Origin of the sequence: Ohessyouella blattaphilus, from assembly GCF_024721265.1 — a bacterium.
Lineage (GTDB): Bacteria > Bacillota > Clostridia > Lachnospirales > Lachnospiraceae > Aequitasia > Aequitasia blattaphilus_A.
Map to the genome: position 1 here is coordinate 56675 of NZ_JAMXOC010000005.1, position 57671 is coordinate 114345.

61 protein-coding genes and 1 pseudogene (2 of these 62 running past the window's edge) are annotated in these 57671 nt (G+C 52.4%); 52 read left to right on the top strand and 10 right to left on the bottom strand.

All coding sequences use genetic code 11. The features are described 5' to 3' along the window. Together NHH16_RS05315 and NHH16_RS05320 are read right to left on the bottom strand one after the other, a co-directional pair. Positions 1-803, bottom strand: partial view of an ABC transporter substrate-binding protein gene (locus NHH16_RS05315; protein ID WP_262068550.1) — the 5' portion only. 451 nt of this gene lie to the left of the window's left edge; the window shows 803 of its 1254 coding nt (coding positions 1-803); its start codon is at positions 801-803; its stop codon lies off the left edge, out of view. A gap of 180 nt (positions 804-983) precedes the next feature. Next, positions 984-2003, bottom strand: a complete 1020-nt coding sequence (locus tag NHH16_RS05320; RefSeq protein WP_262068551.1) for a LacI family DNA-binding transcriptional regulator — start codon at positions 2001-2003, stop codon at positions 984-986. A gap of 97 nt (positions 2004-2100) precedes the next feature. Here NHH16_RS05320 and NHH16_RS05325 point away from each other — a divergent pair, with 97 nt between their 5' ends. The 4 genes from NHH16_RS05325 (at position 2101) to NHH16_RS05340 (ending at position 6191) form a co-directional block, all read left to right on the top strand. Beyond that, positions 2101-2964, top strand: a complete 864-nt coding sequence (locus NHH16_RS05325) for an AraC family transcriptional regulator (protein ID WP_262068552.1) — start codon at positions 2101-2103, stop codon at positions 2962-2964. 135 nt (positions 2965-3099) lie between these two features. Then, positions 3100-4182, top strand: coding sequence for a Gfo/Idh/MocA family protein (locus NHH16_RS05330; protein WP_262068553.1), 1083 nt, complete (start codon positions 3100-3102; stop codon positions 4180-4182). A gap of 13 nt (positions 4183-4195) precedes the next feature. Next, entirely contained in the window at positions 4196-5164 is a 969-nt protein-coding gene (locus tag NHH16_RS05335) for a sugar phosphate isomerase/epimerase family protein (RefSeq protein ID WP_262068554.1), read from the top strand. Between the two features lies 1 nt (position 5165). Next, positions 5166-6191 (top strand): Gfo/Idh/MocA family protein, encoded by a 1026-nt coding sequence (locus tag NHH16_RS05340; RefSeq protein ID WP_262068555.1) that lies wholly within the window; start codon positions 5166-5168, stop codon positions 6189-6191. 110 nt (positions 6192-6301) lie between these two features. Here NHH16_RS05340 and NHH16_RS05345 read toward each other — a convergent pair. Both NHH16_RS05345 and NHH16_RS05350 read right to left on the bottom strand, forming a co-directional pair. Further along, positions 6302-6751: pseudogene (locus NHH16_RS05345) on the bottom strand (lysine--tRNA ligase); the annotation flags it as partial. A gap of 177 nt (positions 6752-6928) precedes the next feature. Then, positions 6929-7498, bottom strand: coding sequence for a site-specific integrase (locus tag NHH16_RS05350; protein WP_330643469.1), 570 nt, complete (start codon positions 7496-7498; stop codon positions 6929-6931). A gap of 206 nt (positions 7499-7704) precedes the next feature. On the opposite strand from NHH16_RS05350, the gene NHH16_RS05355 reads away from it, so the two are divergent. Next, positions 7705-8706, top strand: a complete 1002-nt coding sequence (locus NHH16_RS05355) for a replication initiator protein A (protein ID WP_262068557.1) — start codon at positions 7705-7707, stop codon at positions 8704-8706. Here NHH16_RS05355 and NHH16_RS05360 read toward each other — a convergent pair whose 3' ends face one another. After that, complete coding sequence (locus tag NHH16_RS05360; RefSeq protein WP_262068558.1) at positions 8707-9639, bottom strand: helix-turn-helix transcriptional regulator; 933 nt, start codon at positions 9637-9639, stop codon at positions 8707-8709. Positions 9640-9736: 97 nt separating this feature from the next. Between NHH16_RS05360 and NHH16_RS05365 the strand changes: the two genes are divergently transcribed. The 11 genes from NHH16_RS05365 to NHH16_RS05415 all read left to right on the top strand — a co-directional run bounded on the left by NHH16_RS05365 (position 9737) and on the right by NHH16_RS05415 (position 19836). Continuing rightward, positions 9737-10162, top strand: coding sequence for a pyridoxamine 5'-phosphate oxidase family protein (locus NHH16_RS05365; protein WP_262068559.1), 426 nt, complete (start codon positions 9737-9739; stop codon positions 10160-10162). A 139-nt stretch (positions 10163-10301) separates the two neighbouring features. Then, a complete protein-coding gene (locus tag NHH16_RS05370; RefSeq protein WP_262068560.1) occupies positions 10302-10712 on the top strand; it encodes a hypothetical protein in 411 nt (136 codons plus the stop codon). Beyond that, positions 10696-11631, top strand: coding sequence for a DUF3991 and TOPRIM domain-containing protein (locus tag NHH16_RS05375; protein ID WP_262068561.1), 936 nt, complete (start codon positions 10696-10698; stop codon positions 11629-11631). Before NHH16_RS05370 ends, NHH16_RS05375 begins: the two co-directional genes overlap by 17 nt. A 14-nt stretch (positions 11632-11645) precedes the next feature. Beyond that, a complete protein-coding gene (locus tag NHH16_RS05380; RefSeq protein WP_262068562.1) occupies positions 11646-11921 on the top strand; it encodes a helix-turn-helix domain-containing protein in 276 nt (91 codons plus the stop codon). After that, positions 11915-12988: a DNA cytosine methyltransferase gene (locus tag NHH16_RS05385; protein WP_262068563.1), complete on the top strand. Its 1074-nt coding sequence runs from the start codon at positions 11915-11917 to the stop codon at positions 12986-12988. Before NHH16_RS05380 ends, NHH16_RS05385 begins: the two co-directional genes overlap by 7 nt. Further along, positions 12978-13814 (top strand): antirestriction protein ArdA, encoded by an 837-nt coding sequence (locus tag NHH16_RS05390; protein ID WP_262068564.1) that lies wholly within the window; start codon positions 12978-12980, stop codon positions 13812-13814. The genes NHH16_RS05385 and NHH16_RS05390 overlap by 11 nt, the downstream gene beginning before the upstream one ends. 14 nt (positions 13815-13828) lie before the next feature. Further along, positions 13829-15910, top strand: coding sequence for an LPD1 domain-containing protein (locus NHH16_RS05395; protein WP_262068565.1), 2082 nt, complete (start codon positions 13829-13831; stop codon positions 15908-15910). 34 nt (positions 15911-15944) lie between these two features. Further along, on the top strand, positions 15945-17318 hold the full coding sequence (locus NHH16_RS05400; RefSeq protein ID WP_262068566.1) for a DUF3560 domain-containing protein: 1374 nt from the start codon (positions 15945-15947) through the stop codon (positions 17316-17318). A 3-nt stretch (positions 17319-17321) separates the two neighbouring features. Then, complete coding sequence (locus tag NHH16_RS05405; protein ID WP_262068567.1) at positions 17322-17525, top strand: hypothetical protein; 204 nt, start codon at positions 17322-17324, stop codon at positions 17523-17525. A gap of 59 nt (positions 17526-17584) precedes the next feature. Further along, the gene (locus tag NHH16_RS05410) at positions 17585-18049 is read left to right on the top strand and encodes a PcfB family protein (RefSeq protein WP_330643462.1); all 465 of its coding nucleotides are present in this window, start codon (positions 17585-17587) and stop codon (positions 18047-18049) included. Continuing rightward, positions 18046-19836 carry a VirD4-like conjugal transfer protein, CD1115 family gene (locus NHH16_RS05415; protein ID WP_330643463.1) on the top strand — a complete coding sequence of 597 codons (1791 nt, stop codon included), beginning with the start codon at positions 18046-18048 and terminating at the stop codon, positions 19834-19836. Before NHH16_RS05410 ends, NHH16_RS05415 begins: the two co-directional genes overlap by 4 nt. 42 nt (positions 19837-19878) lie before the next feature. Here the strand turns inward: NHH16_RS05415 and NHH16_RS05420 are convergent, their stop codons facing one another. Together NHH16_RS05420 and NHH16_RS05425 are read right to left on the bottom strand one after the other, a co-directional pair. Further along, on the bottom strand, positions 19879-20217 hold the full coding sequence (locus NHH16_RS05420; RefSeq protein ID WP_262068568.1) for a hypothetical protein: 339 nt from the start codon (positions 20215-20217) through the stop codon (positions 19879-19881). Further along, a complete protein-coding gene (locus NHH16_RS05425) occupies positions 20214-20516 on the bottom strand; it encodes a hypothetical protein (protein ID WP_262068569.1) in 303 nt (100 codons plus the stop codon). Before NHH16_RS05425 ends, NHH16_RS05420 begins: the two co-directional genes overlap by 4 nt. A gap of 39 nt (positions 20517-20555) precedes the next feature. Between NHH16_RS05425 and NHH16_RS05430 the strand changes: the two genes are divergently transcribed. From NHH16_RS05430 to NHH16_RS05485, 12 genes are all read left to right on the top strand, one after another. Further along, positions 20556-20771, top strand: coding sequence for a Maff2 family protein (locus NHH16_RS05430; RefSeq protein ID WP_262068570.1), 216 nt, complete (start codon positions 20556-20558; stop codon positions 20769-20771). A 15-nt stretch (positions 20772-20786) separates the two neighbouring features. Then, complete coding sequence (locus tag NHH16_RS05435) at positions 20787-21656, top strand: VirB6/TrbL-like conjugal transfer protein, CD1112 family (RefSeq protein WP_262068571.1); 870 nt, start codon at positions 20787-20789, stop codon at positions 21654-21656. Positions 21657-21677: 21 nt separating this feature from the next. Continuing rightward, on the top strand, positions 21678-22973 hold the full coding sequence (locus NHH16_RS05440; protein ID WP_262068572.1) for a SpoVG family protein: 1296 nt from the start codon (positions 21678-21680) through the stop codon (positions 22971-22973). Continuing rightward, the gene (locus NHH16_RS05445; protein ID WP_330643464.1) at positions 22970-23410 is read left to right on the top strand and encodes an XF1762 family protein; all 441 of its coding nucleotides are present in this window, start codon (positions 22970-22972) and stop codon (positions 23408-23410) included. Before NHH16_RS05440 ends, NHH16_RS05445 begins: the two co-directional genes overlap by 4 nt. A 13-nt stretch (positions 23411-23423) precedes the next feature. After that, positions 23424-23834: a PrgI family protein gene (locus NHH16_RS05450; RefSeq protein ID WP_262068573.1), complete on the top strand. Its 411-nt coding sequence runs from the start codon at positions 23424-23426 to the stop codon at positions 23832-23834. A 58-nt stretch (positions 23835-23892) separates the two neighbouring features. Further along, entirely contained in the window at positions 23893-26256 is a 2364-nt protein-coding gene (locus NHH16_RS05455; RefSeq protein WP_435158180.1) for a VirB4-like conjugal transfer ATPase, CD1110 family, read from the top strand. Positions 26257-26288: 32 nt separating this feature from the next. Further along, positions 26289-29105: a CD1108 family mobile element protein gene (locus tag NHH16_RS05460; protein ID WP_262068574.1), complete on the top strand. Its 2817-nt coding sequence runs from the start codon at positions 26289-26291 to the stop codon at positions 29103-29105. A 14-nt stretch (positions 29106-29119) separates the two neighbouring features. Next, entirely contained in the window at positions 29120-29422 is a 303-nt protein-coding gene (locus NHH16_RS05465) for a DUF4315 family protein (protein ID WP_262068575.1), read from the top strand. Beyond that, positions 29412-30536 carry a DUF4366 domain-containing protein gene (locus tag NHH16_RS05470; RefSeq protein WP_262068576.1) on the top strand — a complete coding sequence of 375 codons (1125 nt, stop codon included), beginning with the start codon at positions 29412-29414 and terminating at the stop codon, positions 30534-30536. Before NHH16_RS05465 ends, NHH16_RS05470 begins: the two co-directional genes overlap by 11 nt. Positions 30537-30539: 3 nt before the next feature. Beyond that, positions 30540-31151: a sortase gene (locus NHH16_RS05475; RefSeq protein WP_262068577.1), complete on the top strand. Its 612-nt coding sequence runs from the start codon at positions 30540-30542 to the stop codon at positions 31149-31151. After that, positions 31148-35470 carry an MSCRAMM family protein gene (locus NHH16_RS05480; RefSeq protein WP_262068578.1) on the top strand — a complete coding sequence of 1441 codons (4323 nt, stop codon included), beginning with the start codon at positions 31148-31150 and terminating at the stop codon, positions 35468-35470. The genes NHH16_RS05475 and NHH16_RS05480 overlap by 4 nt, the downstream gene beginning before the upstream one ends. A 68-nt stretch (positions 35471-35538) precedes the next feature. Further along, positions 35539-36021, top strand: a complete 483-nt coding sequence (locus NHH16_RS05485; protein ID WP_262068579.1) for a hypothetical protein — start codon at positions 35539-35541, stop codon at positions 36019-36021. 43 nt (positions 36022-36064) lie between these two features. Here NHH16_RS05485 and NHH16_RS05490 read toward each other — a convergent pair whose 3' ends face one another. Next, positions 36065-36412 (bottom strand): hypothetical protein, encoded by a 348-nt coding sequence (locus NHH16_RS05490; protein WP_262068580.1) that lies wholly within the window; start codon positions 36410-36412, stop codon positions 36065-36067. An 86-nt stretch (positions 36413-36498) separates the two neighbouring features. Between NHH16_RS05490 and NHH16_RS05495 the strand changes: the two genes are divergently transcribed. Together NHH16_RS05495 and NHH16_RS05500 are read left to right on the top strand one after the other, a co-directional pair. Next, positions 36499-38592, top strand: coding sequence for a DNA topoisomerase 3 (locus tag NHH16_RS05495; protein ID WP_262068581.1), 2094 nt, complete (start codon positions 36499-36501; stop codon positions 38590-38592). 65 nt (positions 38593-38657) lie between these two features. Next, the gene (locus NHH16_RS05500; protein ID WP_416389387.1) at positions 38658-38966 is read left to right on the top strand and encodes a cysteine-rich VLP protein; all 309 of its coding nucleotides are present in this window, start codon (positions 38658-38660) and stop codon (positions 38964-38966) included. A 152-nt stretch (positions 38967-39118) separates the two neighbouring features. Here the strand turns inward: NHH16_RS05500 and NHH16_RS05505 are convergent, their stop codons facing one another. Beyond that, on the bottom strand, positions 39119-39538 hold the full coding sequence (locus tag NHH16_RS05505) for a YjdF family protein (RefSeq protein WP_262068583.1): 420 nt from the start codon (positions 39536-39538) through the stop codon (positions 39119-39121). Between the two features lie 354 nt (positions 39539-39892). Here NHH16_RS05505 and NHH16_RS05510 point away from each other — a divergent pair, with 354 nt between their 5' ends. The 19 genes from NHH16_RS05510 to NHH16_RS05600 all read left to right on the top strand — a co-directional run bounded on the left by NHH16_RS05510 (position 39893) and on the right by NHH16_RS05600 (position 53664). After that, complete coding sequence (locus NHH16_RS05510) at positions 39893-40603, top strand: radical SAM protein (protein WP_262068584.1); 711 nt, start codon at positions 39893-39895, stop codon at positions 40601-40603. Positions 40604-40618: 15 nt separating this feature from the next. Next, positions 40619-42289 (top strand): DUF3849 domain-containing protein, encoded by a 1671-nt coding sequence (locus NHH16_RS05515; protein ID WP_262068585.1) that lies wholly within the window; start codon positions 40619-40621, stop codon positions 42287-42289. Continuing rightward, complete coding sequence (locus tag NHH16_RS05520; RefSeq protein WP_330643466.1) at positions 42286-42639, top strand: plasmid mobilization protein; 354 nt, start codon at positions 42286-42288, stop codon at positions 42637-42639. Before NHH16_RS05515 ends, NHH16_RS05520 begins: the two co-directional genes overlap by 4 nt. Positions 42640-42751: 112 nt before the next feature. Next, entirely contained in the window at positions 42752-42922 is a 171-nt protein-coding gene (locus NHH16_RS05525) for a hypothetical protein (protein WP_262068586.1), read from the top strand. Beyond that, positions 42906-43190, top strand: a complete 285-nt coding sequence (locus NHH16_RS05530) for a CD1845 family protein (protein WP_262068587.1) — start codon at positions 42906-42908, stop codon at positions 43188-43190. The genes NHH16_RS05525 and NHH16_RS05530 overlap by 17 nt, the downstream gene beginning before the upstream one ends. Before the next feature lie 76 nt (positions 43191-43266). After that, positions 43267-44694, top strand: a complete 1428-nt coding sequence (locus NHH16_RS05535) for a relaxase/mobilization nuclease domain-containing protein (RefSeq protein WP_262068588.1) — start codon at positions 43267-43269, stop codon at positions 44692-44694. 362 nt (positions 44695-45056) lie between these two features. Then, on the top strand, positions 45057-45596 hold the full coding sequence (locus NHH16_RS05540) for an RNA polymerase sigma factor (protein WP_262068589.1): 540 nt from the start codon (positions 45057-45059) through the stop codon (positions 45594-45596). A 1-nt stretch (position 45597) separates the two neighbouring features. Next, a complete protein-coding gene (locus NHH16_RS05545; protein ID WP_262068590.1) occupies positions 45598-46356 on the top strand; it encodes a hypothetical protein in 759 nt (252 codons plus the stop codon). Continuing rightward, positions 46332-47204 (top strand): ABC transporter ATP-binding protein, encoded by an 873-nt coding sequence (locus NHH16_RS05550; RefSeq protein ID WP_262068591.1) that lies wholly within the window; start codon positions 46332-46334, stop codon positions 47202-47204. The genes NHH16_RS05545 and NHH16_RS05550 overlap by 25 nt, the downstream gene beginning before the upstream one ends. Further along, entirely contained in the window at positions 47201-47698 is a 498-nt protein-coding gene (locus tag NHH16_RS05555) for a hypothetical protein (RefSeq protein ID WP_262068592.1), read from the top strand. The genes NHH16_RS05550 and NHH16_RS05555 overlap by 4 nt, the downstream gene beginning before the upstream one ends. After that, positions 47608-48366 carry a hypothetical protein gene (locus NHH16_RS05560; RefSeq protein WP_262068593.1) on the top strand — a complete coding sequence of 253 codons (759 nt, stop codon included), beginning with the start codon at positions 47608-47610 and terminating at the stop codon, positions 48364-48366. Before NHH16_RS05555 ends, NHH16_RS05560 begins: the two co-directional genes overlap by 91 nt. A gap of 2 nt (positions 48367-48368) precedes the next feature. Further along, on the top strand, positions 48369-48869 hold the full coding sequence (locus NHH16_RS05565) for a hypothetical protein (protein WP_262068594.1): 501 nt from the start codon (positions 48369-48371) through the stop codon (positions 48867-48869). Positions 48870-49124: 255 nt separating this feature from the next. Further along, positions 49125-49742 carry a TetR/AcrR family transcriptional regulator gene (locus NHH16_RS15505; RefSeq protein WP_275982103.1) on the top strand — a complete coding sequence of 206 codons (618 nt, stop codon included), beginning with the start codon at positions 49125-49127 and terminating at the stop codon, positions 49740-49742. 176 nt (positions 49743-49918) lie between these two features. After that, on the top strand, positions 49919-50551 hold the full coding sequence (locus NHH16_RS05575; protein WP_262068595.1) for a DUF998 domain-containing protein: 633 nt from the start codon (positions 49919-49921) through the stop codon (positions 50549-50551). A gap of 20 nt (positions 50552-50571) precedes the next feature. After that, a complete protein-coding gene (locus tag NHH16_RS05580; RefSeq protein WP_262068596.1) occupies positions 50572-51174 on the top strand; it encodes a hypothetical protein in 603 nt (200 codons plus the stop codon). Positions 51175-51201: 27 nt separating this feature from the next. Beyond that, entirely contained in the window at positions 51202-51615 is a 414-nt protein-coding gene (locus NHH16_RS05585; protein WP_262068597.1) for a DUF3788 domain-containing protein, read from the top strand. Between the two features lie 59 nt (positions 51616-51674). Continuing rightward, entirely contained in the window at positions 51675-52109 is a 435-nt protein-coding gene (locus NHH16_RS05590) for a hypothetical protein (RefSeq protein WP_262068623.1), read from the top strand. 52 nt (positions 52110-52161) lie between these two features. After that, positions 52162-53220: a BtrH N-terminal domain-containing protein gene (locus NHH16_RS05595; RefSeq protein WP_316043927.1), complete on the top strand. Its 1059-nt coding sequence runs from the start codon at positions 52162-52164 to the stop codon at positions 53218-53220. Between the two features lie 249 nt (positions 53221-53469). Beyond that, a complete protein-coding gene (locus tag NHH16_RS05600) occupies positions 53470-53664 on the top strand; it encodes a cysteine-rich KTR domain-containing protein (protein WP_330643471.1) in 195 nt (64 codons plus the stop codon). 32 nt (positions 53665-53696) lie between these two features. Here the strand turns inward: NHH16_RS05600 and NHH16_RS05605 are convergent, their stop codons facing one another. Further along, positions 53697-54038, bottom strand: a complete 342-nt coding sequence (locus NHH16_RS05605; protein ID WP_262068599.1) for a helix-turn-helix transcriptional regulator — start codon at positions 54036-54038, stop codon at positions 53697-53699. 473 nt (positions 54039-54511) lie between these two features. On the opposite strand from NHH16_RS05605, the gene NHH16_RS05610 reads away from it, so the two are divergent. From NHH16_RS05610 to NHH16_RS05620, 3 genes are all read left to right on the top strand, one after another. After that, entirely contained in the window at positions 54512-54979 is a 468-nt protein-coding gene (locus NHH16_RS05610; RefSeq protein ID WP_262068600.1) for a sigma-70 RNA polymerase sigma factor region 4 domain-containing protein, read from the top strand. A gap of 629 nt (positions 54980-55608) precedes the next feature. Continuing rightward, positions 55609-55857, top strand: a complete 249-nt coding sequence (locus NHH16_RS05615; protein WP_262068601.1) for a DUF6870 family protein — start codon at positions 55609-55611, stop codon at positions 55855-55857. Between the two features lie 141 nt (positions 55858-55998). Further along, a protein-coding gene (locus NHH16_RS05620; RefSeq protein WP_262068602.1) for a recombinase family protein crosses the window boundary here: on the top strand, positions 55999-57671 show its 5' portion. The gene runs 31 nt beyond the window's last position; only the first 1673 of its 1704 coding nucleotides appear in the window; it begins with the start codon at positions 55999-56001; the stop codon falls past the right edge of the window.

The following is a 57671-nucleotide window of genomic DNA, read 5'->3' on the forward strand; positions in this document are numbered from 1 at the left end:
GCCCAGTTTCCATTTATCATCATCACCCCTCGTCCATTTGCAAAGGCTTTATTTCCGTCGTCATAGGTCATTCCCATAAAATCATCCTGTGCATAATCTAAAATAGTCAAATACTTTTCTGCAATCTCTTTATGCGTATCTACAAATGTAGTTTTTCCCGCTTTGCGATCGTCTGTAAAACCCTCTGGCTGAAGATCCGGGGCCATACTATTCCAAGACGGAAGTACCGTCCACGTATCCTTATAGGTTAGCAATAACGGCTCTTCTCCTGCGGCCTCTATTGTCTCCATTGTTGTCAAAAACGCCTCCCATGTAGTCGGAATCGTTAATCCTAATTGTTCAAATTTATCCACGTTATAAAGTATTCCCGATGCATTCGTTGCATAAGGTATGCCATACGCCTTTTCCTCTTTCTCTTTATTAATATCATAAACCATCTGTAAATAAGCGTCCTGAATCGTATTCACATACGCCTTGTCCGATAAGTCCTCTAAAAGACCAGCGCTTTGTAATTCCGTGTACATATTATTTCCACCAATTGCCAAAATATCTGGCATATCGTTTTTGGCCATCCGAGTTTTTAGCACCGTTTCCGCATCCGCTGGCGCAACCACCTTAATCTTAACCTCTTCTTGGGTCTCATTGAATTCGTCTACTAAAGACTGCATAATCGCATTATTTTCAGCCTTATTCAAAAATAATTCAAGCTCTTTTCCTTTTGATTCGCCGTTTCCACCACAACCCGTTAGCAGACCTAACACCATCGAACTAACTAGTAATAAACTAACAATCTTCTTTTTCATACTCTTGCACTCCTTTTCTATTCTTACACTTACATCTATGTAGTGTGGCCAACACTCTTCACGCCCTAATCATACTTCCAGAACCCTCTATTTCACAATAGGTTTCATGAGAAACTACTTTTTGTCACAAAAAACTTCTTGTCACTTTGTTGAAATTAAACAAAATAGGAAGAACACCTCTTAAAAAGTGTTCTTCCTATCTTTTACCGACTCTCTTTTTATCAAATTTACTTCATGTCTGATATTCTTTTCAGCAAGCTCTTCTCCCCTAATCAGGCGAACGAGGCATTCAAATGCTGTCCTTGCCTTCTTCGAAACATCCTGATTCACAGTTGTAAGCCTTGGACGCACTAAAGTTGCGCTTATACAATTATCAAAGCCTGCAACTGATATCTGCTCCGGCACTTTAATACCTAAATCATGAAAGAAATTCATTGCTTCAATCGCTGTATAATCTGAAGTAAAAGCAACTGCCTTCGCTTCCAAAAACTGCGGAATCAGCTTCTCATAAAGATAAATCCTTTCCCTTTTATTAGTACTTCCCACAATAAATCTCGCTTTGCTACAATATCCACCTTCTTCTTCCATCGCCTTTTTAAAGCCAAGCCATCGATAATAATCACTTGCTTCATCCGACTCCCCAAACATAACCGCCTTCTTGTAGCCACACTCCCTTAGATACTCGCCAATCTGATACCCGCCTGAATAGTCATCTACTCCGACATTTTGAAATGTATATTCTTTTGAAGCATAAGTATCTACCAATACCATCTTTTTATTCAGTTTTTTCCTTAGAATATCATGCTCTTTCTCGGAATATCCTAGTATAATAAGACCGTCCATATTCCAAGCTGAGGCAACTGATACCACATTATTATAATCTTCTCCACCGATTAGCATAATATAATAGCCCTTTTCCTCAGCCTCTCGGGCAATCGTTCCAATAAATTCCCCTACAAAAGAATCCATTGTGGCATGCATACCATGAATCCATGAGTACGTAACTATGCCTATAATTTTAGAAACATTTCCAGTTAAACTCATCGACGCCATGTTGGGGACATACCCTTGCTCATCAATAATCTTGGTAATTTTATCAATTGTCTTTTGCGACACTCTTTTTGTACGACCTTGAATCACATTCGACACGGTTGTGCGACTAACCCCTGCTATCTCTGCAATATCCTGTAAACGAATCATAGCCTACCTTTCCTCTTTTTCAGACAATTATAGCAGAATTTGCTTTTGCTTGCACCAAATAGTATACTAGTCGCAATAAAACTATGGGAGAACGTATATGAGCAAATATTTAGAAATCCCCGCATTCGATCAAGACATTTCCTTTCGCACCTTTTTACACGATGGTATGGAAATCACCTACCCACATTTTCATAAAGAGATTGAAATAATATACATCCTTAAAGGGCGATTAAATATTGGGGTAAGAGATGAAATCATCGAGCTGCAAAAGGGCGAGGTATACTTTTTTGCCAGTGGTGAACCCCATTTCTTTCTCGCCTCTCCTGGGAGCGAGCGCTACGTATGGCAATTCGACTTAAAAATCTTTAACGAGACACTTCTAGGCAAAGATTTAGAAAGCCTTTTCGAGCTTTTTGAAAAGAGCGAACCCTGCAGTCGTAGCTGGTCCAAAGACTTTACTGAGAAGTTCATACATCTCCTAACGGAGGCCTACAACGCTCTAGAAGAGAAGAAAAAAGGATATAACTACTATATCACTGGACTTCTCAATCAAGTAATCGGCCTAATGTATCAGCAGGTGCCGATAAGAGCTACCACAAAGAAGCAAAAAAAATCATATGAGATGAAATACAAGGAAACCCTAGATCAGCTCAACATTATCTTTGATTTTGTTGAGAAGCACTATGATGAGCCGCTTACCTTAGACGAGGTCTCCGCTAAAATTGGATTTAGCCCTCATTACTTCACACGTTTTTTCAAAAAAAATACCGGCCAAACCTTTATGCAATTCCTCACCGAATATCGAATCATACAATCTAAGTTTCTCTTAGCAAATGATAAACTACCCATGGTTGATGTAGCCGAAAGAGCGGGTTTTTCTAGTGTGAAAACCTTTCACCACGTTTTCAAAAAGCAAGTAGGCCTCTCACCTTTAAAATATAGTAAAAAAATGAAAGAATAAAAGTAGATTCGTAATGAGTCTACTTTTATTGTGTCAATATTCGGGAAGATTTGATGCTAAAACGGGAAGATTTACTTTTATTCACAGGATATAATGTGCTCATAACAAGGAAAATGCTTTTTAGGAGGAAATATAATGACGTTAAAAATTGGGATAATAGGTTGTGGTGGGATTGCCAACGGAAAACATATGCCCGCCTTAAAAGAAGTAGCGGAAGCAAAACTGGTTTCATTTTGTGACACAATCCCTGAAAGGGCTCAAAAGGCAAAAGAAGAATTCGGAACGTCGGCTGCAACCGTATACACAGATTTCCGAGAAATGCTAAAGAAGGAAGATTTGGACTTGGTACATATATGTACCCCCAATGACTCCCATAGCCTAATCTCTGTATCGGCGATGGAAGCTGGCTGCCATGTTATGTGCGAAAAGCCCATGGCCAAAACCTCCATACAGGCTATGGAAATGTTGGAAGCAAGCAAACGCACGGGCATGAAGTTAACCATCGGTTATCAAAATCGTTTTCGCACTGATTCACGTTATCTGCATCAAATATGTGAAGAGGACGCCTTGGGAAACATCTATTTTGCAAAAGCTCATGCCATACGCCGCAGAGCCGTTCCTACATGGGGTGTATTTTTAGATGAAGAGGCGCAGGGCGGTGGTCCCCTTATTGATATTGGTACCCATGCCCTTGATTTAACTCTATGGATGATGAATAATTACAAACCCAAGTATGTCGTTGGCAACACGTACCACGAGCTGTCACAAACTCAAAATGCCGCCAATGCCTGGGGACCTTGGAAACCCGAGAAGTTTACTGTTGAAGACTCTGCTTTTGGCTATATCGTTATGGAAAATGGTGCCAGTATTTTCCTCGAATCTAGCTGGGCACTAAATAGCTTGGATACAAAAGAAGCCAAAACAACTCTTATGGGAACTAAAGGTGGTGCCGATATGAATAGCGGTCTCACTATAAACGGTGAAGATCACAGTCTTTTATATGAAAAGCAAATAGAACTTCAAGCTGGAGGTGTTGATTTCTATGATGAGGCAGGAGAGAAACCCGAGGTATTAGAAGCCCAATCCTTTATCAATGCTATTCTAAATGACAGCGAGCCAATCGTAAAGCCAGAAGAGGCTTACATTGTAACTCGGATTTTAGAAGCTATCTATGAATCAGCAAAAACCGGAAAACCAGTATACATTGAACACGAATAAGGAGGATAGCACAATGAAACTAGGCGTATTTACACCATTATTTAACAACTTATCTTTTGAAGAAATGATAGACGAGGTTGCCAAAAGAGGATTAAACATGGTTGAAATCGGGACTGGTGGCTCTCCAGGGAGTGCCCATCTCGATATCGATAAACTCTTGACCTCTGAAGATGCTAGAAGAGAGTATTTGGCAAAATTGACAGATAAAGGCTTAGAAATTTCTGCCTTAAGCTGCCACCATAATCCGATTTCTCCGAATAAAAATATAGCCGACGAAGCAGACCAACTTCTTCGAAAAACCATCAAACTAGCAAGCCTTATGAATGTACCTGTGGTAAATGGTTTTTCTGGTGTTGCAGGTGGAAACTCTACTGACACACAAGTGAGCTGGCCTATCCTTCCATGGCCAACCGAATATACAGATAGCTACGAATATCAGTGGGAGAAAAAACTGATTCCCTACTGGAAAGACATCCATCAAGAAGCCGAAGCTGCTGGGGTTAATATCGGAATCGAACTACACGGTGGCTTCCTTGCACACACTCCCTATACCATGCTGCGCTTACGAGATGCAACAGGCTCTACGATTGGCTGTAACCTAGACCCAAGTCACTTATGGTGGCAGGGAATCGACCCTGTTGCCGCCATAAAAATCCTAGGTGAAGCAGGGGCCATACACCACTTTCACGCGAAAGACACATACCTAGATCAAGACAATATCAACCTTCATGGTCTAACAGATATGCAACCATACAATAATGTGAAAACACGAGCGTGGACCTTCCGTTCTGTCGGATGCGGTCACGACTTAAAAATATGGTCAGATATTGTCTCTGCTCTTCGTATTTACGGATATGACTATGTACTTAGCATTGAGCACGAAGACCCCATTATGTCCATTGATGAAGGCCTAAATCGAGCGATTACAAATCTTCGTTCTGTTATGATTAACGATTTACCAACGGAAATGTGGTGGGCTTAAAATGACTAAATTAAATCTAGCCGTAATTGGATACGGTGGCATGGGCTCTTACCACGTAAACACAATTTTAGCCAATGAAAACGACTTGTTTGTGGTAGTTGGTATCTACGATATTGATACCAAAAGGCAAGCCCAGGCTGCCCAAGATGGTCTCTTTGTGTACAAAAGTCTAGATAAGATGTTAAAAGATTCCCGTGTAGACGTCATCCTAATCGCCACCCCCAACGACTCCCACAAGGAACTGGCTATTAAAGGGATGGAAGCCGGAAAACATGTTGTTTGTGAAAAACCTGCTGTCATGAACCCTCAGGAGTTTAAAGAGGTTCAAAAAGTAATAGCATCTACCGGCAAAACCTTTATGGTACACCAGAACCGTCGCTGGGATCCCGACTTCCTAATTCTGAGGGAATTATATGAAACTAAAGAACTTGGCGAGATTTTTCAAATCGAGTCTCGGGTTCACGGAGCGAATGGTATCCCTGGGGATTGGCGTCATGAAAAGAAACATGGAGGGGGAATGCTCTTAGACTGGGGCGTCCATCTCTTTGACCAGCTCCTCTGGATGATTGATTCCCCTATCAAAAGCATCGAAACAGACCTTAGTTTTATTCTTGGAAATGAGGTCGACGACGGATTTATATCCTATGTCACTTTTAAAAATAATATAAAGGTTCTTGTGGAAGTCGGTACGACAAACTATTGCAAATTAGACCGCTGGTACATCAAAGGTACCAACGGAACCGCAAAAATCTCAGACTGGGATCTCCATGGCGAAATGGTGATTGCAAGAGAAACTCAAGGTCTTGTTCCCCCTGCACCTATAAAAGCCGGAGTAGGACTTACCAAGACCATGGCTCCTCCCTCCGAAGAAAGCACCATTAAAAAAGAACTTCCCTCCGGAAAAAAGATGAATCAAAGCTTCTATCAGAACTTCTATCATGTGGTGAATAGTAATGCTGAACCTCTTGTCAAAAATGAAGAAGTATTACATGTTCTCACACTCATGGATGATATCTTAAAAAGATAAACAAATTTAAAGCCTTAGGTAACGATGAACTATTATATTCATATCACAACAATAAATAGGGTCCGAATAACTCTCACGAGTTGTTCGGACCCTATTTGTATTATTCTCTTCTAGTATAACTTCGCCCCTGCCGGGATACTATCATCCACCAGCAGTAGGTTCAGCGCTTCTTTTCCATCGTATTCATGTACTGCGGAGATTAGCATGCCGCAAGAATCGATACCCATCATCGGTCTTGGTGGTAGGTTTACGATTGCGATCGCGGTTTTACCAACTAGTTCCTCAGGCTCGTAATATTCACGAATACCGCTTAAGATAGTTCGCTTCCTGTCGCTGCCATCATTTAAAGTGAACTTAAGAAGCTTTTTGCTTTTCGGTACCTCTTCGCAAGCTTCGATTTTTACAACCCGGAAGTCTGACTTAGAGAAGGTCTCAAAATCCACCATTTCTTCAAATAAAGGCTCGATTTTCACCTTCGAGAAATCAATCTTTACGGCAGGCTTATCTTCCTTCTTAGCACTATCGCTACCGCCAAGGCTCTTCATTGTGGGGAATGGAAGTTGACTTATTCCACCAAACACCACGAGAGCCCATATTGCTCTTTTTCTCAGGGATTGCTCCTCAAATGCCAGTCCATATTAGTCCACCAAAATACATGAAATTGATGTCTTTTTGATGTCATTCTCGGATTTTGATATCAGGTATATTACCTGCTCACTACAAACCAGGACCCTTTCCTAGAATATAGCTACCTTTTTTTCAAGTGAATTAATCACTTCCGTCTTCTTATCTTGTGTTACATCTGCATAAATGTCCATTGTTGTTGTAATATCCTTGTGACCCATAATGGCTTGAATAACTTTAACATTAGTTTCATTTTCACAAAACCTAGTGCAAAACGTATGCCGCATGTGATGGCACGAGAAATGAGGAATTATTATGGGCTGGCGCTTCTGTTTTTTCGCTTCAACAATCTCTTCAGCATTATGCGCCTCGTAGATTCTCCGAATCGCCCTATTGATGGTTCCCGGATTGTGGACTCCCCCAAAACGATTGGCAAAAACAAAGCCACTCATTCCATCAATTACTGCCATATTGAATCCTCTCTCTTTTTGAGCCTCGTACTCATCTTGAAAGGCTTGATACACCGCTTCCATCATCGGAATAACTCTTGTTCCTGCTTTTGTTTTTGGCGTTGAAACATGATATTCGGATTTGCCATTTTCCATAAAACGATATACCACGCTATGATTAATGTCTATAAGCCGATTTTCATAATCAATATCATCCCATGATGGCGATATAATAGGACTAAGTTAGAAAACCCGCTCAACACAAGGGTTTCGCTGATTTTGTCCTAAATCAGTAACCGTGCCAAATCGTGTAAAAGACTAAAAATCATGGAAATGGAGGGCAGGTTCGGGTTCAGCAGCATTTCAATATATCGCCAGCGTAAGCGCCTCGTTTTTTAGCGAGGCGCTTTTTCTATTTCCGGGAAAGGAGGGGACACGCCATGCCGGAACATGATTATCATTACGGAAGCGAATCCGAGCAGTACACATTCTATAGATTGCCGAAGGTTCTCTTTACCAACAGCCGCTACAAGATTCTATCCGACAGCGCAAAAATACTTTACGGCTTGATGCTGGACCGCATGGCGCTGTCCATGAAAAACGGATGGGTGGACGAGTCCAACCGCGTGTTCATCTTCTTCACTTTAGAGGATGTGCAGGAGTATATGGGCTGCAAGCATGAAAAAGCCGTCAAGCTGCTTGCCGAGCTGGATTCCGACAAGGGCATCGGCCTCATAGAGCGTGTGAAGCGCGGCCAAGGCAAACCCACCCTCATCTATGTGAAAAAGTTTACCGCCCCTGCCACCGGCACGCCGCCAGATAACCGGAATCCTCTACCTCCGAATCCCGGAAGTCAAGGGTTCCGGGAAACAGAAGTCTTGACTTCCGAAAATCAGAAGTCTGGATTTCCGAAAAACAGAGGTCAAGACTTCCGAAAATCAGAGGGTAATGATACTGAATATAGCAATACTGATTTGAACGAAAACAATATCATCAAGACGGAGTATCCATCCATCTATCCATCAATACCACCCCGTCCTCCGGATGCTCGCTCCCGCGATGCTCCCCGGCCTGATGGGATGGATAGGATGGAAATGTACCGTGAAATGGTTATGGACAACATCGAATACGACATCCTTTCCCAGCGGTACGACAGGGAGCGGCTGGATGAAGCTGTGGAAATCATGCTGGAGGCCATTTGTTCCAAACGTGAATACATTCGTGTAGCCGGGGATGAATTTCCAAGGGAGGTTGTAAAAAGCCGGTTGTTGAAACTATCGAGCCAGCACATCGAGTATGCCTTCGACTGTATCGACAAGAACACCAGCAAGGTCTACAACATAAAATCCTATCTGCTCACCACGCTCTATAATGCCCCGGTCACCATCGACAGCTACTACAGGGCCGAGGTCAGTCACGATTTGTACGGTTCCGGTCTATAATCAGGGATAGGTTTTTCGCATCTGCTCTATACGCCGAATAAGCTCTTCCCGGACGTGAACGGGACGGATTACCTCGCACTCCGCGCCCATACTAAGCAAGACGCCATATCCCATATCACTCTCTATGAATGGAAAGTGAATCGCGATTTTGCCACTGTCTAATTCGGTCATGGTTTCTTCACGGCAATAATCCAGGGCCCGTTCCCGCAGGGCCTCGGTGATCACAATGTCGATGAGGATGCTGCGCTCGCTCTGCCAATCCTTAAAATCAGACATGCCGCTTACAAATTCTCGCGGTTCAAATGATTCCCCCGTGATTTGCAGATTGCGGATACGGCTAAGTTTGAAGGTGCGAAACTCCTGCTTTTCCCGGCACCATGCTTTCAGATACCAATTGTTTTCTTTTAGCACAAGCTGGTGCGGTTCTACTGTCCGGTTCGCGGAAGATTCACGCCTGCCGAGGTAATCAAAACGGATAACATGATTGTCCGCAAGTGATTTCTGCACTACCTTTAGCGTTTCTGTGATGACCGGGTTGCTCAGCCATGGCGAGATGTCAATGTATAGCTGTTTGGATGTAAGCTCAATGGAACGGTGGTATTCTTCGGGAATCAGGCTTTTGATTTTCTCCAGCGTTTGGTTCATCTGGGCTGTAGAGATGGACGATCCAGACACGCTGTACAGGCTGGTAAGCAACGTGGCAATATCCTGATGGGTGAACAGCTTTTTGTCAATCTTGTAGCCCTCCATGATGGAGAAGCCGCCGTTTACACCTGTCTGCGTCACAATGGGAATCCCCGCACTTTCCAGCGCCTCAATATCCCGGTATATTGTCCGCACGCTCACCCCGAATTTATCAGAAAACCAGCTCGCGCTGATGCAATCTTTTTGCAGAAGTGCCGTCAGTATGGCGATAAGCCGTTGTAACTTCATCAAAACAATCCTTTTTGCTTTAATTATAAACCCTGACATACTGATGTCAATGCTATGTGGTATTGTAGTCTTACCAACCGAAGGAGGAAGATAGAACATGGAAATGAAAGATTTATTTGAAAAGGTCATGCAGAAATCCATCAATATGGCGCTCGCCACCAGCGTTGACAACAAACCCAATGTGCGGGTTGTCACGTTTGCCTATGACCCCGCCAGGGCAGGAAAAGTGTTCTTTACCACATTTAATAGAAACCAGAAAGTGAAGGAGTTCGCGGAAAACCCATATGTGGCTTGTATGCCCATTCCCGAAAGCCCGGAAGCGGATGCGCAGGTGCGGATATTCGGAACCGTACAGAAATCAAGTGTCAGCCTTGATGAAATCATTGCCATTATTGCAAAGAAGTATCCGGGCAACGCGGACACAATCAAAGAAGGTGGCTCGATGATGGATATATACGAAATCTGCTTTGATGAGGCATACGTAACAGCAGGCATGAATCCGGCGGAAAAAGTCAATGTATAGCCAATAGTCCGCGAGAAATGCCTGTCTGAAAAGATAGGCGCTGCTATAAAACTGAATACCGCCGTCAGCACCGCCCGAATTGGAGAAATCCTTTTCGGGCTTTTTTTGTGCCAAAAATCAAAATGAAAGAGGTTTTATTATGAGCTTCAAATACAAGTACGAGCACCTTCACTGCGGCTTCTGCGCGGAAATCGAGAACGAGGGCTGCCCCCATCTCCATTGCCCCCATATTCTCGAAAACATGAACGACCTGCTCGAAGACCCGGCCTTCATCGAGGCGGTGCGCGATGCTGACGAGTGCGAAACCTACCACCGTCCGGCGCTGCTCATGGTGCAGGGCATCATGGAGGCGGCGGGCGAGCTGGAGGAATACGAGCCGGAGCCACCGGAAAATCCTTTCGGCGTCTTCGCCACCTTCAAGCCGGAATGTGAGGGCTGCTCATATCCCCGGCATGGCTTCATCTGCTACGACGAGAGAAGCGGGATTTGCCTAAAGGATGCGGTAGACGCCATTTTGCGAAAGGGTGACGGTATTGTCTTCCCTCACTGACGAGCAGATTGCCGCCGCCCGCTCGGTTGACCTGCTCTCGTATCTCGAAGCCCATGAGCCGAGCAGCGTCAGGAAAACCGCCCCCCGCGAATACTGCCTGCGGGAGCACGACAGTTTGAAAATCTCAAACGGAAAGTGGTTTTGGTTCAGCCGTGGTATCGGCAGTAATAACGCACTGGACTTCTTGGTACAGGTTCGCGGGTTGGAGTTCAAAGAGGCCGTGGGTATTCTGGCAGACGGAAGGAGCGCCCCGGTATATCAGCAGGCGGCGCCCCTTCCCGAAAAGCCCAAGCCGCTGCTCTGCTTGCCCATGCCCAACCAGAACAACCACCGCCTGACCGCCTACCTGATGGGGCGCGGTATTAGCAAGGGGGTAATCACCGCCTGCATCAATCAGCGCATCCTGTACGAGAGCCGGAGGCATCACAACTGCGTGTTTGTGGGCCGAAACGCCGAGGGCAAGGTTCGCTTCGCCTGCGAGCGCGGCACATCCGGCGATTGGAAAAAGGATTTGGACGGCAGCGACAAGCGGTTTTCCTTCTCCATCCCGGCGCGGATTGCGGGCAACACCACCCTCAACGTGTACGAGGCCCCGGTGGATTTGCTCTCCGCGGCCGCCCTTCGTCGGTCACTGTGGAGCTTGCAGCATCACCTTTCACTCGGCGGCGTTTCGGCAAGGGCGCTGGACCAGTATTTGAGCGACCATCCCCATATCCGTTGCGTCAACCTCTGCCTCGACAATGACCGGGTAGGGAGGCGCGCCACGGCCCGGCTCACAAAACATCTTCGGGAAAAGGGCTGTATCGTCACCAATACACCACCAGCTTCCGGCAAGGATTACAACGCCCATCTTCAAAATATCCGGCAGGAACAAAAGCAAGCAAGCCGCCCCCACAAGGAGGCGGCCATTTCTATGTAAGGAAGTGATTTCTGATGAAAAACAAAGACGCCCTCACCATGAAAACCATATCCGGCCTTTCCAAAGTACCGGAATACAGCCCGGCCTCCGTGAAAAAACTCATGGCCCGCCACGACCTGAACGAGCGGGCCTTCGCCATGCTGATGAACGTAACGCCGCACACGGTTCGCCTGTGGACCACCGGCGCCGCCAAGCCCTGCGGCCTCTCCCGGAGGCTGATGCAGATTTTCGATACCTGCCCGGAGGTCATCGAGCACATCACGACACGGAAGGAACCCGCTGATTGCTAAAGTTAGGCTCCCTCTTTGACGGCATCGGCGTCTTTCCGCTGGCGGCGGCAAAGCATGGCATCCGGCCGCTGTGGGCCAGCGAGATTGAAAAGGCGCCCATCTCCATCACTAAGCGGCATTTCCCCTACATGGAGCATGTGGGCGACGTCACGCAGCTTCACGGCGGCCGGCTTCCCCCGGTGGACATCCTGACCTTCGGCTCGCCCTGCCAAAACCTTTCGCAAATCGGGAACCGTGATGGGCTTGCCGGGGAGCAATCCGGGCTTTTCTACGAGGCAATCCGAATCATAAACGAAATGAGGTGTGCAACCGATGGACAGTATCCCCAGCTCGCCATTTGGGAAAATGTCGCAGGGGCATTCAGCTCAGCAATGGGAGCGGATTTTAGGACCGTGCTTGAAGCCTTCGCAGACAGCGAAATTCCAATGCCTGATAACGGAAAATGGGCGCCCGCCGGTCTGGTACCGGACGGCTGCCCCGAAATCGCTTGGCGGCTCTTGGACTCCCAGCATTTCCAAAGCGCCCAATCAAGGGAGCGCGTGTTCGTTGTCGCAGATTATCGAGGACAACGCGCCTCGGAAATCCTTTTTAACCCCCTTCCTCTGCACAAAATACTTGGCGATGGCGAAGAAAGCGGGCTGCCGTTTCCCGGAGACCGTGGAGGCGGTTCTTCGGAAGCAGGGCGGCATCATGCCGAGGTAAGATGCTTCCACACCCGTAAGATGCGGGGCGCGGTGCAGTACCATGACCCGAAGATGTTCCTCTCGGCCATTGGCAAGCCGGGCGCTCCTTGCCCGACCCTGCTCACCGGGGATTATCAGGTGATTGCCGTCCATTTTCCCGACGCGCCGGAGAAAGACTATATCCGCAAGCTGACCGTCACCGAATTTGAAATGCTGATGGGCCTGCCTGTGGGCTGGACCAAGTTCGGGCATGAGGGGCAGCGCATTTCCGACAGCGCCCGGTTCAAGGCGCTGGGCAATTCTATCGTGCTCGGCTGCGCCGAATATATCATGGCCGGCGCTGCCGTGCTGTTACAACAAAAGGAGGGTTTGAATGGCAAATGAAGAAAGCCGTGGCGCGCCAATCCGCGCCCTTATCGTCAATACCGATGATATGGCAAGCATGTTTGCGGATTTGGAAAGGTTAAGAAACAGCGACTTTGCGCGCAAGTGGCACTCTTTTCCCACCACCAAAGAGGATATACAGGCCACGCTAAAGGAAATCGGCGTGGACGGGGTGGAACACAAGCAATATTACATTACTGATTATGAAACGAGTGTTCCGGCATTGCGTGACCGCCTGCCTGTGGGCGCCGACATTGATGAAATCAATCATCTCGCCATGCGGATAGAGGTCGTGGAAAAAGCCTATGGCCTCGAAACATTCGCGGCGGTTATGGAGAGCGGCCGGCATTGCGAAAGCCTGACTGACATTATCAATGTCACCGAGAACATGGACTGCTTCTATTTGCAGCCATCGTACAGCGCAGAAATGTACGGTGAGTTTTTGGCGACCATGGCGCAGGATGAATTTGGCGGCGTGATTGAAAGGTTGGAGCACTCGCCCGACCCGGATATGCGCGAGCTGGCCGGGTACATAACCCGGCTTGAAAGCCACTTCGATAGCGCAGCCTACGGCCGTGAGCTGGTGCAGGCGGAAAACGGTGTGTTCACTGACAGCGGCTATTTGACGGAAATCAATCCCGGTGAATATGTAGATTTGTACAGTGGCCGCCACGATGTCGAGTATCCCGTATTCGCTTACCCGGAGCGGGAACCGACAGCGCGCCCCTCCGTCATGGATAAACTGGCCGCCGCAAAGGAGGCGGCGGAGAAGCAGGGCTCCGAGAGGACCGGCCATCCCTCAAAATCCCATGACGCGGAGCTTTAAGGAGGGGCGGGCGTATGGCGAAGCAGGTACAGCATGAGGATTTCGGCGAGAAAATCGGCGGCGCAAAAAAAGATTTGTGGAAGGAGCGCGGCCTTCTCTCCGATGACCTGGCGGGCATGAACGGGCGAGAGGCCGACAAGTACGTTAAAAAGGACAATATCTGGCGCAAGCCCGATTATCAGGCCATGATCGACAGCGGAATGCCTGTTGACGTGGCTTTTTTCTTCAAGACCGTGCGGGACAGCCTTCCCGCCTCCCCGGTGTATCTCTATGGCGACGAGGCTCCCGAAAAGCGCCTTGCCCGGCAGGAGCAGTACATTGATACCGTCCGCGAGGTACAAGGCATCATGGACAGCGTGAAAACAAAGGCCGATGTCATGGCGGCCTACCGGCGCTTTTGTCTTGACAACGGGTACATGGAGCAGATAGCGGAAGGGATGAGCGGCACGCGGTATGGGTGGACGGAAAAGGGACAGAACAATCCGGTTATCACAAACAAGCTGGTAAACGCCTTTCATGTTTCCTCTGAATATGCCTACCAGCGGAATTTTGTTCAGAAGGCCGCCAAGCAGCAGTTCGGCGTATCCAAAGAGGATAAGGTCCCCAAGGGGTATGAGATTCGCCACAATGACGGTAAAAACACATGGTCCAAGGATGATGATTGGAAGCCGGATACATGGTATGTCGCAAAGGGCCATCGTATCATCAAAACCAATCTTGCCACGAAAGCCGATGCGCTGAAATGGGTACAGGATTTTGCCAAGCAGCGCGCCACGAGCGGCAAGAAGCGGTTTGTGCCGAAGCAGCTTGCGGCGGTGCGGCGGGATGGGCCAGACTACCGGCGCGGCAGGGACGCCACCGGGCAGGATTACCTCGACACCTTCGGCTTTCGCGGCGGTGAATTCGGAAACTGGATGAATCACAACGATCGGCAGGCGTCCCTCAACATGGGCTTCGACGCCCTCAAAGACCTTGCCGCCGCGCTGAAAATCAGCGACCGGGATGTTTCCTACGGCGGCTCCCTCTCTATCGCCTTTGGCGCTCGTGGCAGCGGAAACGCCGTCGCCCACTATGAACCGCTGCGGCAGGTCATCAACCTAACCAAGATGAACGGCGCGGGCTCGCTGGCGCATGAATGGTGGCACGGGCTGGACGACCACCTGGGCGGAAAGCTGGGCGCGGGCGGCCTGCTTTCGGAGAATCCCCGCAAGCATCCGCTCATGGCAAAGCTGATAGACACCATTAAATACAAGCCGGAAACGCCGGAACAGGCGGCGGCCCGCGCCGGGGCGCAGGATGCCCGAACACGGAAAAACGCCGAGGGCTGGCTGCAAAACGCGATGCTCCCCGCCTTGAACCGCGCCGGCGACGACAAGGCTCTCGCCGAGTATGAAATATTGAAAACGGCGTATTTGAGCGGCGAGCCCGGCAGCGTGGACAAGCTGAATGATTTGAAAAAGAGCGTCACCGGCCGGGTAATTCCAAAGGAGGACCGGGACCGGCTGCACACCTTTGAACACATCCTGCAGGGCATGTCCGCGCCATCGGAGCCCACCATCGGCAAGGTTCCCACCGAGTTTTACAAAAGCTCAAAGCGCATGGGCGAAATCTCCGAGAAGGACGGCGGCTATTGGGACAGCAATGTTGAAATGATGGCGCGGGCCTTCGCAACCTACGTCATGGACGCCCTGCCGGGCCGCTCCGATTATCTGGCGGGGCACGCGGAATGCGCAATCGCCTTTGACAGCGACAGGGACGGCAATCTCTCCATCCTGAAAGCGTACCCGGAGGGTGACGAGCGCCGGGCTATCAACGCCGTATTCGATGAAATCGTAGCGGAGCTGAAATTACAGCAGTATCTCACCCACGACGAGCATGCGCAGGCGGAGCCGCCCTCGGAGCGGCAGGCATCCCCCCGCGCCGCGCCGGAAATCGGACCGGACCCACCGGGCGAACAGCTTTCCTTCGATTCCCTGCCCCGGCAGGAACGCCCCTCCGTTATGGGTAAGCTGGCTGCCGCCAAGGAAGCCGTTAGCAAAACAGAGCGGCCAGAACAGGCGGCGGATAAGCCAAAAACCAAAGGCCCGGAGCTTTGAGCGATGGGCCGCCTTTACAACTTGGAGGTGAAACATGGCAGAAAACAATTCGACGGGCCCCAGCCCCCGACACTACATTTTCAACTTGGAGAGCACCAAGATTGAGCTGCATTTTGATAAATCAGAATATGCGGCAATGACGGACGAGCAGAAGCGCGAGCTAAAAGGCGCGTTCCTGTTCAGCGGCAAGGGTAAATGCTGGGTGAGCCGCGCCAAGGAGCCGAACCTGTGGCGCGCAAAACAGGTGGCGGAAAAGCTCGGCTTCACCGGGGAGCAGCGGGAAGGTGAACGCCTTTCCTATGCGGAGCAGCTTGAACGGCAGGCCGAGCGCGCCGAGGCGCGGGCCGACCGGTACGAGGGTTACGCCGCAAACGCCGCGGGACGTGCAGAGCAGCTTCAAAAGCCTTTGGAGAGTATGCGCGGCGATATTTCTTTCTTCACGCAGCCCAATATCAACAGCTCGGCGGGCAGGGCGTTCACGAATTACAGGGAGCGGTTGTATAACCGTTACCACAAGGGCTTTGAGGAATACCGCAAAAGCGAGTATTTTATCGACAGGGCGGTGACAGCGCGGGGAACCGCTTCGCAGGCGCAGTTCAGCGACCCGGCCTATCTGGACCGGCGAATCAAGGAGTGCCAAAAAGAGATTCGGGCCAGAGAAAAGAATGCCGTCAGCTATGAAAAAGCCCTAACTGACATTGAGAACGGCGTGGAAAGAAAGAAATACAGCGGTGAGGTTATTACCGCCGACGAGGTGAAGGGCCTGCTTAGCCGTGAGCTGGAGCTTATTGAAAAGGCGATGGATAAGCAGGGCTATCTCGAAAACTGCCTCGATGATTTGGGCGGCCGTCGGTTCAGCAAGGAGAATGTCAAGCCGGGGTACATTGCCAATATACCCCGCTGGGGGCCGGTGGAGATTTTGAGCACCGGGCCGCAGAATGTGGGATTTAAGATTTTGACCGGAGGCGCCAAGGGCGGCATGTTAAAAGCCGCATACGCCGAAATCAGCGAAATCATCAAGGCGGAGGAAAAGAAACCGCCTACCCATCCCTTCGAGGTCGGCGAGAAGTTCACGGCGGTACACCGCGATTACAGTAACGGTCTCCACGATGTCAAGACGACCGAGATTGTCTATGAAATTGTAAAGGCCACCGATACCACCATTCGGCTAAAGCCTCTGGATTCAGACGAGAAGCCTATCACCCGCAAGCCGGTCAAAACCTACAGCGGCCAGTGGCGGTTCAGCATCAACGATACCTACGGCAACACCTTCTACAAGGCGGAGCCGCCGCCGCAGGAAAGACCGTCCGCGCTGGATAAGCTGGCTGCCGCAAAGGATTCCGTCACCAAAAACGCCGCCGAAAAGCCCGACAAACCGGAGCCGAAAAAATCCGGCCCGGAGCTCTGACCCATGCCGCCCATCATCACCTACCGCTGCGGCGTCTGCAAACGAGAATATCCCGGCCATGAGGAAGCCGTCCGGTGTGAGGAATCGCATCTGGCGGCAGTTTCCGTTGTGGTGAAGAATCATGGCATCCACGAGTATCCCTACTCGGTGGCCGTCACCTTCTCCAACGGCGAGACGCGGGAATATGTGGCAGACCATATGCGGTAACAACTTTTTGAAGGGAGCTGATATTTATTGCTGTACATGAACAGGTAAATGATAAGGCGGTGGCTGTCACTGTCCAGGGCGCCAAGCTCACCGGGCGGCTGCTTGCCAAGGCTCTGCAAAAGTTTCTCGCGGCGCAGAAAGCCCGGAAGCAGAAAAAGCAAATACCGGGCGCCTACAAGGGCAAGCAGACCGTCAAGCAGCTTGTAGGCCAGAACGCCGGCGTCACCTCGATTGACGTATCCAAAAGCGGCATCCGTGATTTTGAGCGGTACGCCCGAAAATACGGCGTGGACTTCGCGCTCAAAAAGGATTCCTCCACCATGCCGCCCAAATGGATTGTGTTCTTCAAGGCGCGGGACGCCGACGCCATGACCGCCGCCTTCTCCGAGTTCACGGCCAAAACCATGAAGCGCAGCGCACAGCGGCCTTCCGTGGTGAAGCTGCTGCGCAAGATGGTGGACCTTGTGAAGAATCAGGTGGTGGACCGCCAGAAGCACAAGGAACGCGGAGGTCCGGAGCTATGAAGAAGATGGACATTACCGGCAATCTGAAAAAGTATCTGCTTCCCAATTTCCCCTACATTCTCGTCTTCTGGTTCGCAAACAAGCTGGGCGAGGCGTACCGGCTGGCTGAGGGTGCCGATATGATGGGAAAGCTGATGGGCAGCATGTCCACGCTGGGCAGGGTGATGGCAAATCCCCTGCCTTCCTTTATGCCCTTCGACCTGCTTGTAGGCGCGGCGGGCGCCGCTATCATCTACGCGGTGGTGCGCAGCAAGAAGAAAAACGCCAAGAAATACCGCAAGGATGTGGAGTACGGCAGCGCCCGGTGGGGCACGGAAAAAGACATCAAGCCATACATCGACCCTGTGCCGGAGCAGAACATCATCCTGACGGCGACGGAATCCCTTACCATGAACAGCAGGCCCAAGCAGCCAAAGTACGCCCGCAACAAAAACGTGCTGGTGATCGGCGGCTCCGGCTCCGGCAAAACGAGGTTTTTCTGCAAGCCGAACCTCATGCAGCTTCATTCTTCCTATGTTTGCACGGACCCCAAGGGCACGATTTTGGTTGAGTGCGGCAAGCTGTTCCAGCGCAACAACTATCGTATCAAGGTGCTCAACACCATTGATTTCAACAAGAGCATGAGGTTTAACCCTTTCGCCTACATCAAGAACGAAACCGACATTTTGACGTTGGTAAAGACCTTCATCGCCAACACCACCGGCGACCAAAAGGGCGGCGACGGCTTCTGGGAAAAAGCAGAAATCTTGCTTTATACTGCGCTTATCGCCTACCTCTACTATGAGGCGCCCCCGGAGGAACAGCACTTTGGCACCCTCTGCGATTTCATCAACGCAATGGAGGTCCGGGAGGACGACGACCAGTTCGAGAACGCCATCGACCTGATTTTCAAGGCGCTGGCGGAGGAAAAGCCCGGCTGCTTCGCGGTGCGGCAATATCAGAAATACAAGCTCGCCGCAGGCAAGACGGCAAAATCCATTTTGATTTCCTGCGCCGCCCGGCTTGCACCATTTGACATCCAGGCGGTGCGGGACCTGCTATCTGTGGATGAATTGGAGCTCGACACCCTCGGCGATGAAAAGACGGCGCTTTTCGTCATTATCAGCGATACCAATCCGGCTTTCAACTTCATCCCGGCGATGATGTACTCCATGATGTTCAATACCCTCTGCGACAAGGCCGGGGCCTCCGAGGGCGGGCGGCTGAAAGTGCATGTGCGCTGTATTCTCGATGAATTTGCCAACGTGGGCAAAATCCCCAATTTTGAGCAGCTTATCGCTACCATCCGCAGCAGGGAGATTTCCGCCTGCGTCATCCTCCAATCCCAATCCCAGCTCAAAGGTTTGTACAAGGACCACGCAGATACTATCGTGGGTAACATGGATACCACCCTGTTTCTCGGCGGAAAGGAGAAGGGCACGCTCAAAGAGATTTCGGAGCTTTTGGGCAAAGAGACGGTGGATTTATACAACACCAGCGTCACCAAAGGCCAATCCGAGAGCCACGGCAAGAATTTCTCCAAGGTGGGAAAAGACCTCATGAGCGTGGACGAGCTTGCCGTCATGGATGGCGGCAAGTGTATCTGCATGGTTCGCGGCGAGCGGCCGTTCCTCTCGGATAAGTTCGACCTGCTAAAGCATCCCAACTACAAGTACCTGTCCGATGCCGATAAGCGCAACGCCTTCAACATCGAGAAATACCTGTCAACACGGCTCCGAACCAAGCCGGAGGATGTCTTCGAGGTATATGAGGTGGGCGCTGTGGAATCAGCGGAATCGCCGGCATAAAGGCACCGGGAGGGTGCTGTCTGCATCCTCCCGGCAAATGCTTCATTTCTGCTTTTCCCTGCGCCGACGCCGTTCTTTCAGCTTTTTCACATATTCGGGTATTGTGGTTGCGGCGTTGTTCTGCTCAATGATTTCGATTTCGTCAACCCTTTTGCAGAGAACCACGGCGATTTCGGCGGCGGGCATACCGCTTGCCAGCAGGCGGCAGACGATTTCCTCGCGTTCGCGCTCCTCGCCGTGTTGCTTCCATAGGGCTTCCATGTTTGCCATGTGTTCAAAATAGCGTTCGGGCGGCATTGCGCGGAGTAGCTGGATCGTCATTTCCGCTGCTTCGGATTCCGACTTGCCGCTCAGGGAGTTCATTAAGGCGGATGTGTTCATAAAAGCACGTCCTTTGGTTTTATGTGCGGCATCATCCTTTGCCTGCCGCCGCATGTTTTCGGCTCAAAACAATTATACATCATCCACCACCCCAAAACAACGAAAAGAAGGAGGTTTTGCCCATGAAAGCCCGCGCGCCTCCCGGAACATGACGCTCCCCACAACAAAATATACAGCCCGCCGTTCAGCAGCGCCACCCCCTTGCTGAACGGCGGGCTTTTTTTGTTTTCACGCCCGATTCTATCGGGCGTTTTCTCGTCCAAGCGCACCGGGACATACCCGGCGCTTTTTACATACATTCACTCACCATCCACCCAAATCAAAGGAGGAACAACTATATGGAATTTTTCGGCGAAGCTATCAATACCCTCTCTATCCTCGTTGTCGCGCTGGGCGCGGGCCTTGCGGTGTGGGGCGTCATCAACCTTCTGGAAGGATATGGAAATGACAATCCGGGCGCAAAATCGCAGGGAATCAAGCAGCTTATGGCGGGCGGAGGCGTGGTTCTGCTGGGCCTTAACCTCGTCCCCCTGCTCGCAAATCTATTCGGATAAGATCGGAGGTAGCCAATGGACAGCCTGCTTGAAAAGATTGGCGAATGGATTCGGCAGGGCTTGATAGACGCCATCATGGGGAGTTTCACCGGCATGTTTGATTCCATCAATCAACAGGTGGGCGATGTCGCTGTGCAGGTGGGCACGACGCCGGGGGCATGGAACCCCGGCGTCTTCTCCATGATTCGGGCGCTTTCAGAAACCGTCATCATTCCAATCGCCGGTATGATTCTGACCTTCATCTTGTGCTACGAGCTAATCCAGATGATTATCGACAAGAACAACATGCACGACTTCGATACCTGGATATTCTTCAAATGGATATTCAAAACCTTCTGCGCCACCTACATCCTGACCCACACCTTCGACATTGTGATAGGCATCTTCGATGTGGCGCAGCATGTGGTGAACGGCAGCGCCGGGCTCATATCCGGCTCGCTGGACATGAACAACGCCATTGCCCTTGATACCCTGCAAGCCCAGCTTGAAGCGATGGACGTGTGGGCGCTGATTGGGCTATGGATGCAGACCTCCATCGTATCCCTGTGCATCACGGCCATGTCAATCTGCATCTTCCTCATTATATATGGACGCATGATTGAAATCTACTTAACCATGAGCGTCGCGCCGATCCCGCTGTCCACGATGGCGAACCGGGAATGGGGCACGATGGGCCAGAACTACCTCAAAGCCCTGTTCGCTCTCGGCTTCCAAGGCTTTCTCATTATGGTGTGCGTTGCTATTTACGCCGTGCTGATACAGGGCATCGCCACGGCGGACAGCGTTCACATGGCGATATGGGGCTGCGCGGGGTATACGGCGCTGCTCTGCTTTACCCTCTTTAAGACCGGCTCAATGGCGAAAAGCCTGTTCGGGAGCCACTAAAAACGATTGGAGGACACCGATATGCCCGCTGTTGCGGTAAAAGAACCGTATACCCTTGTGCTGCGCGAGGATGACGATATTCAGAATCCCCGCGAGGACATGGATAACTTCGGCACGATGGTCTGCTTCCATTCCCGGTACAACCTGGGCGATGCCCATGAGTACGGAGAGCCGAACGACTTTCTGCTCGACCTTGTGGACAGCACCGTATCCGATGACGACATTCTCGCGCATGTGCTGGCCGACAAAGCCAAATCCGTGAGGCTCCAGCCAAACATTGAGGACGACACATGGGAAGTCCTCATTATATACGGCGGTGAAGATAGCTGGGTGGCCGCCGACAGCTTCGACGCCGTGCAGGGCAACGAGGCCGAGGTCGCCTACTCCCTGATAGAGAGCATGAGCGATAAGGACCTGCTGGCGTTGGCAAAGGAGCATTGCGTCATCCTGCCGCTTTACCTGTACGATCACTCCGGCCTGTCCATGTCCACCGGCTCTTTCATCGGCCGCGCCCATCACGCCGAATGGGATTCCGGGCAGGTGGGGTGGATTTACGCCGCCAAGGATACCATCCTCGCGGAGTACGGCGGCGAAGCCCTGACCCCGGAACACATTGAAAAGGCCGAGGCACTGCTGAACGGTGAAGTTTCCTATTACGACGCCTACCTTCGCGGCGAGTGCTACGGCTTCCAGCTTTATGAACACGGCGCGGAAGTGGATAGCTGCTGGGGCTTCATCGGTTCGCCGGATGAGCTCCGGGCCGACATCGAAGACCATCTGCCGGAGGAATGTGCCGGCATGATGGAGGCTTTGGATTTCAATATCACCGACACGGCCATCAAAGACCTGCTGTATGAGCAGGAGCAAACCGCAATCAACGCATTGGAAGGAGAATATGACATGAGCAATACAGAAAAAGCCGCCGCGCTGGATTTCACCGCGCGGGCCTATCCCTTTAGCGAGCCCAAGGGCAATACCCTCGGCATGGCGAGCCTCACCATCGGCGGCGGCTTCGCCATCAATAATATTCGCATCATGAACAGCGAGAAGGGGCCGTTTGTGGCGATGCCCAGCGCCAAGGACAAGGAGGGCAATTTCAAGGATATTTGCTTCCCCACCACCAAGGAGGGGCGCGTCCAGATGAATCAGGTCATTATGGACGCCTACAACGAGGCCCTGCTGGGCAAGGAGCAGACGGCGCAGCGTCCTTCCGCTGCGGAAAAGCTGAATGACGCCAAAAAAGAGGCGGCGAAAGCGCCCAAGGAGCCGAAGGCCGCCAAGGGCTCCAAGGCCAAGGCCGACCCCGGCATTGAATGATGCTGGAACTGGTTCCCGTGTCGCTGGCGCAGGCCAATGAGTATGTGCGCCTGCACCACCGCCACCACAAGCCGGTTGTGGGGCATAAGTTTTCCATCGGCTGCAATTCGGACGGAAAGCTGTCCGGCGTCGCCATTGTGGGCCGCCCGGTGAGCCGCCATCTGGATAACGGCAGCACCTTAGAGGTCAACCGCCTGTGTACGGACGGCACGAAAAACGCTTGCAGCTTTCTCTACGCCGCCGCTTGGCGGGCAGCAAAGGCGATGGGCTACAAGAAGCTGATTACCTATGTGCTGGATACGGAAAACGGCGCCAGCGTCCGAGCGGCGGGCTTCCGCTGCGCCGGCCTTGCGGGCGGCAAGCGGTGGACCGGAGCGCGCAAGCCGCTCGAAGACCTGTATCCGGCGCAGATGAAGTACCGATATGAACGCGAATAGGAGGTGATTTCCCATGCCCTTTGTCCCTGTGCCGAAAGATTTATCCAAGGTGAAAACGAAGGTGGCCTTCAATCTCACCAAGCGGCAGCTCATTTGCTTTTCCGTTGCCGCCGCCATCGGCGTGCCGACCTACCTGCTCACCAAGGGTGCCATCGGCAATACGGCGGCGGTGTTCCTGATGATCGGGCTGATGCTGCCCTTCTTCTTTTTCGCCATGTACGAGCGGGATTCCCAGCCGGCCGAAAAGCTGCTGCGCAACATCATCCGCGCCAAGTGGCTATTCCCACCCACCCGGCCGTACAAAACCGACAACCTATACCGCTATCTCGAACAGGAGGGAAACGCGATTGAAAGTGAAAAACCAACAGCAGGCCCGCCAGCAAAAAAAGCTGGCCGCCAATATCCGGCAGGCAAAAAGCGATAAATCCGACCTTCGCGCCCTGCCGGGCAAACAAAAGAATCTTGCCAAAGCCGCGCCGCCTGTGAAAAAGGGCGGCGTTTTTGATTCCCTGACGGAGCGGCTTTTCGGCCGGAAGGATAAGCCGCAGAGTGCCCAGCAGACCATCCCCTACAAGGAGATGTACCGGGACGGCATCTGCCGGGTAAAGGACCGCTTCTACACAAAATGCGTCACCTTTAACGATGTGAATTACCAGCTCGCCCAGAATGAGGACAAGATGCAGATATTTGAATCCTACTGCGATTTCCTCAATTTTTTTGATTCCACCATCAGCGTGCAGCTTTCCTTCCTCAACCAGAAGGGCAACATGCAGGATTTCCAAGCGTCCATCGACATCCCCGACCAGCAGGACGACTTCAATTCCATTCGCCGGGAGTACGCCGGGATGCTGAAAAACCAGCTCTCCAAGGGGAACAACGGCCTTGTGAAGACCAAGTATATCACCTTTGGCATTGAGGCGCCCAATCTGCGGGAGGCGAAAATGCGGCTGGAACGCATCGAGGCGGATGTCATCAACAACTTCAAGGTGCTTGGCGTACAGGCCCGCGGGCTCACCGGGCATGAGCGGCTGGAGGTGCTTCACGGCGCGCTGCATCCGGGCGGGCGGGAAAAACTGCGCTTCGACTGGAAGGACATCATCCGCACCGGCAACAGCACCAAGGATTTCATCGCCCCGGCCTCCTTTGATTTCCGGGAGAAGGGCACCTTCCGCATGGGAACCACCATCGGGGCGGTGTCCTTCGTCCAGATTATCGCCCCGGAGCTCACCGACCGTATGCTGGCGGATTTCCTCGATTTGGACAGCGCCGTCATGGTGAACCTCCATATCCGCAGCATCGACCAGGCGGAGGCCATCAAGTCGGTTAAGCGCAAGCTCACCGACCTCGACCGTATGCGAATTGAGGAACAAAAAAAGGCGGTAAGGTCAGGATATGATATGGACGTTTTGCCGCCTGATTTGGTAACTTACGGCAAGGAGGCGCAGAATCTTCTCACCGATTTGCAGAGCCGCAACGAGCGAATGTTCCTTGTAACGCTGCTCATCACCAACACCGCCAACACAAAACGGAAGCTGGAAAGCAATGTGTTCGCCGCCTCAGGCGTGGCGCAAAAATACAACTGCGCGCTGAAAAGATTAGAGTTTCAGCAGGAGCAGGGCTTCATGTCCTCGCTGCCCATCGGCTACAATGGCATCGAGATTGAACGCGGGCTTACCACCAGCAGCACCGCCATCTTCGTGCCCTTCACCACCTGCGAATTGTTCATGGGCGGGCAGGCGCTTTATTACGGCATCAACGCTTTATCAAACAATCTTATCATGGCCGATAGAAAGCGTTGCAAAAATCCGAACGGGCTTTTCCTTGGTACGCCGGGCTCCGGCAAGTCCTTCTCGGCCAAGCGTGAAATTGTGAATGTCTTCCTCATCACGGAGGACGACATCATTATCGCAGACCCGGAGGCCGAGTATTTTCCGCTGGTGGAGCGGCTTGGCGGGCAGGTGGTGAAGCTGTCGCCCACGTCGCCGCACTTCATCAATCCGATGGACATCAACTTGGATTATTCAGATGACGAGGACCCGCTGACCTTAAAGAGCGACTTCATTTTGTCGCTGTGCGAGCTCATTGTGGGCAGCAAGGACGGCTTGCAGCCGGTGGAGAAGACCATCATCGACCGCTGCGTGCGGCTGGTGTACCGGGAATTTCTCACCGACCCGGTGCCGGAGCGGATGCCCATTCTGGAAGACCTGTACAACCTGCTCCGCGCGCAGACCGAGCCGGAGGCGCAGCGGTTGGCGACCGCCCTCGAAATCTACGTATCCGGCAGCCTGAATGTGTTCAACCACCGCACCAATGTCAACCTCAACAACCGCCTCGTCTGCTACGACATCAAGGAGCTGGGCAAAAACCTCAAAAAAATTGCCATGCTCATACTCCAAGACCAAGTATGGAACCGCGTCACCCTCAACCGGGCGACCCACCGGACGACTTGGTTTTACATCGACGAAATCCACCTTCTTTTGAAGGACGAGCAGACGGCGGCCTACACGGTGGAAATCTGGAAACGCTTCCGAAAGTGGGGCGGAATACCCAGCGGGCTCACGCAGAACGTCAAGGACCTGCTGGCTTCGAGGGAGATTGAGAGCATTTTTGAAAACTCGGATTTTATCTATCTACTGAACCAAGCCCCCGGCGACCGCTCCATTCTCGCAAAGGCCCTGGGCATCTCACCCCACCAGCTTTCCTACGTCACCCACTCGGCGGCAGGCGAAGGGCTGCTGATTTACAGCAATGTTATCATTCCTTTCGTGGACCGCTTCCCCAAGGATACCGAGCTGTATACCCTTCTCACGACACGGCCGGAGGAAATGGCGGGGGCAGGCGCATGAGCAAGCTATCTTCGACAAGGGGGTGATTGTATTTGAGCAGGGAATTTAAGTCCCGCGACAAGAAGGTTCAAAAGATGACGAAGGATGGCCTCGTAGAAATCAACCAAAGCACCGGCGAGGAATCCCGCATCTCCCAGCGCGGGCAGGATTTTCAGCTTGGCAGGAGCCAGCCGGAAAGCGGTTCGTCCTTCGGCTCCCGGCCACCCGCTGATGACGGCGGCCGCTCCCACCGGGGGCGGCACCACCCGGAGCCGGACGCGGGAACAGCAGCACCCTCCCCATATGAAACCGGGGACCATCAGGAACCGGAGCCGGATACAGGCCCTACTTTACATAATGAACAACCAGCACAAGAGAGCCGGCCAAGCGGAGATTTTTCACGCGGGCCGGTTTCTTCTATCCCGGAGGGCGCGGATTCGTCTGTGTCTTCCCCCAAGCAGCGCGGCACGAAATATGGGCAGCGGTTTGCGCAGGAAACAGCCCGACCGGATGCTGCGCCGGAAATCAGACGCACCTCGGACAATCTTTCCCCTGACACAGAACCCGCTTCCCCCAAGCAGCGCGGCACCAAGTACAGCCAGCGGTTCGCGCAGGAGCAGGCGCCAGCGGATTCCCCGCGGTCGGAGCCTGCTCCCAGCAAAACAGCGGAGCCATCTGCCCCTTCGTCCGGGGCGAAGCCCTCCCGGTTGCAGTTCAGCAAGGACGAGCTGCCCCCCGGCGCGGAGCCCGCCCCGGATAAGAAGCTGGCCCGGGCTCGTTACAAGGCGGAGGCGGCAAGCGCCAAACTGGACGCTGCGCGGGAAAAGCTGCCCACTAAGCGGGAAATCAAGATTCGGCGCGTCTATGACGAGCAGAAGGGCAAGACGAAGGCCAAGCTGGAATTTGAGAAACGTCCCCTTGCCCGCGGTGAGCAGGTGTTCAAGCCGCCCGCCATCGTCCGCAAACCGGCCGCCGCCGTGAAAGGAGGCATTGGCGCGGCAGGCCGGACGGCCCACTTGAAGCTACACCAAAAAATCTATCAGGCCGAGGACGAGAATGTGGGCGTCAAGGCTGGGCACCGGGCGGAAATGGCCGGCGAGGGCGCCCTTCGTATGGGCCGGCGTGCTGCGGGTAAAGCCTACCGCTTCGCTAAGGACGCGCCCTACCGCACGGTGGAGAAGCTGGAAAAGCAGGCGGTCAAGGCCAATGTGAAGTTTTCCTACCGCAAGGCCTTGGCGGAGAATCCGCAGCTCAAAAGCAATGTTCTTTCCCGCATGATGCAGAAGCGTAAGATACAGCGGGCCTACGCCAAGGCTGCCAGAGACGCGAAAAAGGCAGGCAAGGCGGCCAAGAAGACCGGCTCGGCCATCTGTAACGCCCTCAAAGCCGTGGGCGGCTTCGTCAAGCGGCACCCGGTAGTGGCGGGCATCGTCGCCTTAATCCTGATGCTCCTGTTTTTCATCATGTCGGCTTTTTCCTCCTGCTCCAATATGGCCTCCGGCGTCATGAGTGGCGTAGTCGCTTCCTCGTATGTGGCGGAGGACGCCGACATCGACAACGCCGAGCTGTCATATACCGAGTGGGAAACCGACCTCTACATGGAGGCCATGAACGCCGAGGCGGATTACCCCGGCTACGACGAGTACAGGTTCAACGTGGGCAACATCAGCCACGACCCTTTCGAGCTCATGGCCTACTTAACCGCTGTGCATCAGGATTTCCAGTATGCCGATGTGGAAAGCGACCTGCGGCAGATTTTCGGGCAGCAGTACCAGCTCACCTTTACGCCAGAGGTGGAGATTCGTACCCGCATGGTGGAGAAAACCCGGTCGGTGTACGACCCTGTGACCGGGGATTACTTGGGCGAGGAAACCTACGAGGAAGAAGAAGAATACGAGTGGCATGTGCTGAATGTCGCGCTGGCGGCCCGTTCCTTCTCGGATGTGGTTTCTTCCATGATGGATGCGGAGCAGGCAGAGATGTTCGAGGTCTACATGCAGACCAAGGGAAACCGCCAGTACCTCGTGAATCCCTTCGCCTTCAACTGGCTTCCATATGTCAGCGATTACTACGGCTGGCGTGTGCATCCCATCACCGGGGCCAAGGATTATCACAAGGCAATCGACATCGCCGTGCCGCTTGGCACCGAAATCCTCGCCGGGCATGACGGTGTGGTGACGACCGCCACCAACCATTCCAGCTACGGGCTGTATGTGGTGATCGAGGGGGAAAAGGGGCTTGTATCCAAGTACGCCCACTGCTCCCAGCTTCTTGTGTCGGCAGGGCAGGAGGTCAAGCAGGGGGATGTCATCGCCAAGGTGGGCAGCACAGGCGACAGCACCGGGGCGCACCTCCATCTGGAAGTCATCAAGAACGGCCAATACCTGAACCCCATCTTCTTTTCTGAAACCGGCGACGACGGCAGCGGGCGCATCCCGCCCGGTAGTCCCGGCGGTGTTTCATACCCCGACTATCCCGGCACACCCTTGGGCGACGGCAGCTATGCCGCCCTCATCGCCGAAGCGGAGCTGCACCTGGGCAAGCGGTATGTGTTCGGCGCTTCGGGCCCAGCCAACTTCGATTGCAGCGGTTATGTGTCCTGGGTGCTGGATAAATCCGGCGTAAAGCCCATGAGCCGCACCAACGCGCAGGGGCTTTTCAACATGAGCACCCCGGTATCCCCGGAGAACGCCCAGCCCGGTGACCTCATTTTCTTCACCGGGACCTATTCCACCCCCAATGCGTGCAGCCATGTCGGGATATATGTCGGCGGCGGTCAGATGATTCATTGCGGGGACCCCATCCAGTATACGTCCATCAATTCATCCTACTGGCAGAGCCACTTTTATAGCTTTGCCAGAATCAATTAGCGGGAGGTTTTTGCATGAAGACCAGTAAGATTATCAGTGACATCGAGAAGACCAAGACCAAAATCGGTGAGTTGCAGGCTAAGCTCCGGGATTTGGAACGCCTGCGCACCGAAACCGAGAACACGGAGATCATCGAGCTTGTGCGGGCCATTGACGCCACGCCGGAGGAAATCGCCGTCATGCTTCGCGCCATGCGCGAGAGCCAGAAGCAGGAGGCCATGAAGCCGATGGCCCCGCAGTTTGACGACGACACCGCCGAGGTGGAGGATGTAGCGGAGCCCGCCGATGAAACGGAGGAAACCGACTATGAGGGATAAACTGTTTGCCGGGATATTCGCGCTCATGCTCTGCATGGGCGTTTTCCTTTTCCCGGTCACGGCCTTTGCCGCCAGTGACACAACGCCGCCGACCATTGACGCCTGGCTGAATGGCGACACCCTGCACATCGAGGCCAGCGACGATGATTCCGGCGTGGAGGCCGTGTACATGGACAGCCGCCGCTACAACTATTTTGTGGACGGCGTGGTGCAGGTGAACGCCAAGGAATACCACGACAACAACGAAAATATCAGCGTCTACGCCATCGACTTTGCGGGGAACAAGTCAAAGGTGGTGGAGATAAAGAATCCCTTCTACAAGGCGCCGACAGCCCCGGCGCCTTCCTCCACCCCGCAGGGCACTACCCCTGCACCAAACCCGACGCCCGCGCCTTCATCTTCCAGCCAGACGAGCCGCCCGGCTTCTTCGTCCAGCGCGCCCAGCTCCACACCGGAGCCTTCCAGCTCGTCCGAGCCGGAAAGCACATCCTCCGCTGTGCCGGAATCCTCCGGGGCTAACCCGTTCACCCCGGATGGGCAGGCGGAGGTTCTGGACAACGCCACCGATGGCGACGGCAAGGAGTTTTTCACCATCACCACCCCGGAGGGCAATATATTCTTCTTGGTGATTGACCGGCAGCGGGACAACGAAAATGTTTATCTGCTGAACGCCGTCACCGAATACGACCTTGCCCAGCTTGCCGAGGGCGGCGGCACGACCCAAAGCGCCATTCCCACCCCGGAGCCTACGCCCACGGAACCGGCGCCCTCCACCAGCGAGCCGGAGCCCACATCCGAGCCGGAACCGGAGGCGGAGCCCGCTTCCGGCATGAGTACCGGCACCATCATCTTCATTGTGATTGCGGCCCTGGCTGCGGGCGGCGCGGGCTATTACTTCAAGATTTTGAAGCCCAAGCAGCAGGCTTCCGATTCCGAGGACGATTACGGCGAGTATGACGAGGACGACGAGGATATGGAGTATGAGGACGACCCGGAGGAATATTCCGACGAATACGATGTTTACGAGGGCGAACCGGATTACGGTTATCCCGATGCTGACGCCGATTTTGACCCCGGCGACGAGGCAGAGCCCCAGCCGGAAGACGAGGAATAGCCCATGAAAAAGCAGCCTGTACGAAAACAGCCCAAAAGCAAGAAAAAGACCGCCGCACTCGCCGTCGCCCTCCTTGTGGCGGCGGCGATTGGCGTTTGGCTCTATGTTTCCCCCATGCTGGAAAAGGGCCGCCTGCAGGAAACACAGGACCAGCTTCTTAGCAGCATCGAAACCGGCGACGGCGTGATTCCGCTGGAAAAGCCGGTTGCCGGTATTGTGGTGGATTACTACGACCCTGCGCCCCAGCCGGTAGCAAGTGAGGAACCGGCCTCCGAGCCCGAACCTATCTTTTGGACAGAGAGCGACGAGACGGAGCCCACAACAGATTCCGGCGAGGCCGTTATCGCTGGACACCGCAATTATGATTACGGCTCCCACTTCAACCGTCTGGGGGAAATCGAGGTGGGCGATGAAATCGGCTACCAGCCCAAGGACGGCGGGGCCATGCGCTTTCGGGTGTATGAAATCCTCGAAATCATCCCCGGCGATCAGGCCGCCTTCGAGCAGCCCGCCGACAAATCCATCATTACCCTTTTGACCTGCACGCCCATCCGCACGGCGACACACCGCCTGCTGGTTCGGGCGGATCTCATTTCGGAAGGAGATAGCCAATGAAGCAGAAGATACTCTCCATGCTGCTCACGGTCTGCATGATTGTGAGCCTGTTTGCGCCCATCACGGCCTTTGCCGCGGGCAGCGATGTCGTGGGCGGCGAGCCTATCCCGGAATCCACGGACGCCGCCAGTGAAACCCAATTACCCACCGAAACCGCCGAACCGAATGAGGACGGCGGTTTTTACTTGCCCGCCGAAGGGGAAGAAACCAATGGTGGTGAATTGCCCTTCGACCCCACCTTCGAGGCCACCGAGGACGGCGGGTATGTTTCTATCATGCCGCTGGCCTCCGGCTGGGAGGGCGAGGAAAACGAGTTTTACACGAAAATTCGTCTCACCATTACCGACCGGGAGGGCAACCCCATTGAGGGCGCGGTGTACGGCCTGTACCGGGCCGACAACGACCAGTTTGTGGAACTGCTCACCACCGACCGCTACGGCGTGGTCACTTCCTCCGATGTTCCTGTGGGCACAGATTACTATTTGCTGGAATACTCCACGCCCGAAGGGTTTTTGCCCAATGAGGAACGCAAGGACATCATCCTGACCGACGTGTGCGCTCCCTCCCGCGTGGATGTGAGCGCCGTATACGACCCCATCACCGGCTATATCAAGGTGATAAAGCAGGACGAGGACGGCCAGCCCCTTTCCGGCATCGGCTTCTATGTTTACCGTTCCAGCCCGTGGGAGCTGGTGGACACCATCGAAACAGACGGCAGCGGCGAGGCGGTTTCCACCCTCTTGCCCTACGGCTGGTACGAGCTCTATGAGTATTCCTACCCGGAATATCTGGCGGGCGGCGGCTATACCGATGTGTTTATCGGTGAAGACGGCACCGTCCACGAGGTATATATCACAAACTACTACGCCAAGGGCAGCGCCCGGATTGCCAAGACCGGCAGCGATGGCCGCAGCATTTCCGGCGCGGTGTTCTCCATCTTTGAAGCCGCTAATGATAGCTGGGTGGAGGACATCACCACCAACTCCAGCGGTTACGCCTACACCTCCGACCTGCCGCTGGGCGACTACTACGCGGTGGAGAAAAGTGTTCCCTCGCCCTATGTGCTGGACAGCCAGCACCAATATTTCAGTCTCTCCTACGATGGAGATTATGAAACTATCAGCGTGGTAAACCAGCGGGAGGGCGACCCCGGAAAAATCAAGGTCATCAAAACCGATGACAGCGACAACCCGCTTTCCGGCGTGGTGTTCGGCGTCTACCGCTCATGGGACGGCAAAAAGATGGCCGAGCTCGTCACCGGGGCGGACGGCACGGCGGAGTTTACCCTTGCCCCGGATGATTACTACCTTGTGGAGTTATCCGGCAAAACCGGCTACACCATGCACGAGGGCCAGATTGCCTTTACCATTGACGGCAGCGGCGGCACGGTGGAGCAGACCGTCATCAACCCGAAAATCCGTATCTTCGGCAAGGTGAAGGTCATCAAGCAGGACGACGCGGGCAACCCCATCTCCGGTGTGCGCTTCGGCGTGTACTGCCATATGGGGAACCTGCTGGAAGAAATCGAAACCGGCAGCGACGGCACCGCCACCAGCGGGATTCTGAACGAAGGCAACGGCTATTACCTGATGGAGCTGGAAGGTGTGGATGGCTATCTCTCCGACCCGAATACCCAGCACCCCTTCGACATCACCACTAACAATGTTGTTGTGCCGGTGACGGTCACCAATCCCCGCATATCCGGCGGTGTCAAAATCATCAAGGACGACGGCGAGGGCAACTCGCTTCCCGGCGTGGTGTTCGGCGTCTACAAGGGCGGCCAAAAGCTGGCGGAGCTTACCACCGGCGAGGACGGAACCGTCACCAGCGGAACCCTTTACTATGGCGATGATTATGAGCTCCGGGAGCTCGCCACCGTGGAGGGCCACGAGCTTATCGACACGCCTGTTCCTTTTTCCATCTTGGAGCAGGATGTCATCGTGGAGATTCCATTCTCCAATCCGCTGATTCTCGGAAGCGTCACCGTGTACAAGGAGGATGCGGATGCGCCGCAGTTGGAAATGGCAGCGTCTTCGTTGGATGGCGATTCCTCCCCGATGGCCGGCGCGGTGTTCGGCATCTACAATGGCCGGGGCCAGAAGATTGCCGAGTTCACCATCGGCGCAGATGGCACGGGCACATACGACGGCCTGCCCAAATCGGACTACTTCCTCAAAGAACTGGCTGCCCCAGAAGGGTTTGTGCTGCCGGAGGACATGATTCCCTTCTCCATCACCCAGCAGGGCGAGAATGTGGAAATCACCGTCCGCAACGCAAAGGGCTTCGGCAGCGTGAAAATCATAAAGTCGGGCGAGGACGAAATGCTGCCCGGCGTGGTGTTTGAGGTCTACCGTACCGCTACCGGCGAGATGGTGGCGGAAATCACCACCGGCGAGGATGGCACTGTCACGCAGGAGCTTCCCCTTGGCCGTTATTACCTGATTGAAAAATCCACCGTGGCGGGCTACCGTCTGCTGGAAGGGCGCGTCAATTTCACGCTGGATGCCGAGGGCCAGACCTTGGAGCTTCCCATCCAGAACCAGAAGGAGCCTGCCCCGGACGGCGGCAGAATCCGGCTCATGAAAATCAGCGAGGCGGATGAAACCCCGCTGCCCGGCGCGGTGTTCGGTATCTTCCGGGTTTCCGATGATGAAAAGATGGGCGAGCTCATCACCGGCAGCGAGGGTACGGCCACCAGCGCCGCCCTGCCCGAAACCGAGAACGGCTACTACCTGTTGGAGCTGGTGCCGCCCACCGGGTTCACGCTGGGCACGGAGAAAATCCCCGCCGCTATATCGGACGGCGAAACCATCGAAATCACCGTGGAGAATACCCCGGACGAGGACGCCCCGGAGCCGGGCACGCTGGAAATCATCAAAAACGCCACGGGCACCGGCGAACGTCTTGCCGGCGCGGTGTTCGGCGTCTACCGCACCTCGGATGATGCCAAGGTAGGCGAGCTCACTACCGACAAGGACGGCAAGGCTTCAATAGAACTCCCAGCAAATGACTATTACCTAAAAGAGCTCACCGCGCCTACAGGTTTCCAGCCCATCGAGGGCAAGATGACCTTTAGTGTCATCAGCGGGGCCACGCGGGAAATCATCGTGGAAAACGAGCCCATCCCGGAAAACGGCGGTACCCTCGCCATCATCAAGCGCGCTGATGGTACGGATGACCGCATGGAGGGCGTTGTCTTCGGCATTTACCGCAAGTCGGACGATACGAAGGTGGCCGAGGTAAAGACCGACCGCTACGGCGAAGCCAGCTACCAGCTTCCCGCAGGGGACTACTATCTCAAAGAGCTGTCCACCATCCCCGGATTCCAGCTTTTGAATAGCACCATCGAGTTTTCCATCCAGAAGGACAAGACCAAGGAAATCACCGTCACCAACAAGCGCCTGCCCTCCGGCGAGGACACCGGCAGCTTGCTCATCATCAAGAAAGCGGCGGGCACCGGGCGGCTGCTCCCGGACGCAGTTTTCGGCGTGTACCAAAGTAGCAACAATCAAAAGGTGATGGAGATCACCACCAACAACAAGGGCGAGGCCACCGCCGAGCTCCCCGCGGGGGATTACTATCTGAAAGAGCTTCGTGCACCCTCGTCTTTCGTGGCAGAACCGGATATGATTCCCTTCCGGGTGAAGGTAAACGCCACTGTGCGCATTGAAGTCACCAACACGCAGGGGCGCGGCGACGTGAAGCTCGTCAAGGTGGACGATGCCGGCAAGCCCCTTGCTGGTGGCGTGTTCACCCTCTACCGGCAGGATGGGACGGCCATCGCGGAAATTACCTCTAAGGCGGACGGAACCGCCACCTATGAGCTGCCTGTGGGCAAGTATTACCTCGTGGAGAAGACCGCCCCGGCCTCCTTCGCACTGGATACCCAGCGGCACAGCTTCACCATTGAGAACGGCAAGACCGCCGAGGTGAAGGTCGTCAACCATCCCTTGCAGGGCTCGGTGGACGTGTATTTCCGGCATGTGGACGACAGCCGGGAGCTGGCGCCCATGAAGACCTACACCGACAAGGTGGGTTCGGATTATATCAAGTGGATGCGGGCCAACGGGTACGAGAATATGCCCATCGAGGGGTATACCCTTCTGCGCACCGATTACCCGGCTTCCTTCGTGCTCATCGACGGCAAGCTGGTGGTGACGCTGTGGTACAGCTCGCCGGGCGCTATCTCCATCCCGAAAACCGGCGAGGCACCGCCCTACATGAATTACCTGCTGGCCGCCCTTTCGTGGAGCGTTTCCGCGCTGTGCGGGGTTACGCTTTATCGCATGAAGAAAAAAGGCAAGCGGGAACTGGCATAACGGCTGACTGACAAAAGCAGGCGCGGGAGGTCCCGCGCCTGCACTACTTTTACGATGGAGGCATGAATATGTACATCAAGAGATTTTCCATCCCCGGCTACGCTCACCTGTACCGCTCTTTGCTTCGCTTCTGCAAGCTGTCCGAAACGGAGGCAAAGGAGCTCTGCTACCTGTGGAACACGGCCAACCTCGACAGCATCCATTACGCCATGCCGGATGAATTTGTGATTGAATCGGACACCCACACCTTTTTCCGCTGCATGGACCGGATGCGCCGCCGCCCTTATCGCACGGAAGTCCAGCTTTACAAGGCGCTGGCGGCGCTGCGGCATAACATCGCCTACGACGCCCTCACCGAGAGGCAGCGGGAAGCCCTTGCCCGGCTGCGCTGCATCATGCGGGATTTGGATTACTATTTCTTCAAAGCCTACGGCGTGGACATTGACGACAAGCGCACCGTATATGCCGAGTGCCGTTTTCATCTTCTGCCCTTCGAGGACGAGCCCGGCGTGTGCATGTGGCGGGAGTGGCGGACGATGCCCTGCGCGTGATGTACAGATTAAGTTTTAAGCTCAACCATTTCTTGATAATCAGTTAGCTTACTTCTTCACCCAGCATGATTTTCGGCATAGTGGTAAGGCAGCGAGTCCACCGCTTATAGAATTGCTCGATACCCAGTTTCGACACCCGCGCATGTGTCTCTTTGTCCTGCAATGTCCAATGCAAGATATAGGTGACTTTGCCCACATATCGAGTAAGTGCAATGGGAGGCTCCCCATTTTTCACTGCGTTAAAGTCTTTTTGGCGGTGTGTTCTTTTTACATAGACAACATCAATTACACCGTCCTGCTCTTTATAAAAAGCAGCTACTTCCCGCATAAGCTGTTCTATTTCATCTTGTTTTTCTATCTTTGCTTCATAGATGCAGATTTCATGAAACATTTTTACACCTCAATTTGCACTGTATATCTTTACTTGAATAGTATAACACTCTCTTGCACCCCAAAACAACGATAAAGGAGGATTTCATGCCAGAATTAGTGATAGCGGAGAAACCATCCGTTGCACAGGCCATCGCCGCCGTCCTCGGCTCGAAAGAGCGGAAGGACGGTTTTTTAATTGGCGGCGGCTACATCGTGTCCTGGTGCTTCGGGCACTTGGTAGAGCTGGCCCAGCCCGCCGCCTACGATGAAAAGTACGCGAAGTGGCGGTGTGCCGACCTGCCCATCATCCCGGAACAGTGGCGGTACGCTGCCTCACCAGACAAGAAAAAGCAGCTTGATATACTGGCGGCACTGATGAAGCGCCCGGATGTGGAGGCGGTCATCAATGCCTGTGACGCCGGCCGAGAGGGAGAGCTTATCTTCCGGCTGGTGTACAATTTCTGCAAATGTACAAAGCCCATCAAACGCCTTTGGATTTCCTCGATGGAGGAATCAGCCATCGCCGAGGGCTTCCACAATCTGAAAGACGGCGTGGAGTACGAAAACCTGTATCGCGCCGCCCTCTGCCGCTCACAAGCGGATTGGCTGGTGGGGCTCAACGCAACCCGCCTATTTACGGTGCTGTATAACACGACGCTTTCCGTTGGCAGGGTGCAATCCCCAACACTGGCGCTGCTCACCGGCCGGGAGGCGGAGATCGCCGCCTTCGTGAAGGAGCCCTTCTATGTGCCGGAGCTGCACCTGGGCGAGTTTACTGCCTCTGGCGATAAAATGAAGGACAAAGCGGAGGCCGAGAGCATCCGCGTCGCCTGCGATGGCAAAGACGCCGTTGCCGCCAGTGTGGAGAAGCAGGAAAAAAGCACGCCGCCGCCCAAGCTCTTTGATTTGACCTCTTTGCAGCGCGATGCAAACAAGCTGTTCGGCTACACCGCTCAGCAAACGCTCGATTACACGCAGGCGCTCTATGAAAAGAAGCTCTGCACCTATCCCCGGACGGACAGCCGGTTTCTCACCGAGGACATGGCGGCGGATCTTCCGGCACTGGTGAACGCGGTCGCGGCGGCAATGCCCTTCATGAGCAGCGTCCGGCCGAACATGAACGCAGGGCAGGTTATCGACAATTCCAAGGTGAGCGACCACCATGCCGTTATCCCCACCGCTTCCATGCCCAAAGCGGATTTGTCCTCCCTCCCGGATGGGGAGCGGAACATCCTCTATCTGGTTGCTGTCCGGCTTGTCTGCGCCGTTGGCTTGAAGTACACCTTTGCCGAAACCGTTGTAGCCGTCGATTGCGGCGGTTACAGCTTCACCGCAAAAGGCAAGGCCACGCTGCAAAAGGGCTGGAAGCTGTTTGAGAACGCCTTCCGCTCAGCACTGAAAGAGAAAGTCACCGACGATACGGAAAAAGAGCCCTCCTTGCCCGATGTGACCGAGGGACAGGTCTTTTCCTCTGTGAAGGCTTCTGTCCGGGAGGGCTTCACCTCGCCTCCGAAAAGATTCACGGAAGACACTCTGCTTTCCGCAATGGAATCGGCCGGCGCCGAGGATATGCCCGATGACGCTGAGCGCAAGGGGCTGGGCACCCCAGCGACACGAGCGTCCATTATCGAAAAGCTCATAAAATCCGGCTTTGCGGAGCGCAAGGGCAAGCAGCTTATTCTGCTGCCCAAGGGCATCAACCTGATTGCCGTCCTGCCGGATACAGTAAAATCGCCTCTGCTCACGGCGGAGTGGGAACACAAGCTGAAAGAGGTGGAACGAGGCGGCCTTTCGGCGGATAGCTTCATGGAGGGAATCGCCGCTATGACCTCCGGGTTGGTTCGGGAGCACGCGGAGCCGAACCCGGAATATGCCTCCCTCTTTCCCCGGACGCCTGCAGGCGACGCAATCGGGAAATGCCCCCGGTGCGGATTGTCCGTACACGAGGGCAAAAAGGGCTTCTTCTGCGAGGATCGGGCCTGCGGTTTCGCCATGTGGAAGGACGCGAAGTTTTTCTCCATGAAGAAAAAGAAGCTGGACAAGAAAACCGCTGCCGCGCTCATCGCTGATGGGCGCGTTTCCATATCCGGTCTGTTCAGCCAGAAGACCGGCAAGACCTACGATGCCGTGGTGGTGCTGGACGACACCGGCAAATATGTGAACTACAAGCTGGATTTTGGAAAGGGGGATAAAAAGTGAGCGATTCACCGCCCCGTGAGCTGACGCGGGAGGAAAAGCGGGAGATAAAGAAGTTGGTTGTCGGGATGTGCGCCAACTATGACCGGCAATATGGTTGTCTTCCGCTGGATTATGGCCGCTGTTACATGATAGACAAATGCTGGACCGGCTCCCTGTGCAAGTATTTCCGGGAGGCGGTCCTGCCGCTGAATCCGGCGCTGGAAGCGACCTTGACGGATTCCGGGTTCTCCGGCGCAGAAAAGAGTTGCCCGGTCTGCGGCGCGACGTACCAACCGACCACCAGCCAGGCATATTGCTCGGATGCCTGCCGGGTGAAAGGCCAGCGGGAGGACAGCCGGAAGCGGCAGCGGAAACGGCGGCAAAAACGCTCCTGACCTGTCACGAAGTTAGCGCCGGAAAGCCACTGCTCATAAGGCTTTCAGGCGCTGCTTTTGGGGATGGAGGCATAAACCTTCATGTGCCCCTGTTTTTGAGGGTAAGTTCGTGACACATTAGTTGGTCAACTGTGTAAAAGACCTATCAGGTATCAATGACCTTTATGCTTCATTTTTTTCTTTTCTTGCTTTATGATAAATTGCCGTTCTTTTTCCTGCTCACGCTCTAAACGCGATTTTTTCTTTCGTGCCTCTTTACCTTCCATCTGGGATAGTTTAATTGCTTGTTGAGCTTTTGTACCAATGCCATTTGATTCAAGCTGTTTCTTTATTGCGCGCTGCATACGTTTTGGATTGATTTTTGTATCCTGTTTGCTGTCTGCTTTAATCGGTGTGCTAAAGCGCAGTTTGCTCCAGTTTTCCAAAAGAAAGGCATACACCTCATAGTCTTTGGGTTCCGCGCCGAATGTAATTTTGCAGACTTCCAGTTTCCCATCCGAAATCCGCTCATAGACACCAACCCAAAACGGATCATCAAAAAATACAGTTAGTTTGCTTTCGGTTTTCTGCATAACAAAGCCTCCTTGGTTTTCACAGCAAAGAACGGACAGCCAAGGAGGCATGGTTACTGACAGAGTATTCTGCACCCGGACTACCAGCCGGGTCGTGTTTCTATCTTTGCCGTATTCAATTAAATGTAGCATACTCTTGTTTATACAATTATGCAAATGGATTTATTTCGCCCCTATCCCTAACGGCAATTATAATTATACCACACTCTAACAAAACATAGACCAAATCGAAAGGAGGTCATCCCCCTGATACTCGCCCGCGTATTCCCCCGAAGGACCAACGCCACCCCGGATGATGGGCTGGCGTTTTTTTCATCCCCGCCGCCGATGCTGCCCCGGATTGACGAGGTGCATGTGTCGGTGGCTTTTACCTACGATTTGCCAGAAGCGGAACGGCTGGCCGAGGCGTGGCAGAAGACCGGAATCCCGGTAAAGCTGGGCGGCCCCGCCATGAACGAGCCGGGCGGCGATTTTGTGCCGGGACGGTATGTACGCCCCGGATATGTCATCACGAGCCGGGGCTGCAACAATCGGTGCTGGTTCTGCGCCGTTCCAAAGCGGGAGGGCTACCGGCTCCGGGAGCTGCCCATCACCGAGGGCAGCAATGTTCTGGACGACAATCTGCTCGCCTGCTCCGAATCCCATATCCGGGCTGTGTTCGATATGCTTTCCAGCCAGCCAGAGCGCCCCATCTTCACCGGGGGCTTGGAGGCCAAGCTGCTCCGGCCTTGGCATGTGGAGCTTCTGCGGGAGGTCAAAACAAAACGGCTCTACTGCGCCTACGATACCCCGGATGATTACGAGCCCCTTGTGGCGGCGGGAAAACTTCTCACGGCGGCAGGCTTCACGCGGGAATCCCGGAAACCCAACTGTTATGTCCTGATCGGCTATCCCGGCGACAGCTTCGACAAGGCGGAGAAGCGCCTGCGGGATACCTGGGCGGCGGGCTTTGCGCCCTATGCCATGCTCTACCGCAACGAGGCAGGCGAAACCGCCGCCGACTGGCGCAAGTTTCAGCGGCTATGGGTAAGACCGCAAATACTCTTTACCACACTGAAATCATAGAAAGCGAGGTCATGTATGCAATACTATGGCATTTGGGCCATGCGAGGCCCGGCGTCCGTTTTGGGCGCGGCGGAAGCATGGAGCAAGCGGGACGGTGCCCCGGAGGTTTTCACCACAAAAGAAGATGCGGCGCGGCAGGCGGTGCAGTATAACCAAAATGCTTCTTCTGTAAACGTCCGCTATTCTGTGCGGGAAATGGAGCCGGAGCTTGCCCTGTCCTCCATCCGGCGTCAAAACATGGCGGTAGCGCAGGCCATCGACAAAGCGGTGCAGGAAAGCAACTACGACACCTTTCACTACAACTTGAAAGGCGCCGCCGAAAAGGTTGTCGGCGTATACGGCCCCGACCGGGTAAATGTTGTCCTGGCGAATATCTTGCTGAACAATGATTATGACGGCAGGTATTCCAACGCAAACAAGCGGTGGGCGCAGGATTTTGACATCGTTCCTGACAAGGGAATTTTCTGCAATACCCATCCCCATGTACTGGACGGCTTCATCGACCGGGCCAGAGAGATTACCGCCGCGCTGGAAGCCCAGCGTAGCGCCGGGATGGTGGGCAGCTATACCGTCACCCGCTCCATCCAGTTTGATAATGACCGTGGCTTTGCCTATGGCGAAAATCCGAAAGCGGCGCAGCCCTTCGCAACTTGGCAGTTCACCAGCGACAACGGCACTCGGGACCACTATTGGGGCCATTACCATTCCGGGCAGGAGGCCGCCCTGACCGACTATGAAAACCGTGTCAATGAATATATGGCGGATAATCCCCATTTGAAGGTTGTGGTGGACAATCCCCTCGCTGCCGCTGAAATGAGCACGGAGCAGAATTACAACCAGATTGACGGCCTCCGCAACAACATTGCCGCTCCCAAAGCCGATCTGACCGATGGGCAGACCTTGGAGGAAATCAAGGAGCTCGCCCCGGAAATGCTTCCCGTGGAGGAAAAGCCAGAGCCCCGGCAATCATCGCCGCCAAAGGGCCGGAAGTTTGAGAATGTGGACGTTATCGCCGCTCTCGGCGCTGTGGTGGCGAAAAACACCGTGGGCTACCAAGCGGATTTTGAGTATGACAAGGAGAGCTTCATCAAGGCGGCGGAAAGTCCGAACCTGGAGGACAGGAATTTTTTGTGGCTCTCCCGGCGCAACGGTACGGAGTGCTTTGCCGAGCGGGACGCCTTCATTACCACTACTTCCGCTCACAATCACTGGACCTATTATGAGGGCCAGGGGGCCGAGCTCATTCCCTTCGCGGTGGAAATCACCGGCATGGAAAACGGTAAGGTAATGGGCAATCTCTACGAGCTGGACCATGCCCAGCAGGTACAGCAGGTGAAAAAAGAAGCCCTCTCACCCGAATCCGTCCTGCTCACGTTCAAGGATGGTGAGCAGAAGCGGTTCGCCTATGATGAATACAGCGGGCACTTTCAGCAGATTCAGCAGGCGAACGGCCGAGTTGTTGACGTTCGGTATGAGGTTCACGATGAATCCGCTTTGCAAGCAGTTCTTCAAAAACAGCGGGATACCCGCGCCCACTTTCCCGCGCGCAGCTTCGATGCCTTTGTCAAAAAGCTGCCCCAGCGGGAACGGCCTTCGGTGGCGGATAAGCTAGACGCGGCGAAGAAGGCTGTCAAGCCGCCCTCTGCCGATAAGAAGCCGCCTGTGAAATCGGGGCCGGAGCTGTGAGCCGCCAGCACCCCAACCGCAAGCGAAATGTGCGCGTTCACCTCATGGTGACGGAGCATGAGCGGGATTTGATTGAGCAAAAGATGGAGCAGGCCGGTGTCCGCAACATGGGCGCCTATATCCGAAAGCAGGCGATTGACGGCTTTGTCATTCGATTGGATTTATCCGACGTGCGGGAAATGGTGCGGCTGCTGCGCATTACCTCCAACAACATGAACCAGATCGCCAAGCGCGCCAACGAGACCAGAAGCATCTATGAGGCAGACATTGCCGACCTGCAAGCCCGGTATGACGAGCTGTGGAATCAGGCCGCCGACATCCTGCGGGCTTTGACGGAGCTGCGGCGGTAGCGCCTGCGTTTTGCACAAACTTTTTGATTTGCTGATTTGGGGCGCTCCCTTTTACTTCCCGGCGCGGTACAATTTTGATAGGAAGATACTATTTGCGAAGGGAGCGATACCCATGCCGGATTATGCGGCCATGTACAAAAAACTGTTCAACTCACAAACAGATGCCATTGCCCTGTTGCAGCAGGCGCAAAGAGAAACCGAGGAAATGTATGTCTCGGCGCCCGACCCGGACATCCGGGTGTTAGAGCCGAAGAAGGAGGCGGACCATGAGGATACTGATTAAGATTTTGCTTTTTCCCATCACACTGTTGCTGTCCATCATCGTTGCGGTATTCCGCTTTGCCTGCCACTTCTCCGGCGCGGTGCTGGGCATCGTTTCCTCCATCGTATTCATCATTGCACTGTTGGCGCTCATCCTCTTGCAGGACACGGCGGCGGCTTTGAACGCCGGTATCCTCGCCTTTGCCATCAGCCCCTTCGGGCTGACCAAGCTGGCGGAATGGATGGTTGACCGGCTGGATGATTTGAACATCCTTGTAAAGTCTATTTAATCAGCGAGCACGCAGGCAGGCGCGGGGGCGGACCCTGCGCCTGCTATTTTTTTAACGGGAAGGGAGGTTTGATTTTATGGCGACATCCCGGCTGATGCCCCGGCACATCGACGCCGGGCGCAGCATCCTCGGCACTATCGCAAAGAGCATCGACTACGGCAAAAACCCGGACAAGACGCGGGACGGCAAGCTGATTTCCTATCACGAGTGCGACCCTCGCACGGCGGCAATGGAGTTCACCCTTGCCAAGCGGCAGTATGCTTCCATCACCGGGCGGGAGCAGCCCAAGGAGAAGGACATTCTCCTGTACCAGATTCGGCAGGCCTTCCCCAAAGGGGAAATCACCCCGGAGGAAGCGAATCGTGTTGCCCACGAACTTGCCCTTCGCTGGACCAAGGGGAAGCACGCCTTCCTCGTCTGTACTCATGAGGACAAGGAACACATCCATTCGCACATTTATTACAACTCTACCAACCTTGATTGCAACGGCAAGTTCAACAATTTCCTGTGGAGCGCCATTGCCCTGCGCCGACTCTCCGATTTGATATGCGTGGAGAATGGCCTGTCCATCATCCGAAACCCGAAGCCGGGCAAGGGCAAGCACTATGGCGCATGGCTCGGTGATGACCGGTCACCTTCCTTCCAGCAGCGCATAAAGAACGCCATCGATGCGGCACTGGAACAGAAGCCCGCCAGCTTCGATGACTTTCTCCGGCTGATGGAGGATGCGGGTTACACGGTGGGCAGCGGCAAGCGCATCACCTTCCTCTGTCCAGCAGACGGTGAGCTCCCTGCTCAGAAGAAGCCGACTCGATGCGATACCCTCAAAGGCGATTACACCGTGGCGGCCATCCGGGAGCGCATCGAGGGCAAGCGGGTTGTTTCTCCGAAGGTGCGGGGCACCGAGCCGCCTGCGCCGCCGAAGCTGAATCTGCTCATTGATGTGCAGAACAGCATCAAGGCCAAAGGTTCCCCCGGCTATGAGCGGTGGGCCAAGGTTTTCAATTTGAAGCAGGCAGCGCAGACCCTTATCATGCTGCAAGAAAACAACCTGACCGAATATACCCAGCTATCCCAGCGGGCGGAGCAGGCCGCCGCCCGGTTCAACGACCTCGGCGGCAGGATAAAGGGCATTGACGCCCGGCTCTCGGAGATTGCCGGCCTGCAAAAGCATATCGGCAGCTACGGCAAGACGCGGGATGTTTACGCCGCTTACAAGGCGGCGGGGTTCAGTAAAAAGTTCTTCTCCCAGCATGAGCAGGAGATACAGCTTCATCGGGAGGCAAAAAAAGCCTTTGACGCTTTGGGGCTCAAAAAAATCCCCTCCATCAAGGCACTCAAACAGGAGTACGCCGCCCTCTCCGTTGAAAAGAAAAAGCTGTATGGCGAGTACCATACAGCGAGGCAGGAAATGAAGGATTTCATCACGGCGAAGTCCAATGTGGACCGTCTGCTCCGATACAACGAGCAGGAGCACATCGAGGGCGGAGGGCATGAAAAATGATGGTTCATGCTCTCCGTTCCCCGCGGCCCCGGCCGCCGCCTGCCCCGGAGGGGGCAGGCCAGCAGACGCGAAGCGGCTTAACGAACAGGACGCCCGGAGGCGTCCGTTCGATGGGGTTTGGGGCAGCGCACCAACAAGCAGGCCGAAGCGGAATTAACCGAAGGTTGATGGAGCGGAGGGCTGGGCGCGCGCACGCGCCCATTGCTTGCCAAAATTATCGGAACATTCCGAATTAGTCTTTTGTCGGATAACCTGTATTCGAGACCTTGGTTTTGGGTTCTCACCTTGCAATGTGCTGTATAATATTTTCTGAAAGATAAATCTTTTTCGAGAAAATCTGCGTTATGTTATTTAGGGAGGTGATGAAGGCTATGCGAAGCGGTCTAATCAGACGAGCAAAAAGCGGTGATGCAACCGCTATGGAGGAAATCGTAAAGCTATATTATGACGACATCTATCACTTCCTTTGTCGTAAGCTACCCAACTATATGGACGCACAGGACATTGCTCAAGACGTGTTTTTGAAACTAGCCGCGGGGATAAACACATATCAGGAAAAAGGGAAACTTAAAAATTACCTTTTTCAGATGGCATTAAACGCAAGCCGGGACTTTTACCGACGAACAAACCACAATGCCTGTACGCTGAATGAAAGTGCCGACATTTGCTCCGATTCAATGCCACTTGAACAGATGATGGAAATGGTCGAACGTGCTGAAATTGTCAAAGTAGCCTTAAATAAGTTGCCGGAATATCAGAAAGATGTAATTGTCTTGCGCTTCTATCACGACCTTGCTTTCAAAGATATTGCGTTAATAACTGATACAAATATTTCATCAACAAAATCGCGATACAGGCAGGGCGTGGATAAATTGAAGATTTTGCTAAAGGAGGTTTTCTAAAATGAACGACAAAAAAATCAAAGAGCTCATGGCGGAATATCAGGTTCCCGATTCCACACAATCGCAGCTTGAGACAATCGCCAAGAAAACCATCGCAGCAATGCCCACCAGCCGAAATACAAAACCCTTTTCGGTATTTGAACAACTTAGGGTACAAGCAACATATTTGTCCAAATGGTTTTATGTTGCCTGCACCATATTGATGGTTGGATGTCTAGTGGCAAACTTCTATTCCGACTTGCGTTATCAATCCAGTCTGTTCTTTTCCTTTGGGCCACTGTTTATACTCCCCAGCGTCGGAGCCGTATATCGGTTGTTTGCAGACAAAATGTATGAACTAGAGGCATCATGCAAATACAACTTCGTAAAGATACTCACGGGTAAGCTGCTTTTGCTTTCAATCTGCACAGCGATTTCTCTTGTGATATTGTGGCTGATGGCAGCAGCTTTAACTGGCATTTGGGATGTACGGCATATACTGTTCGCACTGGTTTCATTTTCTGTCACTTGCGGTGTAATCCTATGTTTCGGAAAGAGAAGCATTATGCGCGGTTTTATTGGCGGCGCTTTATGGGCAGGGATTGTCTTTGCTCTCGCTCTGTGGAACAAAGGGCGGATAATCATTGAAGCAATGAGCATGGGCGTAGTTGCTTTGATTCTATTATTATCGCTGTGTGTAACAGCATATATGGCCTACCGTTTTATGAAAAATCTGAACATCGGAGAGAGTACATTATGGAATTATGTCTTGACAGAGTAAGCAAGCAGTATAGAAGCAAGAACGCTGTTGACCGGTTTTCGCTCACATTTGTTCAAGGGGTATATGGGTTGCTTGGGCCAAATGGTTCCGGGAAAACAACCCTGATGCGGATGCTAGCGGATGTTTTGCGCCCAACCTCTGGCGAGATAACCGCTGGCGGTGTGGACATTCACAAGATGGACGAGAGTTATCGTGACCTGCTCGGTTATCTTCCGCAAGACTTTGGGTACTACCGCGATTTTACTGCGATGGATTTTCTGTTGTACCTGTCTGCGTTAAAGGGAATTGAAAACCTTCACGCAAAGCGAAAAGCCAACGAACTCTTGAACGCAGTTGGACTGAATAATGAAGGGAAAAGTAAAATCCGCACATTCTCAGGAGGTATGCGCCAGCGCCTTGGAATTGCACAGGCGCTCCTTAATGACCCAAAGATTTTAATTCTGGATGAACCGACTGCTGGGCTTGACCCGCAAGAGCGCATACGCTTCCGAAACCTAATCAGCGACTTATCAGCTGACCGCATTGTTTTACTCTCTACGCATATTGTATCGGACATAGAATATATTGCCGATTCCGTTGTCCTCATGAAAAAAGGTCAGCTTCTGAAAGTTGGAACAAGTGATGAAATAGCCCACAGCGTTGATGGCAAAGTATGGACTGCCACGGTTTCATCACACGCTGCCCAGCGCCTGCAAGCCGCAAACCTCATCGCCAATTTGCAGCACAAAAATCAAGATGTTGCACTTCGCATTATCGCGGATGAATGTCCGTGTGGTGGCGCTGTAAAAACTGCGTCTAATTTAGAGGATGCCTACCTATATTACTTTGGCGAGGTATCTGGCCGATGAAAACAATTATTAGCTTTGAACTCAAAAAAATCTTTGGCAATAGAAAGAGCATTGTTTGCATCGTCCTTCTGCTGTTGTCCTCTATTGGATTTTTTGCGCTGGACTGCTATGACCACCAAACCCTCTCGAGACTCGAATATATTAAAGAAACCACCACTTACTACACTGGGCAAATTGAGCCTGAGCGGATTGCGCCTATTGTTCAAGCCCGCAGTGAGATTGTAGATAACCCGGCCAATTGGCAAATATCCGGCGACAGTAAAATATTGAACCCAGAGCTGCGGCAGGAGCTGGATCTATTGGAATATACCCTTTCCATGAATCAGCTAAATGATTACAGGCATGAATATATACGGCAGTTGCAAGCAGAACTAAGCTCGACCACCAGCAACGATGAGCGCTTTTGCTCGAAAAAGAAATCGCACTGTTTCAAGAAAACCCTGATCTTTCAGTTGGATACAATTTGTTCTTCGATTACTATGTTCGATTCCTAAATAACTTTGCAATCATCATCCTTGGATTTTTGATTATCCTGCTCCTTACACCGCTATTCAATATGGAATATAGCACACATATGGACGGATTGATTCTGTCCTCGAAAAAGGGAAAGCGAGCGCTAATCTATGGAAAGCTATGCACGGCGCTCATTACAATTACTATCGTCCATGTCTTGGTAATAGGGCTCTACTCCCTGCTGTGCGGCGCGTTTTGGGGATTTGATGGTGGAGGAACAAGCTTATCCGCAATGTTCTATGACCCTTTTCAATATATACTTTCGCCTTATGGACTTACAATGGGGCAGTTCTATTTGATTTCTGTTGCTATCTCCTTCTGTGCCTGTATTGGCATTGGAGCCTTCACCATATTGTTGTCCTCAAAGATTCGCAATCCGGTTTTGTGTATGTCCATTGTCCTGACTGCATTTTTTGTACCGGTGCTTATATATGCGTTGAGCGGCACTAATGAAATCCAGAATATTATCAATTACTCATATGGACGCATAATGCAGGTCGCTCCGCTATTTTGCCGCTACCGCGGGATGGTCGTTTTCGGTAAGGCTGTATCTGAAAAAGACCTTGCACTTGTGCTACTCGGAGTAACGACTGCCATCTTTACATGGCTTTCATTCCGAACATTCAAAAAACACGAGGTAGAGAATTGACTATGATAAGAAAAATCACTTTAGCAAGTATTGTCCTTCTACTGCTCGCCGCGCTTTTGTCCGAGTGTGGCATTAGCGCAGAACAGCCGGTAAGCGGTGATATGTCGCTTACCGACCGGCCTGTATTTTCCGTTTCGCCGGACACCTTTAGCGATAGCGTTTTGGATGGCACAGGGTTTATCCCAGTGGAAGTGAGCAAGGGTACAATCATTCAGTTTGAGGAATCTCAAATGGGAATCGTTTTGACTGCGATGATTAGCAATGAGAAAATCACAACCGTTGTGTTTCAGGTTCAAGGGAAAACCATTTCATCTGATGAAGTTGAAGCATACTTAACAAAACTGAACGAGGTCATTCAAATCTTGCTGCCTGAAAATGAGATATCTATATTGGAATCCCTATTTTTTGAGGCGCAATCCGCAGAGTTATCAGAAGGGGTGATAAGTTCAACAGTCGAGAAAAATGACTTGACCATAATGATAACTCCGGCTGACACTGAATGAGCGTAAAAAAACAGACTGTAGCCAGAAAATATTATCGGAACATTTGTGAAAAGACCGGGGCAACGTGCCGCGCTGACACGCCCCGGCCCTTTTTATCGGAATGTTTTGTGGTGGTTTCCGCTTTGTCACGGCTTTTATTATGAATGTTCCGATTTAATCTTTTGTCGGATAACCTGCATTCGAGACCTTGACAGCTAATATGAGTTAGCCTATAATTAAATGGCTAATTCAAATTAGCCAAAGGGAGACTATGGTATGACTACCAAGCAGAGAATACTGGATGAAGCACTTACTCTTTTTTCGGAAAAAGGATATAGTGCCGTATATGTTGGTGATATAGCTACAGCGGTGGGAATAAAACCGCCATCACTATACAAACATTTCAAGAGTAAGCAGGATATTTTTAATGGGATATTAGAAGTTTTAGCACAGGGCTATAGTAAGCAGACAACGGAGTTGTTCCTAAACGGCATCAACGCAGACAAGGATGTGGAATTTTTCTCTGCTATTGCAGAAGATGAACTTTTGAAAACCGGGAAAGAACTGTTCTTGTATATGTTACATGACGATAAAGTGAAGAAGTTCCGCAAACTGCTGACACTTGAGCAATTTCATCATTCGGAATTGTCGGAGCTTTACACAAAACAGTATATTGACGAGCCATTATCCTATCAAGCAGCATTATTTTCGATAATGTTGACAAACGGCACTTTAAAAGGGCAATCTCCCGATATTATGGCATTGCATTTTTATGCGCCGATTTATCTAATGCTCACCCTATGTGATCGAGATGAAAGCCGCGAAAAAGAGGCATTGCAGCTTATAGAGCGGCACATTCAACAATTTAGCAAAATATATAGTGGACGAGAATAACTGCTACTGGACACCGAGCTTTGATTGTTGTTGCGGATAACCCGTAAGGTCATCGGCATATGTGGGAGAGGAATGGACCGAGGTGGGTATGGCTTGATGCTAAAATTAAGAACGCTAAGACGAAGTGGGCTTCGACGGGATTTCTATGCAAAAGAAGAAAATAATAGTGGTGGATTATGAAGAAAACTCTAATAAACTGGTTGGGATTATTGGGTGTGGTTGGACTACTCTCGTACACCGCAGGGGTTGTGCTTAGTCCGCTTGCGTATCCAGGGTATGATTGGAAAGCGCAGGCTGTGAGTGATTTGTTTGCGATGAATGCCCCCTCTTTGCTGCTCTGGAACCAGTTGACCAGCCTGTGCGGCACTTGCGTTATGGTGTCCGTCATGTCCGTGTGCGTGTTCATACAGGGTAAGCTGAATCGAACGCTTCGGGCAGGAATCTATTTGTTTGCTGTCATGCAATGGGTATCAACCGTGGGGTATGCTATGTTCCCCCTTGCAGAAGGTGGCATGGAGGGAACGACCTTTCAAGATATAATGCACATTGTCGTCACTGCGTTAGTGGTATTACTCTCCGTTACCTCGATGATTGTGATTATGATTGGCAGTTTCCGTGAAAAAAGGTATCTCTCCTTGGGAATATGGGCAACGCTCACCTTAGCACTAATGTTGGCTGGCGCCATTGGGGTAAACCTTGTCCCGCCAAACTATTTTGGGATTCCAGAGCGTTTCAGCGTGTTTGCCGGAATGGGATTTGCGGCGGTTTTGGGGATTTACCTGTTTCGTGGGTTTTCTTTTGATGAATAAAACGAATGAGGGGTATTGCAATGAAAGATATTATTGATTTTCTTGAAACAAACGTGAATGGGAAAACTTTGCACACAAAAGAGTTGCTCTATGAACTTGAAGGTGGTGCTTTGGAAGGTGTCTATTCAGACCAAATCTCTTTTTCCAACCTAAAGTATTCGGGGAGCGCCTTCCAGTTGGATATGTTTATTGTGTCCAACGAAAAAATATGGATTGTGAAAAATGAGCAGCGCGAAACGCTACGGAAAGATTTTAGCAGTGTTTCCCTGTTTCGCTTTGAACTTGCCAAGCGCAAAAGTATCGATAGCATAACAGGTTTCTTTCGCTTCATTTCTGCTTCCGTGAAGGATGTGCCAGCAGAAGCTATCGTAAGCAGCATCTATGATGTGCGGCTTGATAATGGTGTGTTAACACTGAAAGAAGAACAGGCATTATATCGTGACCAGCCCGTTCAAGATGGCTGTTTCAAACCAGTTGCATTCCAATCAAACCAACGCTTTTTTATGGAAGATGGCAAGCTGCATTATGAATATGACGGCAACAGTTTTGATGTAGAACCAGAGACAATGCAGCGAAAAGCATCTTTGGACAACATTCCCCCATTTATTTCGGTTGAAAAATAGACTTATTTGATAGAAAGGGTGTAGAAGATGAAGAAAGAAATTCCCTCACAAAGCGAATTGCAAAGCCTGTTCGGTAAAGAGAGATTGGAAGCATGGAATGCTGTGTGCAATGCCGTTGATTCCGTCTACGAAATGGAGACGCTCTGGAACGATGGCGGGAAGAAATGGGACTACGAATACAAATATCGCCGGGGCGGGAAAACACTGTGCGCCCTGTATGCCCGCGAAAATTGTTTTGGGGTTCTCATCATTTTTGGCAAGGACGAGAGAGCGAAGTTTGAAGCGTCCCGCAGCCAGTATTCCGATGCAATTCAGCGCATTTATGATATGGCCGAAACCTACCACGATGGCAAATGGATGATGGTAGAAATGGGCGACAGTTCATTGCTTGATGAAGTGATGCAGCTATTGGCAATCAAGAGAAAACCTAACAGGAAGTAAGCATAGGCGTGGTCGGCTTTTGGAATACAAAACAGATTAAAGAAACGGAGCAAATCATGATGTGTGAGGAATGTTACAGTGACAACAATAGAATTACACCCTTGCTTAATCCTTTAGATTGCCTTCAAAATCACACACAATATATATGCGGTACTTGTGGGCGGTGTATTTGTATTGACCATGACCCGAAACGCAGTCTGCAACGTTGGAATTTTCCCTTCAAATCGTTGGATATTGCAAAACTTTATCTGCGAACCGCCGATTATACAACGAAAAGCTCCTGTGGCATCTATGAAGTGAAAAATAGCAACGGTCGCGTATCGTTTAAGATTTTTCAAAATCGAATTGACCTACAACACTATTTAGAAAAAGACAAGGGAAAAACCTGTGCCACTATGGAACCTTTATTCCAAAAACCATATCAGGAATTTGAACATACAGAAATCAGAAAATTATCGCCAGCCGAAATCAGTCAATATATGGCCGAAAGATAATAAGCAATTTAAGCAGAAGGCAAACTGTTAAATCGGAATTTGGAGGAGAATAGTGACGAGAACAATTATTGATATTCCACATCGCATGGATGACTATGTGTGTATGTGGAACGGAGTTGAAGATATTTACATACAAAATACCGGCGAAAAACTACCACCCAAGTTTTTCTTTGTACTAAGCAGTTTTGGCTCGTTTTGCTATATGAAAACGCCGAAGGCTCAACTGAAACGCATGGTTGCATTAGGTGATGGAAGAACACGGCAGATGTATGAATTTCTCTCGCCAATTGTCGGCTTTGATTATAAGGTCTGCGAATATAAGACGTTTGAAAAGGCACTTACGAAGATTAAATCTGAGATTGATGCTGGTTATCCCTGTATGATTGGCGCACTTGATATGTTCTATCTTCCGCATTTTGAAAAAATATATCATAAGGAGCATATTCCGTTTCACTACGAACTGGCCATAGGCTACGATGATAATGCACAGACTTTATATTTCAACGATTGCGGCAGACAGGAAACACAGTCGATTTCCTACGACGAACTGCGCCTTGCCTTTGATTGCTCCTATCCCGGATTGTCCAAACCGAATACTGTCTGGACTGTCCGTATGCACACGGATAAGAACAAATATGAGATAGCTAAAGAAGCGCTTGCTAAAAAGCGAAAATTATATCTGACCCCCCCCGTAGGCTTTATAGGCAATAAGGGGTTCGAGAAATTCATCAAGGATTTGCCAAACTGGAAAATCGAACTTTCAAAGGAAGATTATGACAAGTTGCTTTTCAACATGGTTCAGTTCTTCGGGACTGTTCCCTCTGTCCCCAACGCCCTGCGCGGTATTAATGAACCAGACACAATGGAGTTTGGGGGAGGCTTTGACAAAGTATCGGTTGTGCTTTCTCAACTTGGTACGGAATATAGTCAGCCAGACATGGTCGAAGCGGCAGAGAGATTCGGCAGCGGTGCAGCGGTTATCGCCGAAATCAAAGAAGTGATTGTCGATTATTTAATCGATAGATATGATGGAACTGACAAACTGCCAACACTATTTACACAGGCCGCCGGCATTATGAAGAATGGCTTTGCAGCGCTGGAATTGATTTGAAACTATCGCAGCGAGGGAAGCGGCACCAAAGGGTTGCCGCAGTCGGCGCTTGACCTCGATGCTGCCTTGGACTAAGCCAAATAAACAGGTGAGGGGATGAAGGAATCAAAAGCTATGAGCTTTTTCTTGCCTTGGGAGTAAGGCTGTTTATGAAGCCTTTTGTGGTAGCTGCTTTTGCGCTTTTGGAAATCCTGTTTACAGTAGCTTTGCTGATAGAAAACAGGTTGCAATCATCGCAAAGGGAGGATGATGCTTTTGACAGGTGCTAAATGGATATTTTGCCCGATTTGTGGTAACAAAACCCGCACACAGATTCGAGAGGATACCGAACTGAGAAATTTTCCGCTGTTCTGTCCCAAGTGCAAAGAGCAGGTTCTGATAAATGTCCTACAACTACAAATAACCGTTATCAAAGAGCCAGACGCAAAGACGCAGAGCCGATAACACGCATTTCGCGGTTATCGGCTCTTGCACGTTTAAGCTCCATTTTCACGCAACTCCCGGATTAGGCTTCGCATGGTTTCCATAACGATTCGCTGTTCATTGTCGTTACACGCCATAAACTCACTTATAAACAAATCCTGCTCTGCTGTGTGTTTGACAGCATCGGGACGAAAAATCAAATCGGCTGAAAAGTCTAATGTCTGTATGATTTTCGCAAGGACATCGTAACCGGGATTCTTGCCTTCATTTTCAAGAGCCATAATATGGCGGGAACCCACACCGACCTTTTCAGCAAGTTCCTCTTGTGTCAATCCTCTATCCCTACGGGCCTTTTTTATAACAGCGCCCATGTTATCAACATTTTTATCACGCACAATCAATTCACCTCAATGTAATTTTATAGTGCGTGTATACATTGGTGAACGGTTAGTCAATTCGTGTTAATACGCATTTACACTGCGTGATAAATGCACTTTGCCGCCAAATAAAAAAAACCTTTGCGGCAAGGTGGGTTTCTTATGCTCAAATGAGATACGCCTTTCTGTAAAGTGATGGAAAGGCGTATCTCATGTATATTATGCTATTTGAGCCGCTTATGACGAGCGGCGAGGCTTAGTCAGCCAACAAAGTATGCGCAGGATATTCCAGAATATCTGCATTATCATCTGGAATATCTTGCACATATGAACGCGAACTATTAAATCGTCTATATCTGTATTTTAAGAGCGCATCGATAACACTTGTTTATCGATGCGCTCTTTTGTGTTTTTCATCTGTCGGCTGCCGCTCTCCGCCCTCTCTGTTTCGATTCGCTATCCCCAAAAAAATCGAAACGGAGGCTATACATATGCCAAAAATCAAAAAATATTACCCCGACTATGCCGCCCTTTACCCGGATACCCCCATTCATCCCAAGGTGATAAAAGCACTCCGCGAGAGCGACCGCAAAATGAAGTATATGGAATACGACCTGAAATGCGAGCAGCCGCTTCGTAATGAAGCAGGGGCCGTTGTGGGGCTCATCCCTAGCCGGGAGGATTCCTACGAGCGCCTTCTGGAAGCGGACAAGCAGTTCGCCGGTTCCGCGCCTTCGCCGGAGGACGTCTTTTTTGCTGGTGAGGAAATCCGAGAGCTCCACAAGGCCGTAGCAGCGCTGGATGCAGCGGATCGCGAGCTAATTGAGGCTTTGTTCTTTGTCGGCCAGACAGTGCAAGGGTATGCCCTGCAAATCGGCGTTTCCCGGTATGTTGTGCATCGTCGTAGGCGGCGGATACTGGGTATGCTAAAAAAATATTATGAGAAAATGGAGGATTAGCCGCACACTCACCCCTTCCCAACGGCTAAGTAAGTGAGAGGGTAAAACACTTCCCTCCATCCTCTAACCGAGGACAAGCCGTAAACACTTGCGGCTGATTCGCACCTTGACAAACAGCGGCGCCTTGCCGCTCACATACGGTATTTTCGGGCACCAACCCGCGCGTGAGCGACGGAGGGGGCGGCTGCCATTTATGGCGTCCGCAGCTCCTCGAACCCGGCATGGGCCAGTTTTCGGATTGGCTTGGGCAATGCCGGGCGCGACGACGCGCGCGGGGGTTTGTAAAGATACTTCCTCACGGCCTCCCGCAGACTTGGGGGGAGCCCTGCGGTATTTGCTTGCTTTGGCGAAGCGGCGGTACCAGCGGGGCTATGAATGCGGCAAGCCCGCCGCGGCCCGAATCTATCCCCTCGCCGGGGTGCGTGGCAAATACGGCGAATCAGCATGTTAACCAAATATGAATCATCAACCTTCCGCGCCCATGTGCGCTTTCCTCTCTCAATGGAAAAGCAGCGACTAAACGGCGCGGATGGTCGAAACCAGATACCATGCGCCGGCTTCCTTGTTCTCTTGGAGGCCGGCGCATTCATGTGGTTTTGACAAATCAACTTTAATAGGAGGGTTTCGCTATGCGTGGAATGACGCTGGAAGAAATGAAAAATGTGGACATCCGTACCGTTGACCCCGCCGAGCTGGTGGACATCCGGGATGTGAAGGTTTCCCCGGAGCAGAGCCGGGAGGCGCGCATCATGGATTTTGTCGCGCAGGTGAAGAATCCCTACTGCTTCAAGGTGGGGAAGGTCGCCGTCAAGGTAAGCTATGCCGACAGCGGCCCCACACTGGACGACCGACTGGAAAGCCTGATGGCGCGGGCATGAGCATGGGGAACGCGGTTATGGAGAAACCAATTTAGGGGCTGACTTCCGCTGCCTGGGCGCGGTATAATGAGCGCAGGACAAAAGCAGCGAAGCCCGGTTGTTGATTGGTTTCTAACCAAATAACAATCGGGAGATGATTCTATGCGTAACAATTTAACAGCAGCGCGGCCGCCCATTCATGCTAATTTCAGCAGGGCCGGTCTGCTCAGCGACGGCCAGCTTTGGCAGGCCGCCGATTATGTTCGCTTGTCCAAAGACGACGGCGACAAGGAAGAATCGGACAGTGTGGTAAATCAGAAGGAGCTTATCGCGTCCTTCGTAAGCAGGCAAAAGGATATAGAGCTCGCCGGACCGTCCTATGTGGACGACGGCTTTTCCGGCGTGAATTTTGACCGTCCCGGTTTTCAGCGTTTGCTGGAAGACATCAAGTCGGGGCGGATTAACTGCGTCATTGTGAAGGACCTCTCGCGCCTGGGCAGGAACTATATCGAAACCGGCAAGCTGATTGAGCACTTCTTCCCTTACATGGGCGTGCGCTTCATCGCCATCAATGACAACTACGACAGCCAGCGGCATAACAGCCAGACCGACGACCTGATTGTACCCTTTAAGAACCTCATAAATGACGCTACAAGCGCCGATACCTCCCGGAAGATTCGCAGCCAATTCGAGGTCAAGCGCCAAAAGGGAGAGTGCATCGCCCCCTTCGCCGCCTTTGGCTACCGGAAGGACCCGGAGGATCACAACCGTCTGCTGGTGGACGAAACTGCCGCCGAGGTAGTGCGGGACATCTTCAAGTGGAAGATTGAAGGCATGAGCCAGCAGGGTATCGCCGACCGGCTCAATGGTATGGGGGTTCCCTCGCCGCTGGAATACAAGAAAAACAGCGGCTCCAACTTCCGCACCACCTTCCAGAAGAACCATAAAACCAAGTGGACGCCGGTATCCGTGGGGCGTATCCTCAAAAACGACCTCTACATTGGTGTTCTGACGCAGGGCAAATCCACCAGCCCCAATTATAAGGTGCGGGAGCGTTCTTTCAAGCCGGCCGAGGAATGGGTGCGGGTGGAACAAAACCATGAGGCCATTATCAAGGAAGCGGATTTCCGCCTGGTGGCCTCTCTGCTGAAAAAGGACACCCGCATCGGCAGCGGCGAGGATGCCGTGTATCTCTTTTCCGGGATGCTGGTCTGCGGCGATTGCGGCGAAACCCTTATCCGCAAATATGTTCCGGGCAAGGACGGCGTGAAATACGTCTATCATGTCTGCAATACCCATAAGAAGGGCGCGGGCTGCACCAGCCACTCCATCAGCGACAAGGCGCTGCACGAGGCGGTGTTCCACACCATCGCGGCGCATATCGAGGCGTGCGAGAAAATCGGCAAGGTGCTCGCCGCCATCGAGGACATGCCCTTCCAGCAGATGGACGCCCTCAAAATCCAGAAGCAGATTGCCGAGCGGGAGGCCGAGCTGGAAAAGCTGGCCGGGCGCAAGCTCCGGCTCCATGAGAATTTCGACGACGGCCTCATATCCAAGGATGATTACATCAGTTTCCGCGCCGCCTTCAACCAGCAGGTGGAGGATGCGGAGCAGGCTCTTGTCAACTTGAATCAGGAGCTTTCCGACATCGTGAACAACCGGGAGGCAGGCACCCTTTGGATAGAGCACTTCAAGAAGTACCACAACATCCAAAGCCTGACCCGCGCCGCCGTGGTGGAGCTCATCGAGCGAATTGTTGTTTTCGAGAAGGGCCGCATCGAGGTTATCCCCCGGTACAAAAACAATTACGAGAACGCCCTGCGGTACATTTCCGC

Bases quoted from the DNA above. Each gene is read 5' to 3' on its own strand.
- NHH16_RS05365 (WP_262068559.1), top strand. From the start codon at position 9,737: ATGGAAATGAAAGATTTATTTGAAAAGGTCATGCAGAAATCCATCAAT.
- NHH16_RS05420 (WP_262068568.1), bottom strand. From the start codon at position 20,217: ATGAACACATCCGCCTTAATGAACTCCCTGAGCGGCAAGTCGGAATCC.
- NHH16_RS05585 (WP_262068597.1), top strand. From the start codon at position 51,202: ATGAAGAAAGAAATTCCCTCACAAAGCGAATTGCAAAGCCTGTTCGGT.
- NHH16_RS05380 (WP_262068562.1), top strand. From the start codon at position 11,646: ATGAAAAACAAAGACGCCCTCACCATGAAAACCATATCCGGCCTTTCC.
- NHH16_RS05525 (WP_262068586.1), top strand. From the start codon at position 42,752: ATGCCGGATTATGCGGCCATGTACAAAAAACTGTTCAACTCACAAACA.
- NHH16_RS15505 (WP_275982103.1), top strand. From the start codon at position 49,125: ATGACTACCAAGCAGAGAATACTGGATGAAGCACTTACTCTTTTTTCG.
- NHH16_RS05575 (WP_262068595.1), top strand. From the start codon at position 49,919: ATGAAGAAAACTCTAATAAACTGGTTGGGATTATTGGGTGTGGTTGGA.
- NHH16_RS05580 (WP_262068596.1), top strand. From the start codon at position 50,572: ATGAAAGATATTATTGATTTTCTTGAAACAAACGTGAATGGGAAAACT.
- NHH16_RS05500 (WP_416389387.1), top strand. From the start codon at position 38,658: ATGTGCGCCAACTATGACCGGCAATATGGTTGTCTTCCGCTGGATTAT.
- NHH16_RS05545 (WP_262068590.1), top strand. From the start codon at position 45,598: ATGAACGACAAAAAAATCAAAGAGCTCATGGCGGAATATCAGGTTCCC.
- NHH16_RS05495 (WP_262068581.1), top strand. From the start codon at position 36,499: ATGCCAGAATTAGTGATAGCGGAGAAACCATCCGTTGCACAGGCCATC.
- NHH16_RS05340 (WP_262068555.1), top strand. From the start codon at position 5,166: ATGACTAAATTAAATCTAGCCGTAATTGGATACGGTGGCATGGGCTCT.
- NHH16_RS05590 (WP_262068623.1), top strand. From the start codon at position 51,675: ATGTGTGAGGAATGTTACAGTGACAACAATAGAATTACACCCTTGCTT.
- NHH16_RS05565 (WP_262068594.1), top strand. From the start codon at position 48,369: ATGATAAGAAAAATCACTTTAGCAAGTATTGTCCTTCTACTGCTCGCC.
- NHH16_RS05320 (WP_262068551.1), bottom strand. From the start codon at position 2,003: ATGATTCGTTTACAGGATATTGCAGAGATAGCAGGGGTTAGTCGCACA.
- NHH16_RS05550 (WP_262068591.1), top strand. From the start codon at position 46,332: ATGGAATTATGTCTTGACAGAGTAAGCAAGCAGTATAGAAGCAAGAAC.
- NHH16_RS05425 (WP_262068569.1), bottom strand. From the start codon at position 20,516: ATGTATGTAAAAAGCGCCGGGTATGTCCCGGTGCGCTTGGACGAGAAA.
- NHH16_RS05405 (WP_262068567.1), top strand. From the start codon at position 17,322: ATGCCGCCCATCATCACCTACCGCTGCGGCGTCTGCAAACGAGAATAT.
- NHH16_RS05325 (WP_262068552.1), top strand. From the start codon at position 2,101: ATGAGCAAATATTTAGAAATCCCCGCATTCGATCAAGACATTTCCTTT.
- NHH16_RS05440 (WP_262068572.1), top strand. From the start codon at position 21,678: ATGCCCGCTGTTGCGGTAAAAGAACCGTATACCCTTGTGCTGCGCGAG.
- NHH16_RS05540 (WP_262068589.1), top strand. From the start codon at position 45,057: ATGAAGGCTATGCGAAGCGGTCTAATCAGACGAGCAAAAAGCGGTGAT.
- NHH16_RS05555 (WP_262068592.1), top strand. From the start codon at position 47,201: ATGAAAACAATTATTAGCTTTGAACTCAAAAAAATCTTTGGCAATAGA.
- NHH16_RS05370 (WP_262068560.1), top strand. From the start codon at position 10,302: ATGAGCTTCAAATACAAGTACGAGCACCTTCACTGCGGCTTCTGCGCG.
- NHH16_RS05515 (WP_262068585.1), top strand. From the start codon at position 40,619: ATGCAATACTATGGCATTTGGGCCATGCGAGGCCCGGCGTCCGTTTTG.
- NHH16_RS05475 (WP_262068577.1), top strand. From the start codon at position 30,540: ATGAAAAAGCAGCCTGTACGAAAACAGCCCAAAAGCAAGAAAAAGACC.
- NHH16_RS05415 (WP_330643463.1), top strand. From the start codon at position 18,046: ATGAAGAAGATGGACATTACCGGCAATCTGAAAAAGTATCTGCTTCCC.
- NHH16_RS05435 (WP_262068571.1), top strand. From the start codon at position 20,787: ATGGACAGCCTGCTTGAAAAGATTGGCGAATGGATTCGGCAGGGCTTG.
- NHH16_RS05450 (WP_262068573.1), top strand. From the start codon at position 23,424: ATGCCCTTTGTCCCTGTGCCGAAAGATTTATCCAAGGTGAAAACGAAG.
- NHH16_RS05360 (WP_262068558.1), bottom strand. From the start codon at position 9,639: ATGAAGTTACAACGGCTTATCGCCATACTGACGGCACTTCTGCAAAAA.
- NHH16_RS05615 (WP_262068601.1), top strand. From the start codon at position 55,609: ATGCGTGGAATGACGCTGGAAGAAATGAAAAATGTGGACATCCGTACC.
- NHH16_RS05395 (WP_262068565.1), top strand. From the start codon at position 13,829: ATGGCGAAGCAGGTACAGCATGAGGATTTCGGCGAGAAAATCGGCGGC.
- NHH16_RS05390 (WP_262068564.1), top strand. From the start codon at position 12,978: ATGGCAAATGAAGAAAGCCGTGGCGCGCCAATCCGCGCCCTTATCGTC.
- NHH16_RS05470 (WP_262068576.1), top strand. From the start codon at position 29,412: ATGAGGGATAAACTGTTTGCCGGGATATTCGCGCTCATGCTCTGCATG.
- NHH16_RS05530 (WP_262068587.1), top strand. From the start codon at position 42,906: ATGAGGATACTGATTAAGATTTTGCTTTTTCCCATCACACTGTTGCTG.
- NHH16_RS05355 (WP_262068557.1), top strand. From the start codon at position 7,705: ATGCCGGAACATGATTATCATTACGGAAGCGAATCCGAGCAGTACACA.
- NHH16_RS05465 (WP_262068575.1), top strand. From the start codon at position 29,120: ATGAAGACCAGTAAGATTATCAGTGACATCGAGAAGACCAAGACCAAA.
- NHH16_RS05610 (WP_262068600.1), top strand. From the start codon at position 54,512: ATGCCAAAAATCAAAAAATATTACCCCGACTATGCCGCCCTTTACCCG.
- NHH16_RS05480 (WP_262068578.1), top strand. From the start codon at position 31,148: ATGAAGCAGAAGATACTCTCCATGCTGCTCACGGTCTGCATGATTGTG.
- NHH16_RS05490 (WP_262068580.1), bottom strand. From the start codon at position 36,412: ATGTTTCATGAAATCTGCATCTATGAAGCAAAGATAGAAAAACAAGAT.
- NHH16_RS05330 (WP_262068553.1), top strand. From the start codon at position 3,100: ATGACGTTAAAAATTGGGATAATAGGTTGTGGTGGGATTGCCAACGGA.
- NHH16_RS05505 (WP_262068583.1), bottom strand. From the start codon at position 39,538: ATGCAGAAAACCGAAAGCAAACTAACTGTATTTTTTGATGATCCGTTT.
- NHH16_RS05445 (WP_330643464.1), top strand. From the start codon at position 22,970: ATGATGCTGGAACTGGTTCCCGTGTCGCTGGCGCAGGCCAATGAGTAT.
- NHH16_RS05600 (WP_330643471.1), top strand. From the start codon at position 53,470: ATGCTTTTGACAGGTGCTAAATGGATATTTTGCCCGATTTGTGGTAAC.
- NHH16_RS05535 (WP_262068588.1), top strand. From the start codon at position 43,267: ATGGCGACATCCCGGCTGATGCCCCGGCACATCGACGCCGGGCGCAGC.
- NHH16_RS05485 (WP_262068579.1), top strand. From the start codon at position 35,539: ATGTACATCAAGAGATTTTCCATCCCCGGCTACGCTCACCTGTACCGC.
- NHH16_RS05430 (WP_262068570.1), top strand. From the start codon at position 20,556: ATGGAATTTTTCGGCGAAGCTATCAATACCCTCTCTATCCTCGTTGTC.
- NHH16_RS05400 (WP_262068566.1), top strand. From the start codon at position 15,945: ATGGCAGAAAACAATTCGACGGGCCCCAGCCCCCGACACTACATTTTC.
- NHH16_RS05335 (WP_262068554.1), top strand. From the start codon at position 4,196: ATGAAACTAGGCGTATTTACACCATTATTTAACAACTTATCTTTTGAA.